The organism is Photobacterium alginatilyticum (assembly GCF_009910675.1).
GTDB classification, from domain to species: Bacteria; Pseudomonadota; Gammaproteobacteria; order Enterobacterales; family Vibrionaceae; genus Photobacterium; species Photobacterium alginatilyticum.
Genome location: NZ_RSEJ01000006.1, coordinates 1 through 57,671 on the forward strand (window position 1 = coordinate 1; position 57,671 = coordinate 57,671).

The window sequence follows — 57,671 nt, forward strand, 5'->3', positions numbered from 1 at the left end:
ATTTCTGTTCGTCACAACCAAGTTTTGCCATTTGCTTCCTTCAGATTTCACCTCACGGTGAACACCCTTGCATAGGCTAACGGTTCTCGCTCGACTGAGCCCGTAGAGGACTTTCACCTCCTAGAACAACGCCATGCTCGGCGCACACTTATCAAGGGAGGCATTCAATGCCTCCCTTTTTTCTAAATAAAAAGCAAAGGTCAACCTCGGTTGACCTTTGCTTTATCTTGCTAAGCGATACGCAAACAAAGACGAAATCAGATACGATCTGTATCTCGGATCATCTCTTTATCACGATCTTGTCTGTCAGCATACTCATCATCGACAGTCGGCTGATAAGACAGATCATCTGTGGTACTGCACCCTAGTAATGTTAAGCCGAACAGCAAAATTATTATTCTCATCTTGTCACTTCCTTTTTTACTTATAGCAACCTAATACTAGTACATTAACCTGAATAATCCATAAACGACCCTCAACAACGGTGGTTAATTAGGTTTTATATAATAAAACCTAATTTATTATTTATATTCCTGCTCATAAATGAAAAATCACAACATCCATTTATTAAGGGCTTAGCCAATGCCAAACGTTTGCTATTGAAAAATAAGAAATCATTGTCATTTCAATTTTTATATTGATGTTTTTATAAGGATTTATATGAATTAAACAACATTATCATTACTTTAATGATGTTTTGAATCAAAGCTCGCAAAACATCACATTATCTTAAAAAAGTCGATTGATGATGATTTTTGATTCTTTCATGACATTCTCATCGCCATCCATCAATACCCGAGCCTCAGTGAAACCCATATTCAAACTCTATCAGTCGCCAAAATGCTCAAGCATGACTTATACCCAAGCTACAAACCTTAAACCTGTAACTTAGGCAGGTTTAGCTGCATTGTTTTAGACAAGATGAACTTTCACTTATTTACCAGAGTAAATACTCACTGGTCGAAAGTTCTGTTCTATCATTTCTAGAGGCTGGACAGTGATCAAGCCTACGCAAACAGCAGGTTTCGGTTAAATTGAGCTAAGGAGCTAGCCATGAAAAAAGTACTTGGGAAGAGCTGCCTGATTCTGCTTTTTATCTTCAGTGTGGCCGCTATTAATTATAAAACAGAGCTTCAACAGCTTTATCATACCGTGCGACTGTTCGATCAGGATGTCATCGTTGAGAACTTCTCCAACATGAAACGGCTAGCTCCGACAAAAACAGTTGCCGCTTCAGGTGTGGTTGACGAACTAGACCACTCCCCTTCACCGCTTCCCCGGCACTTTACCTATAACGACAAGTCAGTTGATATGCAGAACTGGATTGAGCGCTCCAGTACAACCGCCCTGGTGGTGTTAAAAGGTGATAGCATCACTTTCGAGGAGTATTACCAGGACACAAATGAGTTTGATCTGCGAATTTCATGGTCAATGGCCAAATCGTTTCTCAGTGCTATATTCGGTATTGCCGTCGAAGAAGGCCACATTTCAGATTTAAATCAACCGGTCACCGACTATGTACCCAGTTTAATCGGCTCAGGTTATGACGGTGTCAGCATTAAAAATGTCCTGCAAATGTCCAGCGGCATCTATTTTAATGAAGATTATGGCGACTTTTTCAGTGACATAAACCGCATGGGCCGGCTTATGGCGTTGGGGGGAAGCTTTGATGAATTTGCCGCGTCGCTCACTCGATCGCGCGAGCAAGGTACATACCTGTCATATGTCAGTATGGACACCCATGTTATCGGTATGGTGTTGCGTGCAGCGACGGGGATACCTATCGAAGAGTATTTTAATGACAAGCTGTGGTCAAAATTAAATACAGAGCGCGAGGCTATATATATCACCGACAGCACTGGCGAGCCTATGGTATTGGGAGGGCTAAATCTTATCAGCCGAGATTACCTACGAATGGGAAAACTATACCGAGATTATGGCCAACTTGGTAATCAACAGATTATTCCAAGCCAATGGATAGAGCAGAGCATAACGCCTGACGCTCCCCATCTCATACCCGGAAAAAGAGAGAATTCGAATACACATTGGGGCTATGGTTATCAATGGTGGATCCCCGAAAATGTCAATCAAGAGTTTTTAGCGATTGGCATCTATGGCCAATATATTTATATTAACCGCTTAGCTGATGTCGTCATTGTAAAAAACAGCGCAGATCTTACGTTCATGGATAATAGCTATGAGAGTATGGATTACTCTCTCGCCGCATTTAGGGCTATCGCCCATTCATTGTCTGGCAATGTTATCACCCAAGCAGAATAGTATTGCAATAACGACTTGATATACGTATACCCAAAGGAAAATAATGTTAAGGAAAATAGCTAGCTCTCTGTCGATCTATCAAGGGCTACCAAGCGATATCTATTTTATTGCGTTCGCGCGTTTTCTGCTTGGTCTCGGGAATTTTATTATTCCTTTTTTAGTCTTGCTGCTCACTCAGAAATTAGGTTATTCCACCACTGTGGCAGGCGGACTGGCTATGGGGGTTACCGGTGTTTACTTGTTCGGTAACTTAATTGGCGGAAAGCTTTCCGATAGCTTCGGCCATAAACGCATAATGGTGACAGGCGAGCTGGCAGGAGCGGTAATATTAATTGTCTGCGGCTTTTTCTCTGAAAGTCACTTATTCGCACCTGCTTTATTATTCATAAGCTATTTTTGTTTCGGCGTATCCTTTCCGGCCAGCAGTGCCTTGGTTGCTGATCTATCAACCCCAAAAAATCGTGATGCGGTTATGTCACTCAGCTACCTTGCCTATAATTTGGGATCGGGCATTGGACCGGTGCTAGCCGGATACCTTTTCTGGAATCATACCGTTTGGATCTACTGGGGAAATGGTATTGCCGCCTTTATCGGTATTGTGGTCGTCATGCTATGGGTCAAAGAGCCCAAACACAACATACACGATGTAGATTCAGATCAACCTGAATTAGAAAGAGCGGCTGAAGGCTCGGTGTGGCAGGTTCTTCGCCAGCGTCCCCGACTGATTATTTTTACGCTTTGTTGCACGCTGCTCTGGTTTGCCTTGTATCAAATGACAATGACCACACCGCTATATTTAAGCCATGTATTTGATAAACATGGCGCGGTATTATTTGGTCAGTTGATGACATTTGCCAGTATTCTTGTCGTGTTGATCACACCATTATTAATGCGCCTCACCAGCCAGCAGTGCGAAATAAAAAGTTTGGCAATCTCAGGTCTATTATTTGCCGTTGGCTACTGGGTGATCTTACTAAACACCACTATCGCCATGCAGTTTTTCGCCTGGATTTTCCTCTCTGCCGCAGAAGTATTGTTAGTCACCAAAGAGGGGGTCTACCTTGCCAATCACTCTCCCCAAAGTCATCGTGGACGAATTAGCGGGATATTAACCACAATTCGAAATTTGGCCTTGATGCCAACTTATGTCTTTATGGGAGCGCAAATTCAGCAATTCGGCTATCAAAGTACATGGGCAGTAGTCATTACCATTTCGTTGTTAGCTGCACTGTCATTATGGACCTTGTCGCTACAGCAAGGCAAAAAGCAAGAGGTGGCCTTGGCCTAAAAGCGCGCCTCCAATAGTTAAAGGGATATAGCTATGGATAATAAACACTTAGTAGGATTGGTTGACTTACTAGGCACTGACCTGCCTCTCATTCAGGCCCCCATGGCCGGAGTGCAAGACAGCGCGCTGACCATTGCTGTCAGCGAAGCGGGCGGACTGGGGTCACTGCCTTGCGGGATGCTAGGTATTGACGACATCGTTAATGAAATCACCGAGATCAAACGCGCTACCAATAAACCTTTCAACCTCAACTTCTTCTGCCATTCTCTGCCGGAATACGACATCAACCGCCAGTCGCAATGGCAGACCCTTCTTAAGCCCTATTTTTCAGAGTTGGGCATGAATTGCCAGAGCTCTCCCCAGGGAACGACAAGGGTGCCGTTCAGCCATAACATTGCCGATGTCATCGAGCCCTTCCAACCCGAAATAATCAGTTTTCATTTCGGCCTACCCGATGATGACTTGCTCGAGCGGGTCAAGGGCTGGGGCTCGAGGATCATCTCTTCAGCTACCACAGTCCAGGAAGCTCAGTGGCTGGAGGCCAGAGGAGTCGATGGCATAATTGCCCAAGGTTTTGAGGCCGGTGGACACAGGGGGATGTTCTTGACCGATGATCTATCGACGCAGGTCGGCACCTTTGCGCTGGTATCGCAGATTGCTAATACTGTCCGTGTACCTGTCATTGCCGCAGGAGGAATAGCCGACAACAAAGGTGTTCAGGCAGCGCTAACACTAGGTGCCACAGCCGTTCAGGTAGGCACTGCCTACTTATTGTGCGATGAAGCCAAAACCAGCCATTTGCACCGGACAGCGTTGAAAAATGTCAACGCCCGGCCAACGGCCGTCACCAATCTATTCACTGGCAGGCCTGCTCGCGGTATCGTCAATCGTGTCATGAAGGAGCTGGGTGCGATGAATACATCAGTCCCCGCTTTCCCCTCTGCCTCAATTGAGATGGCCCAGCTGCGAAAATTAGCTGAAGGCCGGGGGATAGATGATTTCTCCCCGCTATGGAGCGGTCAGAATACAACAGGCTGCAAAGAAATTTCAGCATCGGAGCTGACCCGACAGTTGATGTCGGGCATCACTGTATAACTAGACGATAAATCTTTGCTCGAAAAGCTATGAACAAATATGCTCAAAAAGCTGATCAGCAAGATTACGTAAGGCTCCCTCAGTTGGCTTGGTGTGAGAGAAGGTCCTGATCCCGTAGATCCCCATTACCAAAAACTGCGCCAGCTGTTGGTGATCGCGGTTCGAGGGGAGCTCGTCATCCTGCTGTGCCTGGTAAATTTGGGCTGCAATCCCCTCTTGCCATTGCTTGAGCATTTGGGCAATGACACTCTCGACTTCATCATCCTGAGCCGCCAGTTCACTCAAGGCCTTTTGCAGCAGGCAATCTTTGATTTCTTCCCGCTCACACTCGTCGACAACGTTATCAAGATAACGCCTTAATGCATCAAGTCTTGAGGTATTGTCTTCGAACAAAGCCATGAATTCCGCCTGGCGATCTGAACGATACTGCTCAAGCGCGGCTAATAGCAGTCCCCGCTTATTCTCAAACGCGCAGTATATCGAGCCCGGATGCAAACCCGTGGCTTTCTTTAGATCCTGCATGCTGGTTTTGCTATAGCCCTTGGCAATAAATGCAGCCATTGCAGCTCTTAATACATGTTGGCGATCAAACTCAGCACTTCTCATAGACAACTCTTTCAATAACCCTATACCCAGTGATTCTAATCAATATTGAGCAATCATTCAAAAAACATCTTGAATGATCGTTCAAAAAGGTCTAACTTGAATACGCATTCAAGAATGAGGCTAGAGACATGACGGAAAATCTATTTCAACCATATGCACTGAACGATACACTAACCCTTGAAAACCGTATTCTTATGGCACCGCTAACACGGTGTATGGCTGACGATGATTTAGTACCAACCCAGGCAGTGGCTGACTATTACGCACGTAGAGCTGATACCGGGTTAATTATCTCTGAAGCGACAATCATTCGCCCCGACGGTCAGGGATACCCAAATACCCCGGGTATTTTCTCAGCGGAGCAAATCGCTGGCTGGCAAAACGTCACAAGCGCAGTCCATGCAAAAGGCGGAAAGATTTTCGCTCAGCTTTGGCATACCGGGCGTGTTGCGCATCCTCACTTCTTTGACGGCGAGTACGTACTGGCACCTTCCGCCAAGAAAGTCGAAGGCAGCGTACCTCGCATGCGTGAGCTGACTTATACCGTACCTAAACCGGCAACAGCGGAAGAAATCGACCAACTTGTTGCTGATTATGCCCAGGCAGCCGCTAACGCTATCGAGGCTGGCTTTGACGGGGTGGAAATTCACGGTGCCAATGGCTACCTGATCGATCAATTTCTTCATTACAGCAGTAACGATCGTGAAGATGAATTTGGTGGCACACCGGAAAATATGGCGCGTTTCCCGCTGGCTGTTGTCGATGCCGTCTCCCAGCAAATTGGGGCAGATCGCACAGCGTTACGAGTATCACCGGGGGCCTACTTCAATATCGAAGGTGACAAACGTGATCGTCAGGTCTTTGATTATCTTCTTGCAGAATTGGAACAGCGTGAACTGGCCTTCCTTCACATCGGCATTTTCGATGACAGTATGGAATTTGACTACCTGGGCGGTACCGCATCCAGCTACGTACGTAAACAATACTCGAAAACCCTGGTTGGTGTAGGTAGCTACAGCGCCGAAACAGGCAGTGAGGCTATCAACGATAATAAATTCGACCTACTGGCAATTGGCCGGCCGCTGATTGCCAACCCTGACTATGTCGAGAAAGTAAAAAAAGGCCAGACTCTGGTTGACTACTCCGACGAAATGCTTGCCGAACTGATATAACCCAACGCTTAGCCTGACTACCGGAGAGGCACCAACTTCTCCGGTCCTTCCTGCTTCACAAAAACTCAACCCGAAGCAACAACTAACCCTCTGCTATGCTTTGAAAGTGCCTATTACTTTAGCCACATTTCTTTTGCAGGGGAGCTTCCATGGAACAATCACCCGACAGAATAATGACCCGGCTAGCCTATTTCGGGCTATTACCGTTTATCATCAGTTTGATTTGTATCTGGGCCGACAAAACGATGTTTGGCCTGAGTGCCCAAAAGGTATTTATAGCCTACAGCGCCGTCATTCTGAGTTTTCTCGCCGGGATCCTCTGGGGAAATGCCATTGATCATATTAAACACCAGCTCAGTCGCAACGCCCTGATCCTCAGCATTCTGTTCTCGCTGATTGCCTGGGGCGTATTGCTTCACTCTCCGGAAAGCTATGTAGTGTCTATTTTGGTACTGCTGTTTGGTTTTGTCGCAGTCTGGTTTGCCGAAATGAAGATTCGTCAAATCGAAAAAGAAGGGAAGCCTGAAGGCTACCAGCCAATGCGCAACCGCCTGACAGGCATTGTTGCTGTACTTCATCTGGTAGCGATGGCAAGCTGATGACCTGTTAGCTACCCTGCTCAGGAATTAACTTGAAGCGAATCACCTCCAAGGTTTGTGGGTGAATAACATGGACCTCGTTCGGGGTGTATTGCTTCACCACAATATGACCGCTTTTCGGCAGCACTTTCTTTGCCGAACCGACCACATGGTGCGCCTTGAAAGCCTGGCCGGTAACATTCAGCATCCCCGTTAGCGCGCCTTCGGTCTCATCGTTAGCATTTGGGTTAATCGACAGAATAAACCCACCCATTTCGTTAACCTTCAAGATATAGTGGGAGTTTTTGCTGCTATATCCTTCCCAAGTACCCACCGGCATCGGTACATCCGCCAAGCTTGAATAGTGCTGGTATAAGTTTCTATGCTCTTCACTTTCAGGCTGGTACTTAGAAGCAAAAAACTTATACTTGGGCTCGTCATGATCTGGCTCCGGCGCACTTTGAAGAATAAAAAAGCCCACTCCGCCCAACAGAGCGATAGCAATCAAGAATTGAAAAAAACGAATCACCGCAGTTCCTTTTGATACCCGTTCAATACAACCAATCGTGGTGCATAATCCACAACAACACTACAGGTATTATTTCGGTTAAATAACAAATCTCTTGAGCCAGAAAATGATAAATCTTTTCATCGCTAGCTTCATAAAACTGACATAGAGTGCCACATCATCACCATCGATAGATATATGCAACTCAGAAACAACGACAAAACAGTGTGTCGTGTATCACTAATCACCATAAAAAATAAGCACTTCTACCCATGTTATCTATTCTTTAAAAGTCAAATCTATTACCCGGCAACCGAGTGGCCTCATTCGGTAAGTAATAGAGTTCTCAATTCGACAAGATAAATGTAACAACATGTGAAGAAATTGATCTTAATCATGAATAGCGCCCAAAAGATACATCTAGAATACCACATTAAAGATAACCACTTGGGTAACACTGCCCGGGAGTTCGTTGGTGAAAACAATCAATCTAATAAATACCGCGATATTACGTGTAATCTTGCTTTGTTCACTCTTCCTCGGAGGGATTGCACCGGCTAATGCACTGTTTGTCAGCCCGCCCAAAGACCCTATTCCCCTTATCAAAGAAACTTTTCCGACCGCGACTCGTATTGAAGACAAACAGGGCGAGCCCCCGGTATGGCAGGTCTACCGCGGTGATGACATTTTAGGTTATGCCTTTGAAACCAATGATATAGCAGAAATACCCGCCTACTCCGGTGAACCAGTCAACATGCTGGTAGCCATCGATCCCAACGGGGATTACCTGACAGCCAAAGTACTTGAACACCATGAACCGATTATTTTGGCAGGTATTCCGGAGCAAAAACTATGGCGATTCGCCGATCAATACACCGGCTTGTCCGTCAAAGACAGAATCAAAGTCGGCGGTAACGAGAATCAGGGCTATGTCGCGGTTGATGGTCTGTCCGGGGCAACCGTAACTGTTATGGTAATGAATGTAGCCATCACCAAGGCTGCAACAAAAGTAGCTCAGTCACTGGGCATTGTTAAGAAAGAACAAGGCATCATTCAACCACCCTCCACCATACACCAGGATCAGTTTGAAAAAGCCAACTGGCTCCAGCTAACCGGCGATGGCTCCATCCGCAAGCTCTACCTTACCAACGAGAAAATCGATGAAGCCTTTGTTGGTACCGAGGCCGAGCACGTTGATAACGCGCCGGCCGATGAGAAACAGGAGATGTTTGCCGAAATCTACTACGCACTGGCCGACGTACCGACCATCGGCCGCAACCTGTTCGGTGACGCCGACTACGAGTGGTTGACCTCTTCCCTAAAACCCGGAGAGCATTTAGTCGCCGTACTGGGCAACGGCTATTCGTTCAAAGGCTCAGGTTATGTACGTGGCGGGATCTTCGATCGTATCCAAATCCACCAGGGCGAAAATGAAGTTTCGTTTCGCGATCTCGACCACAACCGAGTTACCGATCTCTATATCGACGGTGCGCCATCATTCCAGGAAATGTCAGTATTTCGGGTCCAGGCGCACCATGAGCTTGATCCCGGTGCCAGCTGGCAGCTTGAGCTACTGGTCAGACGCCAGACGGGTCCGATCGACAGCATTTTTACCAGCTTCAAGGGCAGCTACGACATGTTGGAAAAATATGTCGACACCCCACCAGCTATTATTCCCGAACCAGAGCTGTCACTCACCCAGCAGGTATGGAAAGAGCGCCAGGTCGAGGTGGTTATCCTGCTCGCGTTGCTAGGCGTGCTGCTGCTGATCCTGTTCTTCCAGGACATACTGGTGCGCCACCCGACCTTTGTTCATAACCTGCGTCATGGCTTCCTGGCTGTCACCGTGGTATTTATTGGCTGGGCATGGAGCGGGCAGCTATCAGTGGTGAATGTGTTCACCTTCTTGCAGGCGCTTATGAGTGACTTCTCGTGGGATCTATTCCTGCTTGATCCGATTATTTTCACTCTGTGGTGTGCAGCAGCCGTTACTGTTCTACTGTGGGGGCGCGCAGTGTATTGTGGCTGGCTGTGTCCTTTCGGGGCACTTCAGGAGCTGGTCAATCAGTTCGCCCGTCACTTTAGAATTCCTCAATTTGAATTGCCTTACGCAGTACATGAACGTTTGTGGGCAATCAAGTACCTGATCCTGCTGATTCTGTTCGGGATCTCTCTCGATTCGCTGGCTCTGGCTGAGCAATTCGCTGAAATCGAGCCGTTCAAGACAACCTTCTTACTGAAATTCGACCGGGAGTGGCCGTTCATTGCCTGGGCTGCATTTCTGATCCTAATTAACCTGATTAATCGCAAACCTTTCTGCCGCTACCTATGTCCACTGGGTGCCGCCTTATCGGTAACCAGCGGTATGCGCCTGTTTAGCTGGCTGAAACGTCGCCCTGACTGCGGCACGCCCTGTAAGACCTGTGCCAAGGAATGTGAAATTCAGGCAATTCAGCCTGACGGAGAGATCAATATGCGCGAATGCCATTATTGCCTCGATTGCCAAATTACCTATTACAACGAAGAGAAATGCCCGCCGCTTAAGAAGCTGGCGCGCAAAAAACGCCGGAACAGTGAACTGGATATCCCCGTCACTGTTACCGACTAGCAACACCTAGATACCGAATAAGTTCCGAGTAAAAAGGAAACACGAGTAGAAGACAATCCATCAAGTACTGATGTCCCTACAACTATTAATAACCGTGGCGTGTATAAAAACGGTATGGAGAGCCAACCATGAGTGACAACAAGAACAATGATCTGATAGAGCAACCTCATCAAGACACATTGCCAAACGAGGAAAGGCGTAAATTTTTCGGCAAGACAGCCGCTATCGGACTAGGTGCAGCCGTTGCCCCGATGTCGGCAGCCATGTTTGCCTCAATGGCCCAGGCCAAGGCATCGGAAGCCGCAAACAGCGCGTTTATTCATCCGGGCGATTTGGATGAGTACTATGGCTTCTGGAGTGGCGGTCACTCAGGTGAGGTACGTATTCTGGGCTTGCCTTCAATGCGTGAGCTAATGCGTATTCCGGTCTTTAACACTGACAGTGCTACCGGGTGGGGTCTCACCAACGAGAGTAAGCGAATCAAAGGTGACAGCGCCGATATGCTGGCCGGGGATTCGCACCACCCGCACATGAGTATGACGGACGGCCGCTATAACGGTAAATACGTTTTCATCAATGACAAAGCCAACAGCCGCGTTGCGCGTATCCGCTGTAATGTGATGAAAACGGATAAGATGCTGACTATTCCGAATGTCCAGGCTATCCACGGCTTGCGGGTTCAAAAAGTGCCTGAAACCAAGTACGTGATCTGTAACGGTGAGTTTGAAATCCCGATGAACAATGACGGTAAGGCGACGCTGGAAGATGTCAGCACCTACCGCTCACTGTTTAACGTGATTGATGCCGAGAAGATGGAGGTCGCTTTCCAGGTGATGGTCGACGGCAACCTCGACAATACCGATGCCGACTACGACGGCAAATACTTCGCTTCGACATGCTATAACTCCGAAATGGGTATGACGCTGGGCGAAATGATCACCGCCGAACGTGACCACGTGGTCGTTTTCAATCTCGAACGCTGTGAGGCGGCACTCAAGGCCGGTGAATTCAAAACCTACAACGGTAACGATGTACCGGTACTGGATGGCCGCAAGGGCTCCGAGCTGACCCGTTACATTCCGGTACCTAAGTCCCCGCACGGACTGAATACGTCCTCTGACGGTAAATACTTCGTCGCCAACGGCAAGCTATCCCCGACCGTATCTGTGATTGCCATCAACAAACTGGATGACCTGTTTAGTGACAAGATCAAACCACGTGATGCTATCGTAGCCGAGCCTGAACTAGGCCTTGGTCCACTTCACACCGCTTTTGATAACCGTGGCAATGCCTACACCACCCTGTTCCTCGATAGCCAGATTGCCAAGTGGAACGTCGAAGATGCCATCAAGGCCTACAACGGTGAAAAGGTAAACTACATTCGCCAGAAGCTGGATGTGCACTATCAGCCGGGTCACAACCATACATCTCAGGGTGAGACACGCGACGCCGACGGCAAATGGCTCATCTCTCTTTGTAAGTTCTCGAAAGACCGCTTCCTGCCTGTCGGCCCGTTGCGTCCAGAAAATGATCAGCTGATCGATATCTCCGGCGACGAAATGAAGCTGGTCCACGACGGACCGACCTATGCCGAACCGCATGACTGTATGATTGTTCACCGCAGCAAGGTCAAGCCGCAGAAGCTGTGGACCCGTGATGATCCAATCTTCGCCGAGACCCTGGCGATGGCTGAGAAAGACGGTGTCGATGTCATGACCCAGAACAAGGTGATCCGTGACGGCAACAAGGTACGCGTCTACATGACCTCGGTTGCACCGAACTTCGGACTCACAGAGTTCAAGGTCAAGCTGGGCGACGAGGTCACCATGGTTGTCACCAACCTTGATATGGTTGAGGACGTCACCCACGGGTTCTGTATGACCAACCATGGAGTACAGATGGAAATCGGCCCACAGGCAACGGCTTCCATTACCTTCATCGCCAACAAGCCGGGAGTCCAATGGTACTACTGTAACTGGTTCTGTCATGCGCTCCACATGGAAATGCGCGGCCGGATGCTGGTTGAAGCCTGATCGGCGAATACGGTTAGCATCAAGGGCTAATCAGACCGATAAAGTGCCGGCCAGTCCGGCACTTTATTCCCATCCCCAGGAAGTTAAGCTGCCGATGATAAAACCGCTAATTACTCTGTTGGCCCTGGCCTTATTCCAGCCTGTTGTATTGGCCAAAACACTACAGGTCAGCGTTGACGATAACCTGCAGACCGTTCTCGACTCAGCTTCAAAAGGCGATGTCGTCTCACTTGATGCCGGTGAATATCAAGGTAATTTCATTCTTCGTCAGGCTATTACCCTCACAGGGAACAATGTCGCCACAATTAACGCCGGCGGCAAGGGCCATGCCCTGCTACTCAAAAGCTCCGACATCCTGATTGAAGATCTCACCATCATCAACTGGGGCAGCGACTTAACGGCACAAAATGCCGGTATCTATTCCGATAAGAAAGCCAACAACCTGATCATTCGCAACAACAAACTACGGGGAGACGGTTTTGGCATCTGGCTACAAAGCGGAAAACACATCAAGGTCGAAGGCAACGAGGTAGAAGGTAACCCCACCCTTCGTTCAGCCGACAGAGGCAACGGCATTCAACTGTCAAAGGTGGAAGATGTCGAAGTCACCGGCAACACCGTCAGCAAGACCCGCGACGGCCTGTATATTATCGCCAGTCAGTACAATGTATTAAAAAACAATACCATGCATGACCTGCGCTACGGGATCCACTATATGTACTCCCACAGCAACGAAGTGCTGGATAATCTGGCCTACAACACCCGGGCCGGCTATGCCCTGATGAGCTCGCGCAAGCTGACTGTAAGGGGCAACGAAACCCGTGACAGCGAAGACTACGGGTTCCTGATGAATTTCATTACCTATTCCGACATCAGCTACAATCGCATTACCAATGTCTGGACCAAGCCTGAAAACAAGGTTCTGGGCCGCGACGGCAAGGGGCTGTTTGTCTACAACTCCGGCTATAACACAATCAGCTACAACACAATCGATACCGCCGAGATAGGCATTCACCTCACGGCCGGGTCGGAGAACGTCAAGGTCTTCGGCAATAGCTTCATCAACAACCCGGTGCAAGTGAAATATGTCTCCAACCGCGAACAGGAATGGAGCCAGGAGGGAGTCGGTAATTTCTGGAGCAACTACCTAGGCTGGGACTTAGACAATAACGGCCGAGGAGACACTCCCTTCGAGCCCAACGACGGCATCGACAAGCTTATCTGGCAGTACCCTGAAGCCAAGGTGCTACTCGATAGCCCGGCCATTCTGATGCTGCGCTGGATCCAAAAGCAATTTCCGGTACTTAAGCCCGCTGGTGTAAGAGACAGCTTTCCGCTGATGACCGTACCGTCAGCCTCCGACGACACGCTGTTCAGCCAGCCGCAATCAACCAAAACCATGCCGCCGATTCCAGACCAAACTGCGGGGTAACAGGATTTCTATGACGACATCTAACAAAGCGACCGCTCCGATCGTGTCATTGCGCAATACGGGCAAGCACTACCAGCAGGTTGAAGCACTGAACAATATCAACCTGCAACTGGATCCCGGTGAGGTTCTCGGCCTGTTCGGCCACAACGGTGCCGGCAAGACCACCATGATGAAACTCATCCTTGGTGTAATCGAGGCCAGCCACGGTGAGGTAGAGGTATTTGGCATTGATCCAAAATCCAAGCAGGCCTGGCACAGCAGGCGACAGATCGGCTATTTGCCGGAAAATGTCAGCTTCTATGATCACCTGACCGGGCTTGAGGTTCTCACCTATTTTTCTCGACTAAAATCGGCAGACAAAAAACAGGTCATCGCCCTGCTGGATCAAGTCGGGCTCACTGCCGCCATGAAGCGTAAGGTCAAAACCTACTCCAAGGGCATGCGCCAGCGACTGGGGCTGGCACAGGCCTTCCTGGGCAAGCCCAAACTGCTGTTGCTCGATGAGCCCACAGTCGGTCTCGACCCCATTGCCACCAAAGAGTTCTACCAAACGGTCGATGCGCTGAAAAGTAACGGGGCCAGTATCATCCTGTGCTCGCATATTCTGCCGGGTGTCGAGCAGCATATCGACCGGGCGATGATTTTATCAGGCGGCCAGCAACGGGCTATGGGCACATTAGCTCAGCTACGCGAACAAGCCAACCTACCTGTTGCAATCCACACTCAGGGACTTGGCAAAACACTGCAGGATGATCCCCTCCTCAGCCCATACCGAGCCGGAGAGAACCGATTAAATGTGCCCGAGAGCGACAAGCTGACCGTGATCCGTAAACTGCTCGAATACAACCAGATTGCCGATCTGCAAATCGAACCAGCCAACCTCGACCAGCTTTACCAGTATTATCTCAACGATAACATGTGCTATGGCTCGTCAGTTTCCGACCAGAAAGAAATCCCCGATCAATCGGCCACAACAACCAACTCGGAGGCCATCAGCTCATGAATCCTGTTTTTGCCGTTGCAATTAAAGAGTTTCAGGACGGCCTGCGAAACCGCTGGCTAATATCTATCACCCTGATCTTTGCGGTCCTTTCATTAGGACTGAGTTATTACGGCTCGGTCGCATCCGGGCAGTTAGGCGTCGCCTCCCTGTCTTCGACCATCGCCAGCCTCTCCAGCCTTGCGGTATTTCTGATCCCGCTCATCGCATTGCTGCTCAGCTACGACAGCTTTGTCGGTGAACAGGAGTCCGGTACCTTACTATTGTTGCTCACCTATCCTATCAGCCATGTTCAATTGCTGATCGGAAAGTTCCTGGGTCAGGGTGCCATCATTTCACTGGCTACCGGTCTTGGCTTTGGTAGCGCCGCCTTATTGCTTGCCATCCAGTCTGACTTTGCTGCAGTTGTCCCGGCTTTCGGCCTGTTCATCCTCACGGCCACCCTGCTTGGCCTTTGCTTTATTGCCATCGCCTATGTGATTAGCCTGGCGGTATCAGAGAAATCCAAAGCGGCAGGCATTGCGCTGATGATCTGGTTTTTCTTTGTATTGGTATTCGATCTAGCCCTGCTGGCCATTTTGGTCGGGGTGGAAGAAGGGCTGTCGCAGCAACACCTGGTCCAGTTGATGATGTTCAACCCAACGGATTTATTCCGACTCATCAACCTCGCCGCTCTAAACACTGAGGATGTCAACGGTGTACTGGCTGTTGCCATCGACCAAAGCCATTCTCCCGCCAGCATGCTCTTACTCATGCTCGGCTGGGTGGTCACACCGCTGGTTGTCGCCGCCCTGGTCTTTAAAAAGAAAAAGCTATAAAGCAAATAACTCAAAATAATTAAGCACTTAATGATTGAATCAGTAAGGAAACAAACATGCGTACTTTATCCCCTCTAAAAACTGTGAGTGTTGCCCTAATACTTGTATTGGGCGTCGCCTGCAGCGAGCAAGAATCGGCGGATCAAGCCATGGTGCGGCAAGCCGTGGCAATCGAGCAGGCCGATGAGTGCCACCTCTGTGGCATGATCATCAGTAACTTCCCGGGGCCGAAAGGGGAGAACTTCAGCAAGTCTTCCGATACTGTGAACAAGTTCTGCTCGACCCGAGATCTATTCAGCTTTGTTCTGCAGCCGGAAAACAAGCGTCAGGTCAAAGAGATCTATGTTCATGATATGAGCAAGACACCTTGGCAGCGTCCGGAAGATGAGTACTTTATCGATGCCCGCGAGGCCTGGTTTGTGATCGGCTCTGAGAAGAGAGGGGCAATGGGCAAAACACTGGCCAGTTTTGCCCAGAAATCTGATGCCGAAGTGTTCATCAAAGAGTTCGGCGGCCAGCTATATCGCTTTGACGATATTACGATTGATGTCCTTTAACCCCAGCCAACCGCAATAGCCTACTGAAACAAGCCCGAAACCCACCGGGCTTGTATACCCTCTCATTACTGCGTTTGCAGATCTATTGATACCGTTCATACTTTTTATACATTCCTAAAATAACAATGAAAAGCGCAGGCAGGAAACATCAGGCAGCCACCAACTGAAGAAGAGGTAACCACCATGTGCGGACGATTCAGTGTGTCAGGCGGGATGTTCAGCGAAATGGTCAGCGAAGAAATCGGCTGCGAGTTCAAAGCCGAGGAAAACCTCGACCTTCGTCCTAGCCAGACCGTATCAACAATTATCTATGTGCAGGGTTCGGTAGAACAGCAGGATGTACACTGGGGGATCCACCCAAACTGGGCCAAAAAACAAATCATTAACGCGCAGGCCGAAACGGTCAATGAGAAAAAAACCTTCCACCACGCGATGCAAAATCACCGCTGCCTCATTCCCTGCAGCGGTTGGTTTGAATGGCATGACGAGGGAGCACCACGCAAGCAGAAGTATCTGTTTAGTCACCGGGACGAACGGCCGTTTTATATGGCCGGGATCTGGTTTCCGGGCGATACCCCGCAACTGGTCACGCTGACAACAGCCGCCAATGAGATCTGCCGTCCCTACCATGACCGCATGCCGGTACTGATCCCGACCAAAGCCTCCTGGAAATGGCTGGAAGGCAATATTACGGCCATTACGCCGCTGCTCAAAGTCGGCAACAAGCTCCCTATCACTGTGACTGCAGTTCACTAATCAGGGCTTTAAGCCGGGAGCGGTTGAGGTAGCTAAACCTCAAACTGAATAAAGTGCATCATCAAGTCGACATCATTCTGTAGTGACAGCGTATAGCCATTACCGACACCCTGTCCCTTGAATTTCCGTAACACAAAAAACTGCCCCATATCGTAAATAGCGGGATTGGAGGGGTATCTTCTTACCAACGCAAAACCGGCCAGTTCACTGTCAACATAAATGAAATAGGGGTAATGAGAAACTTCCATATTTCTTCGGTTCCAAACAGTGACTAAGATATTTGAATGCACCTCGCAGTTTTGATCTAAAGGCCATCAATGCCTTAATACAAATACATTTGTGCCCAGACAGTTTACTACACTTCACATTGTCCCCGTCAATGTGAGGGTATTCCCTATGAAACCTGTTCTCTTTTTAGTTCACGGTATGGGGAACCATACCAAGACTTCGTTTAAAACCGAGGTCGTTACATCGCTCAATGCGGCCTTGTCCTATTACCCCAACCCAGATACCACCAATATCGAATCGGCCTTTGACGTTATTGTTTTTTCCTACAATGATATTTTCGAAGACTATCTTGAAAAGCTAAAAAGCGAGTTTGGCGATATTGTTACCGCTGCCAGCTCAATGCCAGAACTCACAAATATTAATGAACTGATTGATTTCAAAGATGACCTAAAATCAGTTAGCGAAAAAGTCCTCTTCACTACCCATTGGCTTGATGTAGTACTGTATCGCTTTACCATGCTTGGCGAAGCTATCCGGGCCCGTTTCACCAGCCAGCTGTGCCAACTTATTCGTAGCCGGGGATCCAGCAATGTTCATATCATAGCCCACTCGCTCGGCACCGCAGTTACGCTCGATGCCCTGAGCATTCTTTATGACAAAAACCTGCTTATCGATCCTACCGATGGCAAACTTAACCCCATCACCAACCGACTGGGCAGCGTGACATATCTGGCCAATGTCGCCAAAGTACTTGAAGGGGTTGTTCCGGTAGACCAGACTGTCGTCAATCCTTCGGATACTGGTTGCTCAAGCCTTGTCTTTAACATCAACCACAAGCTTGATCCCTTCACTATGGTGCGCCCTTACAAGCCAATCGGCCCGCTTTGGACGCAATTAACCAATATCGATGACGAACTGGAACATTTAGCCACCAAGTTCCCGCATGATGTCGGCAACTACCTCAAAAACCCCATCGTCAATCAACCCTTATTCGAAGTGTATTTCAATAGCCCAAGCTACAGTGACGGCATCGACATTGCCCTGCGCCAGTTCAAAGCCAATAACAAGCTCGTTGCCGCCAGTGAAGAAGTGATTCAGCTTATTGAGGCACTCAAACAGCCCGGGGGCAACGACTGGCAACGCTTCTATTCCGCCTTTAAAACAGTCTACCCATTAATCAAGGAGTAACCACATGTCCAGATGGTTATTGTATGTTGCTCTTCTCTACGGTGTCGGAATTACTGGCGCCTCAGCACAGACAGAGCAAGAATATTGCGACGGCCTAACAACACATCATCAAAACACGCAAAAAGCCGTTCCTCACCAGTTAATGCCTTTTGCCAATGAGATGATGGCCATACAACAAAATTACTGCATTGAATTTTACACTCAGCAGGCACTGAATAATGAGGACTATACCGGTATCAATAACATGTTGATCCGCGCAATCGAAAAGCAAGAACCTGTCCTCATCAGCAATTCAGACTTGGATAAGAATAGTTTTAATCGCTACATCAAGCTGTTAAAAAGTCAGCCTTACCTTCCCCCTCAACAAAAACCACTCTACGTTGGCAACCGAGAGCTTCCTGATGGTTACTACGATGCAAGCAGAACCATCTTATTGTGTAATAGGAACAATTCGGACTGTAAGACGTTCATGACGAACTTTTTCCAGTTGCTAAATCACTCCCACAAGCTGCTAACACTACAAGACGTGGATGCCGCCACACGTATTCATACCAATGCCAGCAAGCAGTGGGATCAATTTCTGGAAGACAGCCTGGTTCAGATGCCCTGGGAGCTATGGTTCAATAGCAGCCGACTGTACTCACAACGGCAGTCATCAGATAACCCGCAGCTATTACTGCCGCCAAGCTATCAGTATATTTTCCTGAGACCCGGTCTGGTCTATGACTTTGTCAGCAATGCCGAAGACGGCAGCCAGAACAAAGCCACCTTGATGCTGGAAGGTATTGGTATTGATGCCTGGGATCGCAAGCAGTGGTATATCCCGTCAGGAGTCTCCGTTGTCGGGCTGTATACTGACCGGGACGGTGTAGATGATCTTGGGTGGGGAGTAGCGCTCAGGTTCAAGACCCAATTCATGCTCGGTGCTTCCTTCTACGGCAGCGATAGCGGTGTTTTTCTGTCAGTCGACTTACTCGAACTGTTTAGAGATAAAAAGGAAACCTTCAAGCAATACAAATCAGCCTTCTATGAGGCACAAAGTGAACTCAACCTCTAGTCTCAGCCGGGAGTGTTAGCACTCCCGCTACAAGTCAATAGCCGTCAGCCATCCAAACTGACGCTATTGATAATCAGCTCCCGCAGCCAACGGTGGCTGAGGTCAAGATCAAAATGCTTGTGCCACAGCAAGACATAGGCTCCCGGCTCCACTACAACGGGTACATCGAGCATCAGCAAATCAAAATGCCGGACCATCTTTGATGCATACCGGGCGGGCGCGCACAAAATAAGATCACTCTGCTCACACAAGCTCATCGCGCTATAGAAATCGGTCATATTGACAGCGATATCACGCTTCTGGTGCTGAAGGCCGAGTACCTCATCCAGCAACCACTGTTCAATACCGCCGAACGTAACCTGAAGGTGACGATACTTCAGGAAAGTCTCCAAATCCCACTTTTCTTGTAGCAGCGGGTGATCCTTTCTGATTAAGCACACCGGGTAATCCCGCACCAGCTCGGCATAATTCAATTCGGCAGGCAGCGTATTGATATGCACCTGAGAACGTTCATCCCACTCCCGGCTACAAATTGCCATATCAATATCGCAACGGAGCAACTTAGCGATACTCTCTTGATTCCAAGTCTGGCTGTTGAGCGTGATATTCGGCGCCTTGACCAAAAGCTCCGGCATAAAAAACGGATAAGTCAGCGAATAGGCCGTTTCAACCAAATCAATCCGAAACTCCCGCTGGCTGAGCGACGGATCAAACGTGCTCGGACGGGTAAACTGATCGAGCTGTTGCAACACCTGGCGTAACTGCGGGGCCAGTTGCATTGCACGCGGCGTTGCTCTCAACCCGTGGGCTGTTCGCTCGAATAGGGGATCATCAAAAGTTTCTCGCAACTTTGCCAGCTGCTTGCTGACCGCCGACTGGCTAAGATGCAACCGCGATGCTGCCGCTGTGACACTTTGCTCTTCAAGCAACACTTCAAGCACCCGCAGCAGGTTATAATCAAAATGATTCAAGCGCTAACCACCATCTAGCCAATAAGCATTAATCTTATTCTACTTCAATATGTTATGAGGATAAATTATCTCAATCCAAATTCAATAAGGCGGAGTATAAAAACCTCAAGTTAAATTGAGGTCAATAAGAAATGTCTTATCGTTCGCAAAAAGCACCGATAACATTATGCAAGCTTGAGGGACCGACACTCTAGCACTACAATGCGACTCATCGATTAATCAATTAAGACAAGGAGGACTTATTATGATTCTGTGTGAAATTCACCTCGCACAATTTTATGGTATTCAGAATCACTCAAGTTTTTGCGATATCGTGCTGCGATAACCTCTGCTTGAGCGAAGCCATTAAGACTACATACTAGAGTTCTCTTCACTCTGGCTTACAAGGTTGTCGTCAGCAAATGTTTGACGATGGCACACGATTTTGCCTGGAGCCAACCTTCGGACAATGACTGGCAAACTGTGCAGCCGCAAATCTTAAGTAAGCAATGAGCACTTTACTATCTGCACAATCTATTTCTTATGATGTTACTTCGGGCCCTCTGCTTGAAGGGATTTCTTTCACCCTTATCAAAGGAGATCGTATTGGCCTGGTTGGCCACAACGGCTGTGGCAAAAGCACCCTGCTTAAACTGCTCAGCAACACCCTTACCGGTTACTCCGGACAAATCACCCACGCCAGTCAATGCCTGATTGAACGGGTAGAACAGCACCTTCCCGCGGAATTACAGTCAGTTTCGATGCTAAATGCCGTCATTGCCCGGCTACCTGAAAGCATCAGACAGACAGAAAGCTGGCAAGCTGAACTGCTGCTATCTGATATGGGATTTAGCGAGCAGGACTGGACTCTGACCGCCGGTACGCTCAGTGGCGGGCAACATACCCGACTGCTACTGGCAAGAGCGCTGATCAGGCAACCTGATGTTCTGTTGCTCGATGAACCAAGCAACCACATGGATTTGCCTACTCTGCTCTGGCTGGAACACTTCCTGCTCAACTGGAAGGGCTGCTTTGTTCTGGTTTCTCATGATCAGCGCCTGTTGGATACAGTCACCAACAGTACCTGGATCATGCGTGACAGAACCCTGCACTTTTTCCGTCTTCCGTGCTCGCAAGCCCGGCAGGCACTGGAAGAAAAAGATCAGGCAGACGAGTTGCGCCATCAGGCCGAGCAAAAAGAAATCAACCGGATAGAAAAAAGCGCCAAGCGTTTGGCTGTGTGGGGCAAGGTCTATGACAATGAAGATCTCGGCCGTAAAGCCAAACATATGGAAAAACGGGCTGACCGGCTCAAGGAAAGCCAGACCCAGCTTAGCGCCGGTTCACCCTGGCAGCTAAGACTCAAAGGGGAGCCTTTGCCGGCTAACCGCCTGCTTGAACTCTCTGCGCTCGATGTTCGCCCTGAGCCCGGTGCGCCCGCTCTGTTCCATGTGCTTGCCAAACAGCTAAAAAGCGGTGACAGAATTGCGATTATGGGCCGTAACGGTACTGGCAAGTCTTCCTTGTTACGCATGTTATGGCTGGCGTATCAGCAACATGTCGAACACCAGGTGACGAGCGATGCGATTGTATTTCACCCGCAAGGGCGGCTTGGCTATTATGATCAGACTCTGCAGCAGCTAAATGATAGCGATACCCTGCTTGAGGCGTTACGCCATTTTGCCCCGCTTCCTGACGAGCAGCGAAAAATGGCTTTGATCAGCGCCGGATTCCCTTATCTGCGCCATTGCCAGACTGTTGCAGGCCTAAGTGGCGGAGAGCGATCTCGGCTGCTGTTTATCGGCCTGACGCTGGCTAACTATCACCTGCTGTTTCTGGATGAGCCGACAAACCATCTGGATCTGGAAGGAAAAGAAGAGCTGGCCGCTACACTCGGTCAATTTAAGGGCGGCTGTATTTTGGTCAGCCATGATCGGGAGCTGATTGAAAAATGCTGCAACCGCTTCTGGCTGGTAGATAATCAGCAACTCGAAGAATGGCATAACCTTGATCAGGTGTATGAAAAATTATCGGGTTACGGCGGCGAACAGCAAGGTCAGGATACCATCACGCGACAACCAACTGATATTTCATCAAGCTTAACGTCCCCGAGTGCAGGCTCGAATACTGCGTCGGATCAGGAGCAGTTGCTGGCCCGGTTGATCGAGCTGGAAGTGTTGCTGGAAGAAGATTTGGCAAGAAAGCCGAAACATCAGAAACCCAAACTTCAGCAAGCCTGGATAAAGGAGATAGCCCAACTGAATGAAACCCTTGAGCTGAGCGAATAGTCGGCCAAGACACGAGACCATCACGTTAAAGGGGGGGATCGCCGATCCCCCCTTTTTTGGGTTACCCGGCAGGTTACTGTCCCAGGCTGGCCTGAGAAGCTGGCTGCTGCGGACTGTCAGCCGTGATTGCATTCATGAAGGCTTTCAGCGCTTCCGCCTCCTGATAAGTCAGGTTCAACGGGCGAATGTTTTCCGACAGTTTCGGATAGTTAGGATCATATTTGCTCCAACCAAACGGCGCATTGCTCGCCATCCCCTCCGAATACATCGAAATGACACCATCCATTGTGTGAACCAAGCCATTGTGGAACCACGGACCCGTATTCATGACATCACGCAAAGACGGTGTTTTGAATTTACCGACACTTTCACTCTTACCGTCAACGTTATACTGACCTAAGTCTTCATAAAACGCCTTATAGTAAGTCAATCCCACATTTTCAAATGCGTGGTTAGTAAGTTCCGGTCCCATGTGACAATTCGCACAGCGACCGTTACGACGATAAATATCCAGCCCCCACAGCTCCTGATCACTCAGCGCATCGGTATTGCCCAGCGGAGCCTGTTTAACAAACCGGTCAAGCTTACTCTCGTTACTCACAATCGTACGCTGGAACGTGGCTAATGCCATACCCAATTGCTCTGCAGTAATTGCCCCCTGATTAAACACTGCATCAAATTGTGCAGGATACGTCGGGTGGGCATTTAGTCGCTCAACCAGGCGGGGCAATGTCTCTGCCATCTCCAGAGGATCCTGGATCGGTATCAGCGCCTGTTGTTCCAGATCTTTTGCCCGGCCATCCCAAAACAGAACCGGTAAAAAGGCACTGTTCACCACTGTTGGCGCATTACGCTTACCGCGCTGTCGGTCATGGCCAATCGAGACTTCCAGGTTATCCGTCCACCCCTTTTGCGGGTCATGGCAGCTAGCACAGGAGACATCCTGTGCCCGGGAAAGGAACGGGTCAAAAAACAGTTTTTTCCCTAGCTCAACCTTGCTGGCCTGATACGGATTGGAATTTGGAAACTCGGGCAAAGGCATTACACCAAGCTCCTGATACCCGGACATATCATCCACAAACGGTGCCGGCCAATTCTCCGGAGAGGTCGCATAGTCTTGCCGCAGCTTGGCCATATTCGGCCTGCCATGGTTATTGACAGAGCGGGGATCCTCCGTCGCCCTTGGCTCAAACTCCGAGGCGATCAGCAATACTTTCGCCCGCTGGTTTGGAGCCGCCGCAACAGGCGTCAGCGAAGGTACATGTGGCAATGATAACGTCGCATACCCTGATTTTGTCGACACCCAGTAGTTGCCCGCCTCGGGCTGGTTTAGCGATGCCTGGTACAGCAGTTCAAACTCACCGCCATCAACTATCTGATGCAGTAATAATGCAAGCTCTTCCTGAGATGGAACGCGCCAGTCGCCACGTCCACACTGCTGCAAAGCATTCACCTGCTTCACCATCTCATCCAGGGTACAGGTGGACTGCTCGCAATGGCTGACACTGGTTTCGAGCGCAAACGTATGTGCCGTATTGGTGATATCACTATTGCCCGGTGTCAGCCAATAAACATAAGAAAAGCGGCCGTCACGCAAAAACAAGTTATCACGCACCAAGCTACGCATATCGTCCAGGCAGCGCCATGGGCTCTCTTGATAGCTGTTTTGCTGCAGCGCTCGATCGATAGGCAGCCCTTGATCATTCAACCGTATAAAGCTGGTTGCTTCCGACTGCGGCTCCACCTGCTGATTAGGCAGAGAAGGGTCGCGGTATTCGCCGCTGACCAGCATGACCGAGGCTGGCTGGCGTTTATTCTGGTTTGAAACGCTGTTGCGCTTAGCCCCGAAACTGTAGCGATGGGCAAGGTTATCGACTTGCTCATCACTGGCATCCGTCGCTAGCCAATAATATTCAAACCCGACATCGGCAAAAAAATAAGGGTCTATAGCGGCCTGATTCCGGTCGAGTGCAAAGTCCTGTTCGCTGGTGAGATTTTTCATCTCATAAGCGAAAGGCAAACGCCAGTCGCTCTTGCCGCACCATTGGTTCTGGTTTGCATGGGCAATAAGCGCATCGGTATTGCATTCACTATCACCAAGAAAGCATTGTGCCCCAAGGTGCGGCAAGGTCGCATCCCAATCTTTCCAGGCAAACGTCTGCTGATTGGGCTGGGTTGTTGTCGCCCAGGTCACCCCCAGATGCGTACTGGTATCTGTCACACATTGCCATGTCTTTCCAGAAGACGGATCGTTGACCATGCTTTGGATGAACCGTGGCGTACTCTGATTCACCCGTAGCAACCAGTTGATCACAACCACATCATCATTACCGACCAACTCAAGCCGAAAGGCATCGGCCCCCGTTTCCGCCTGAGGTGCCTGATATTCAAGCGCTCCGCCATTAATCACTACCCGACCAAGCTTCGGCGGTTCAATAACACGCAGTGTCTGATCACTTTTCAACTGATACTGGTAGGTAAACACCCCCCCCTGCGTCACCTGTGCTTTCGGTGAACGATCCAGTTGTTGTAACTCAGGCGTCGATGTTGACGTGGACGGTTGTGTCGACACGGGTGCAGAATCACTACCGGAACCATTGCAGGCAGAAAGCAGCAGAGACATTGCAATAGATGCAGCGCCCAATGTTAAAGAGGAAGACTTCATGGTTGTACAGCCGAGGTCGAAATCAGACGAACGCGATACAGAGAGGCGTTGTTTTCGCCACTGCTGTCGGACCATTCACTTTGGAAAGCAACGGCCATATGCTTGCTATCCGGGTAATAGTTATCCGCTGTTTGTGTCCAGTAGTAGCTGTTCTCTTCAACCACGGTGTCAGCAAAAATAGTGTTCACATAGCCGGCACGGTAAGACATGCTTTCCATGTTAAACGCAAAAGAATCAATCAGGATCGACTTAAGCTCAGATTCCGTCGGCAGACGCCAGTCATTACGGCCACACAGTGTATTGGCATTAATGGTATCTACATAGGCAACGGCTTGATCATAGCTCATTAATGGACCTGCTTTATCAATTCTCTGCCAAAGAATCTGAGTATTGGGTACCTCGGTGGCGAAGAATTTGTCCTGGCTACACGCCCACTCAGCAGCATCCTGATCCTGCAGAGGCTGCCCGGAAACACCCAGCTTGGTAAAGCGACTCTTCCACTTGCTGTCTTCATCACCTTTGGCATTTACTTCAGCTTTCAGTGGCGCCGTGATTCCCCCGATAGTATTTTCAGCGTCATCAGCAATCACGCTACCACTTACCAGCATCGAAAGACGCGGTTCGTTGGTTGAGCGCGGTGGCATCCTTTCATCAGCAAAGTCGCTGCCCATCCACATCACATAGGCATCGCCGACGGTTGCGTTAGAGCCTTGCCAATCGCCCTCAACAGCATTGCTATCATGCCCATTCGGGTATTGCGTATAGCTGCTGCTCCAGTACGCTTCGTCATAGTTGGCATCAACATACGGGAAGAAAAAGCTGTCGACAGGCGAAAGACGCTTATTATCATCCAGCATGTCGTTGGTCAAAATCGTTTTCCACTCGTTACGGGTCGGCAGGCGCCAGTCTGACTTTCCACACAACTGTTGGCTATTGGCGGCTGCAATCAGGTTATCGGTATTACAAACCGTATTCAGCCCACAAGCTGATTCAGAAAAATCGCGATTGTTAACGACACGATCACCCCAATAATAGGTTGAATCAAAAGCAAACTCACCGTTAGCCTGCAACGCCTGCCACATCAGGCTCGAGCTGACATCCTGCACGCACGACCAATCGCTGGCTTCCATTGTCATCACTTGCTTGTCTTCCGCCAGCGCAACCCCTTCAGCATCCAGCTTGACGAAGCGGGTCACCACGGTGTTATCGCTGTTCTGGTAAAGAGGCAACACATAACCCGTCACCTGATAATTCGTGTTCTCAATCTGGTATTTTATTTCAAAGTGATAATTGTTGGTTGATGCCAGGCGGTGTGTTGATGTCGTGTCAGCGGCTTTAGCAACCGTATTTTTGGCTACTGCCGCTTTGGTCTGAGCATCTGAAGCCGAAGCGGTAGGTTGGAACACAAAGCGCCCTGATGTCTGATCAACATAGGCCTTACCAAAATTGGTAGTGATATTGGTAACTTTTTGAGCGGTTTGAACAGAAACACCCGGCGCATCAAAAGTAACCTTGGACGCATCTACAAACTGAATACTCTTACTCGACAACTCCACCTTTTGATCTTGGGCTGCCTGGTTTTGTCCTTGACTGACTGGGTTAGCAGCACTACTTGTCGAGCTTGAATTGCAGCCTGTGAGCAAGGCAGCAGTCAACAATGCTGATAATTTATTGTATTTCATCGTTATATTTCTATTTTTTATAAATGGACGGCGATACTACAAGCGACACAAACCAAATGCAAATATAAATGCGAATTGTTTGCATTTGGTTTGTGAGCTGGGTTTATAGAGAAATTACAACAAGATGACTGCCAGAAATGGCTGAAAATAATTCTCAACAAATTACTTGCAATCTAAATGAGAATGGTTATTATTAAGGTGCTCTCAGACGAGAGGAAAATGATTCATCTTCTTGCTCTGAAGGCACGACATTGCTCACATTGCTTCCAGTGTACTTCAGCTCCGGTTGAATGTTTTTAGTGTAGGGCTAGAAACGAATTACCACTTCTGCTGAGCGGCTCTCTTGCCAAAGTAAGAGCCGCTTTTTTCTATTCAACGCCAGTTACTTTTCAAGGTCATAGACAACGTAACCTTTGTTATCCAGACAGCGGCGAAGCACTTTAGCCTGAACTTCCGTCGCATCATTCACCCCTGATAATGCGCCCGCACCACCTCCGATAGCCCCGCCGGCTAGGGCACCTGCCGCTACACCGGCCAACCCGTCCTCCAGGCCACCAACTACCGCACCTACCACGGCACCCGACGCCGCACCGTTTTGGGCCTCTACCTTGGCCGACTCGGCTTTGTCGACGCTCTCGGCATAGGATTGGCAATATGAAAAGTCCTGTTCGTATTGTGCCTGATCGACATTCGTCATATCGACCACCGGCTTTTGCTGGTACGCACAGGCAGACAATAGGGTAGCAATCATAGAAGCAATAAGGATCTTTTTCATGGGTATCTCTCTGTTGAATTCGGTACGGAACATCTTGTTCAGGTAAACTCGGTCAATAGAGACAAATGTACATTGTTTTATATTTAGCTCATAACATATCTTTGTCTGCCTTTGTCACACTCAATACAAAGCCATACATTGTTACGGTGACATACCGACGCACCCCATGAAATCAATGCATGAAACCGCTGCATGAACCACCACATAATGCTGATGTCTTGTGCACATGAAGAAACACTCTTATTACCTTCTGCGCATACTTCAATCGGTGAATATTCGTTAATATAAAATTTCGGCCACCTAACAGAAAATACGTTAATTACACTGTTACCAGTGGGGCTACACACATAAAAATAAATTTAAATCAGAATATTAGGCATTCTACGTAGTGTGCCGAATACAAAATAACAGGATTTCAAGGATAGGAAATGTCCGATATTAAAACGCTTGGTGAGTTCATCATCGAGAAACAGAGTGACTTCCCCCATGCCAGTGGTGATCTGTCTTCGCTACTGGGTTCGATTAAGTTAGCTGCCAAAATTGTAAACCGTGAAATCAACAAAGCAGGATTGATTGATATTACCGGCGCGGTTGGCAAAGAGAATATTCAGGGCGAGCAGCAACAAAAACTCGATCTATACGCCAATGACAAGTTTAAGGCCGCACTCGAGTCCCATGCCCAGGTATGCGGCATTGCCAGCGAAGAAGAAGATGAAGTTGTTATCTTCAGCAAAGAGCAAAACCGCAACGCCAAATATGTAGTTCTGATCGATCCGCTGGATGGCTCTTCTAACATTGATGTCAATGCTTCTGTCGGCACGATATTTTCTATCTATCGACGCCTATCACCGGTTGGCAGTCCCGCAACAGAAGAAGACTTTCTCCAGCCAGGCAATTGCCAGATTGCAGCAGGCTATGTCATCTATGGCTCTTCTACCATGTTGGTTTATACCACCGGGAAAGGGGTTCACGGCTTTACCTATGATCCATCTCTGGGCGTTTTCTGTCTTTCCCATGAAAACATCCAGATCAGTGAACACGGCAGTTGCTACTCTACCAACGAAGGCAACTATATCCGCTTCCCAACTGGCGTGAAAAAATACATCAAGTACTGCCAGGAAAATGTGCCTGAGGACAACCGCCCGTATACATCGCGCTATATTGGCTCGCTCATTTCAGATCTTCATCGAAACCTGCTTAAAGGGGGAATTTACCTCTACCCTAGCACTGCGGCCTACCCTGAAGGTAAGCTCCGTCTGCTTTATGAATGCAACCCGATGGCTTTCATTATGGAGCAGGCAGGCGGTAAGGCGTGCAACGGCGCAGAGCGGATCCTGGATATAACGCCAACCTCATTACATCAAAGAATGCCTTTCTTTGCTGGCTCTAATGCGATGATTAACACGCTCGAACAATTTCTGGCCGAACCAGAACATAACGCATAACCATAGCAACAGTATCCAAAGGCTCACTAACGGAAAGTGAGCCTACTGAACGTTAGTCTGTAGCAAGCGCCTGCGGCACAATCAGCGTAAACCTTGCCCCGCCAGAGTCACTCGCCCCAATTTCGACCTTACCCTGATGGCGAGCCATAATTTGTGCAACTATTGCCAGGCCAAGGCCATGGCCGCCAGACTCGCGATCCCTGGCGGTACCAACACGGTAAAATGGCTCCAGAATTCGCGCTCGTTCGTCTTGCGGGATCCCGATACCGTCATCATCGATTTGAATATGCAACGCTTGCTCATAGCGAAAAACGCGGAGATCAATACGCTGCTCAGCATAGCGGGAAGCATTGCGGACGATATTCGATACCGCGCGCGTTAACTGATAGACATCCACGGCAGCACTATCGTCAGTTTGATAATCGACATTAATCGTAATATCCGTGTCCTTCTGGCATTTTGACACTAGTTTATCCAGCCAGTCACTCACGTAAGGCGAGGTAAGATTCAGGGGAATGGCCGCTCGCTCCATCTTGGCAAAGTAGAGAAGCTCTTCAATCATCTGTTCCAGCTCGGCCATATCATCATGAATCCCGGCGACATAATGCAACTGCTCTGGCGATATCCCAGAATCTTCCAGCATTTCAAGCTGACACTGGACCCGGAAAACCGGGGTACGAAGTTCATGGGCAACCGCATTGGTCAGCTGTTTGTGGCTGGTGATCAGGGCAGAAATTTTATCTGCCATCTGATTAAAACTACTGTTCAGGCTTCCTAGCCGATCACCCGGTTTTTCCGAGGCCCGGACGGCAAAATCCCCTTCGGCAAATGCCAGTGTCGTCTGCTCCAGTACACGAAAGCGCCGGGACAATATGACCAGCATTAACGCGCTATAGATGGCAAAGCCGGTATAGAAGAATATCCACAGCAAGGTCTCGTCAAAATCAAGTTGCTGCCAGATGGGCTTTGTTAAATCCGGTTCTATCTTGAATACCTGACGACTGTCTCCATACACAACAAAATAGCTATACGAATCGTTAAGATAAATTTGGTGAGTTTGCAGATCATCAATAATCTCGTCAGAGAGTTCAGGGTTGTCCCACTGATAAACCGAAAGACTTAACTGGTTTTCTTCGGCATACCGAGCAAGAAGCTCATCGGCATGACTTTGGCTAACGGAGTCCGCAACGTCGTCCAAGATATACACCACGCTGTGCGCCTGATTAAATTCAATCACTTCCTCGGAATCAGGTGTCAGTTCCTGGGTAACATAGACGTAGCTAAGAATACTCAGAAAAAAGAGCGCAGCGATCCCAATAAAAAACTCACAATACAAGCGTTTCATTCACTATCGCCTACCAACGATCAGGGACAAACAGGTACCCTTTACCGCGCACCGTGATTATTTTTCGAGGCAGAGCCGGGTTGTCGTCGAGCTTTTTACGCAATGACACAATTTTATTGTCGATGGTGCGATCAAGGCCGTCGTATTCTATCCCCCGGGTACTCTTGACCAGAAAGTCACGCGACAAAACCTCATCAGGGCGGCAAGCCAGAAGCCACAACAAGTCAAATTCACTGTCGGTGAGGCATATTTCCTCGTTATCGAGAGAGCACAGCTTACGTCTGCCGTTTAGGTGCAAGCTACCATAACGGCATTCTGTTAACGTGCCACCTGAACTCATTTCATTCTCTGTTGTTACATCAGTTGTTGACGTTTGAGATTCATCTCCGCGACGTAAAAGCATGCGAATGCGGGCCAGTAAGACTCTGGGTTTAATCGGTTTGTTGACGAAGTCATCAGCACCAATTTCCAATCCGGCGACATGGTCGATATCATCATCGCTCGCTGTCAGCATCAGAATTTTACTGTTGACCAGCGGCCGGACGTTACGGCAAATAGTCAGGCCATCCACGCCAGGCAGCATTAAATCGAGCACGACAAGGTCGGGCTGATGCTCAATAATCGTATCCGTAGCCAGGCTGCCGTCAGAAACGGTCACAACCTCAAATTGCTGCTGCCTAAAATAGTGCGCCAGCAACTCACACAGCTTGAGGTCATCCTCGACTAATACGATCTTTGTCATCTCATCCCACCCATAAATTAAACAGCGTTCAAAACCAAGTTCGGTGAATTAAATACTGAAATAACAACTTTATCAAGCAATAGAAAGCATACCCCGCACAAATGTATAGCCCTCTCACATTACAAAGGTGAATTCGCCATTCCACTTCAAAACAATCAGCTTCTGTCGCTACATTGACCATATGGCCATTTCTATCTGTAATTGGAATAGCACTTTCTCAACACACCCCGCGCAGAAGACAACAATGAACAAGGTAACTGGCAAGGTACGTGCTTTCGTACAGCTCCTACTAACAGGCGTTTTGCTGCTGGCGCCATTTCCAGCGATACCTGTTGCTGATCCGATACTTGCGGCGCTCCAGGGCTGCTGGCAGGGAAAAGCCATCAAAACACCCCGCGGGACTTTATCCTACCCAATCTGTTTTGAATTACAGCAAGACAATTCACTCTATGGCGTGGCTAATCTGGATGTCTCACGCCATCATTGGCATTTCTCCAACCAAGAAGACAACACTCAACTAAGGTTTCTCTCAACCTTTGCCGGTAATGACACGCCGATTTATCTATCGGCCAGCCATACAGCGACCGACCACATTATTTTCGAAGCAGACAACAGCCGCTATTTGAAGGTTCGGATACTGCAACAAGAAGAAGGGACGTACCGTTTTACCATCGAGGTAAAAGGCAAAGAGCATGTCATTATTGTGCTGACTCAGGAAGAGAGATGATACCTGGCAACGCTCACTGAGTAACAGTGAGCGTTGTGCTATCGGGTAAAGACTAATCAGGCAAACCAACCGGTAACCAGATCACGACTTGGGGCACTGCCTTTGTGAACAACCTGCTCGTCAATCACCACGGCGGGTGTCGACATCACCTGGTAGGCCATGATCTGCGCCATATCCTGAACTTTCTCAATCTGAATATCGATATTGAGTTCATCGGCAACCGCTTGGATCAGATCGGCAGTATTACGACAGTTAGCACAACCAGAACCAAGTACTTTGATTTTTTTCATTGTAGTTTCCTTATAGCATTAGAATGAAACGATATTGAATGTCCACCCGACAAAGGTGAAAGCTACCAGCAAGACAGCAAACAGTGTCGCCAGCAGTTTCCACTGCATAACTTGCTTGAGCAGGATAAATTCAGGGAAGCTGGCAGCGACGGTACTCATACAAAAAGCGAGCGTTGTTCCTATCGGCAGGCCATTAACAATTAAGCTTTCCATTACCGGGATCACCCCGGTGGCATTGGAATAGAGCGGAATGCCCAGCATAACGGCAGCCGGTACTGACCACCATTGGCCATCACCGAGGTGAGATTCAATCCAGCCATCGGGTACAAAGCCATGCAGTGCCGCGCCAAGGCCGACACCGATGATCACCCATTTCCATACCCGGCCAAAGATATCCGCGGTTTCCTGCCGGGCAAACTGGTGACGGTCACTCAGGGTCAGGGCTTTCCTTTGCAGCTCATTCGATTCGAACGGTTTATCTCGACCCTGTTTCAGTGCATCAGCGGCAAAAGACTGTAACCATCGTTCTGCTTTGATGGCATCAAGAAATACGCCGCCTAGCATCCCGACGACCATACCGACCAGAATGTACATCAGAGTAAACTTCCAGCCGAGCAACCCCATCAATAGCAATACCGCCACCTCATTGATTAATGGCGAGGTGATCAGAAAGGCCATGGTGATGCCCAGCGGGATCCCTGCCGAGCTAAAACCAAGAAAAACAGGAATACTGGAGCAGGAACAAAAAGGCGTGATGGCACCAAACAACGAGCCCAGCATATACCCGAACCAGCGACTTTTCCCGGCCAGATAATCTCTTACCCGTTCGACATCCAGTGACGCACGGATCACAGCGATCAGATAAATCATCACCACCAGCAAAGCGAAGATTTTAGTGACGTCTTCAACAAAGAAATGCATCGCATCGCCTGCTTTGGTGGCAGCAGACAGCCCAAGTAAATCAAACACCAGCCAACTGGCAAAATCGGAAAAAATCTGAAACATGCCTACAGCTCCCGTGACCATGTGCGGCAGGGAGAGCAGGTAATGAAAGAAAGTGTCATTACATCGTCCTTACAAAATTACCTCGTTATTTGCAAAGACGATGAAAGAAGCAAAAGGATGCAGAATTTTTAAGCTTAGTATCAGTTTTTTGGATCTCGAGGGGTAAAGCAGCAAACCCTGTGATACTCATCAAGCTTTACCTTGCACGACTGACTGAGCTGTCGCCGTAACTTCTGCCGGGCACGTTGCAACCGGGACTTGGTCGCCACCAGCGTCATACCATGACGATCGGCGTATTCCTTCTGGGTCATTCCCCGAATATCACACGCTTTGATGATCTCGCTGTCTTTTGCCTCCAGCTCACTCAGTACCCGAGGCAGGCATTGAGTCAGGCTATCAATGACCTCAGTATCATGCAGCTCCTGCTCAACATCCAAGTCATCAAGCGGAACAAACCGACGCTGGCGAACCTGATCAATCACCAGATTATTTGCCACCCTGAACAGCCAGGCCTTGGCATTCTCTATCTCACAGAAATCCTTTTTTTTGCTCATGGCACGCAAGAAAACTTCATGAAGCAAGTCTTCGGCCAGGGCGTCCTCGTCGGTATGCTTATATAGCCAGGCTAATAATGAATCCTGATGTGCCCGCCATGCCTTCATCAAACACGGCGCAACTGAATGAAAAGAAAGATCTGCAGATTCCGTGACACTCATTCCGACGCTCTCCTCACCGCTATCACCACTATCACCTCTAGGCCCAAGCTCGCATACACACCCACCCGACTGGCGTCACATACCAACCGGCAAAGCCGAGATTCTTAATCATCACTGCCTTTTTCTTGCGACGGCAGGGCTGTGATCCACGACGTTATTTCATCAATCCCGATCTGCTTACCGCTTAGCATCCTCATTAGCAGGCCCCCCAGCATCAAGGCCATTGCCTGGTTGGCCTGTGGCTTACCAACCATATACTGCATCTCTGACAGGTATTGGGCATTAGCCTTGTTCATCAAAGGATCCGCGGCAACCTCCCCGGCATTTTTACCCCGGACATAATCGAGTAGCAGCGCCATCTCACCCTGAAAGCGATTGTCTAGTACACCAATCATTGCAGCAATAGCCTCACCCTTTAAAGCAGGGACGGCCTCGCCTTCAGCCACTCCATATAAATTACTCGGCTGGGTGATAATTTCAGTACAGGCAGAAAAAAGTTCCTGTTTACTCGGAAAATAATGATAAAGCGCACTTTTTGATACGCCGATTGCGTCGGCAATGCCCCGCATACCCAAGCCGTTATAGCCATGCTCGATAAACACATCTACGGCTTTTGTCGCCAGCTCCAGACGATAAGCCTCATGGTCAATGATTTTGGGCATATTTCCCTCCTGTTTCAGACCACTTGGACAATAAACGATTGACCACAACGAGTCCAGCTGCAGATCTTTATTAGACCGTCTGGACTAAAAAGATTGACGATTAAAAAATCAGCCACTATTATTTAGACCAAGTGGACTATTTAGGCTTGTTTTTGTACACCGACATCTTACAAATGGTGCCGGATCTTCAACAAAGAGTGCTTGTAGTCGAAAGCGAAGATACTCAGGAGTTAATCATGAAAGAGAACATCCACACCATCAAAGATGCCCATATCGACTGGAACTGTCAGGGGAAATTCAATTTTACGACAGGCCACGGTGCCACACGCGCTGAAAGTATACTGGCTAACTACGCTGCCTTCTTGGCACCGGTTGCCCTGTATTTTCTTTCTTGGCAGAACTTAGAATGGAGCCTGCTGCAGATTGCCGTAGCCAGTTTTCTAGCTATCGATATGATTGGTGGTGTACTCACCAATTCATTGGGCTCCATGAAACGCTTCCTCTACTCGGAGCAAGTTTTACCGCAATCAATGATGGCGAAGCTGGTTAAAAGTAAATTTGTTTTTCCTATCATCCATTTCCAGATCTTCCTGGCACCACTGTGTTTTGATGTCACATGGGGTTATGCCTTGTTCTGGTATGGCATGATGATCGCGTCCATCGTGCTGATCCACGTATTGCCGCTCTACCTGCATCGTCCTGTCGCCCTGGCTATTGTGATGCTGGCGGTCATGATTAACCAAAGTGCCTTTATGCCGCTGAGCGGACTAGAGTGGCTGGCGCCGATCTACATCATCAAGTTAGTTCTGTCTCATGCCGTGCGAGAAGAACCATACCGGCCAGCAGACAACGCGGCAAACGCATAAGATCTATACAATGGCAGCCAGCAAGAAGTCAGTCGCTTTTCTGGCATGCTCATCAATCTGGTGCTGGCTCGGTTTTTCCCTTCCCATCAAAACGCCCGATCTCAGTGAAAGCAACATTCCAAGCCAAAGCTTTATCGTTGTTTCCGTATCTTTGACATCGAGCCTTTCAGAGAAAAATGCCGCAAGCTTTTCATGCGTATCATCAGGCCCTACCGCATGAAAAATACTGACAATTTCAGGGGCTTTCGCACTTTCAGCCACCAATAGCCGGAATGTCGCAATGTGGTTATCCGATAAGTGAAAGCCGATAAAATCCCTGGCAAACCCCGTTAAGGCATCGCGCGTGTTTGGGTTTTTTAGATGGGTAAGAAAGCTATCATCAAGACTTTCACCCATATGACGCAACGTTGCCTGAAACAAATCAATTTTTGTCGGGAAGTATCGGTAAACTGTTTGTTTTGTCATTCGAGCCTGCGCCGCTATTTTGTCCATACTGGACAGCACATATCCCTCGGATAAAAAAATCTCTTGTGCCGCAGCTAAAATCGCCCGCCTTTTTATCTCTTTATTTTGCTCGATTTTTCCCATTTTCAGCTCACCTCAAAAATTATTAATCATACTATACGGTATGATTTTTATTGACACAACTCCGCAAATATAAAATCATACCAATCAGTATGATTTTGTAGGGGAGTGAAAAATGACAAATATGATGATAAACAAGAGCAGCTTCAAGAGTGCTCGCACTATGGGTGTAAGTGTCACCCTGATGGGGGCTTTGCTAATGAGCCTGGATCCAATTTTCATCCGCTTTTCAGGTGTTAGCGGATTTGATACCGCTTTTCTGTTTGGTTTATTTACCGCTATATCCATGCCAATTTTCATCCAACTGCGAGATGAGCGTGGTTTGATAAGAGCGATAAACGAAAGCGGCTGGCCTGTGTTGCTCTCTGGCTTGTTAATGTTAGGAAGTGCAACAGGTTTGGTGCTGAGTATCAAACATACATCTATCGCCAACACCTTCGTTATTCTCAGTGCGGCACCGGCGCTAGCAGCAGTATTTAGCTGGCTGTTACTGGGAGAAGTGACCAAGCGTTCAACCTGGATAGCGATCGTTTCTGTCATGATTGGGATCGTTATTGTGGTATCAGGCTCATTTAATTCCGGCAATCTCATCGGTGACGGGCTGGCTGTATTCGCCGTCACCTGTTTATCCCTCAATCAGACGCTACTACGCAAATATAAGAATGTCAGCCGCATGGCAAGTGTCGGTTTTGGCGGATTATTCTTGGCTTTTGCGATGTTCTTCGTCGCCACGCCTTCAACCTACAGCCTAAACACCTGGCTAATTATGGGGGTTATGGGCTTATTTACCGCGCCTTTCGGGCGTGTATTGTCGCAAACCGCCACTCGCTACATCACGGCTCCCGAGGTAGGAATGATCCTAATGATTAATACGGTCCTGGCACCAATTTGGGCATTTAGCTTTTTCAATGAGATCCCACCAATGACAAGTGTACTCGGCGGCTCGATCATCCTGCTGACCATCTTAATTTACGCCATTTCTACCACTAAAAACGAACAATAGAATAAGGACAACATGATGAGCTCTGAAATCACCTATATCGGTTCTATAAAGACGCCTTATACCAAAATTGAAGACTGCCCGAACAACATTCAGCCGAATGGACCGCTGTGTCACATAAACCTGGATGAACACTATCATGATGGGCTGCTGGGCCTCACTGTCGGCCAGCACATTCTGATTTTATATTGGCTTGAAAATGCGAATCGAACAGTCGTTGTCCAGCGCACCTGCAAGGGTAACCAAACCAAAGGGACCTTTGCATTGCGCTCACCGCACCGCCCTAATCCTATTGGCGCAGCGGTATTACCCATCGAGAGTATCGAAGGGGGGCAGATCATCGTAAGAGGGTTGGACTGTTTAAACAACACCCGGCTAATCGATATTAAACCCGCTATCTACCAGGAAACGGGATCATGATAGCCGCACAAGCCCAAAGAGAGTTAGCCAAGCCCAAAGGCTTGGCTAACGAGTCAGAGAAATCACAGTTGGTTTGTTACTTGAGAAAACGCACACACAAGTCAGTGAATACTGACTTGGCATTATCCTCAATGATATTGCCGTGGGTAACGATAATCCGCTTGAAGTCCCAGCCTTGAACGTTGCGAATAAATTCCGTGAACTTCGGTTTATCCTTGATAATGAAGCCCATCTTGAGCGGCGGCGCAATACAAGTGCCCTTGAAGCCAATTGGCTGGAAGACATATTTGGTCATGATACCGGCAAAGCCTGTCGGTACATGGTCAGGGTAATTCTGGATCAAATCCGTGACGATCAATGACTGGGTCTTTTTGTGGAAGAACACCGTCTCGTTAAACAGCGGCACACCGGGCATAAACTCCCACTCCAGATCTTCCTGCCACACATTTTCAAGGCCGTCTCGCAATATATGATAATTGGATAATGGTACTTTTCTCGGGATCCCCGCACTGACATAGGCCTCAGCGTCCGGATAAGCCTCACACCAGTCCTGCAGCCAGGTATTGTGGGCATTGCTGGCTGCAACGATATATTTCACCTCACCAAGCTCATCAATTTCTTGCTTCAATTCAGGGGACAATGCGGTAGCTGAATGCACCCACAACGAACCATCACTAAGCTTCACTACTGTCATTCGTAATCTTAGCTTGGTGCCGGCAAGCTTCATTGAATCATCATGTACCCAAAGATCGTCTCCGATTTTTTGCATTCTTGGCCTCGTTAACTCTCTGAACTTAATAAGTAATTAGAATATATTGCCAGACCGCTAACTTTTCGCATCCTGCAGGGATCACAGAACACCACTCAAATCAGACGCAAACCATGATCGTTATCGCAGGGTCGAGATTACGCTTAACACCTTACGTCTCTACCTGAATAAATTTATCCACCCCGATACGAATGCTCTCGGCAAACGCCTGGGCCAGACGGGAAAGCGGCTTGTGCGCAGGGGTAATGATGGCGTGATCAAAGACGATAGTCGGCGCAAACGGGCGAAACACGACTTTGCCCTGTCCGGATTTATACAGCTTATAGCTGGCGGCACTGATCGGATCGCAGATACAGCAGCAAAGCTGCTGCTCGACAAACTCAAAGCCGGAAATGTAATTCTGAAGCTCAAACCGCGCACGATAACGGGCACCTTTCTCCTCGAACATATAGCGCACCAGTTCATTGATCGGGTGCTGGGCAAACAAGGTGGCCAGCGGCACATCGTCCAAGTCCTGCGGGGTGATCACCTCCAGCGTTGCCAAGCGGTGGTCCTGGTTCACAGCACAGACTCCCTCCAGCCGAATTGGTTCGACATTAATCGAGTCCCGCTCTTTCGGCATCTCGGAATAGCCAATGTCATACTGCTGCGAGGCCACCCAGTCATGCACAATAGACGAGCTACGCATCATCATAGACACATTGACCTGTGGCCGCTCTTTGACAAAATCCGCAATCACATGGGGCATAAAGAACAGCGCAGCAGCCGGCATACAGGCCACCCTCAAATTGCCCCGCGCCAGATTCTTAACCTCCGCCATCAGCTGTGCCGAGCGTGTCAGGCGCTCCAGTACCGCTTCAGTTTCCTCCAGCAGAAAGTAGGCTTCGGGCTTGGGGACCAGCCGCCCCTTGTTGCGCTCGAACAACTTAAAGCCCAGTTCGTTTTCGAGGCTGACAATCATCGAGCTGACCGCCGGCTGGGTCCGGCACAACGTCCGGGCGGCGACTGAGACCGATCCCGAGCGCATTACGGCGCGAAATGTTTCCAGTTGCTTTATCGAGAGATTGGTATCCATACCCACCCTATAAGAAAAATTTATCGAATTAGAGAAATAATAAATTTGTTTCTATTGGCTGTCACCTTTAAATTAACAATGTATTCACAAACGCAACAATAAGGAAATGTGCAGTGGAGCAAACATTCAGATACCTACTGACCGGATTGATTGCAGTGGTTGCGCTGACGCAATTTGTCCAGGTTATTACACGATATGTCTTTGAGATCCCCATCATGGGCCTGGAAGAATCTATCGTCATTCCTACCCTGTGGCTGTACATGCTGGGAGCTGTTAATGCCTCACGGGAAGATACTCAAATTCGTGCCAATGTATTGGAAATCTTCATAAAAACCGAACGCGGACACAAAATCCTGGCACTGATTGGCGAGGTGATCAGCTTCGTGATTTCGCTCTGGCTGACCTACTGGGCCTGGGACTATTTCAAATATGCCCTGCGGGTGTGGAAAGAAAGCCCGACTCTGTATATCCCGACCTTCTTTCACGAGTGCTCGCTATTTATCGGATTGGTGCTGGTCACCGGCTTTATTGCACTGCATATCGTCAGGCTGGTCCGCCAGTTGAAGTCTCCGTCCTACTCAGTACATAAGGCATAACACTATGGTTGAAGTTGCACTATTCGCAGTCGGTGCCTTGGTACTGCTGCTCACTATCGGCGTTCCCCTGCCATTCTGCTTTGGCGGTGCGCTGATGATAATGACCTACGTGGGCGATGTGTCCATGAAAGGTAACATGATGTGGGGTGCCGGCCAGCTGACAAACCCTATTCTGCTCGCTATCCCTTTGTTTGTTCTTGCCGGTACCATTATGAGCCAGAGCGGTATTGCCGCCAGCCTGCTCCGGTTTGTTAATGTGTTTGTCGGCCATATCCGTGGCGGACTCGGTATTGTCGCCTCGGTGAGCTGTGCCATTATCGGCGCAATCTCCGGCAGCGGCCTGACCGGTGTCGCGGCTATCGGACCGCTGTTGATCCCCGAGATGGAAAAGCGCGGCTACCCTCGCGCCTATGCGACGGCCCTGATCGCCAACTCATCGATCCTTGGCCTGCTGATCCCGCCGAGTGTCACGATGATCGTATACGGCTGGGTCACGGACACCTCGATTCTGGCCTGTTTTCTGGCAACGCTGGGTCCCGGCCTGCTGGTGACATTTAACTTCGCGATCATCAATCTGATCATGGCACGTAAGTTCCCGCTGGTACTGGACGACAAGCCTTCCATGTCAGGGCTGATAAAAGAAGCCTCGTCACGAACCGTTCATGCCATTCCGGCGCTATTTATGCCGATCATTATTCTGGGCGGGATCTACGGCGGCATCATGACCCCGACAGAAGCCGCTGCGGTTGCCGTGATCTACGCCATCCCGGTCGGGTTTATGATCTACAAAGGACTAAGCTGGAAATCACTGCTGGCCTCGGGCAAGGAATCGGCCACGGCCGTCGGCTCAATCATGTTCATGATCCTGTTCAGCCTGATCCTCAGCCAGATGTTCGTGGTCGAAAACGTGCCGCAGGAGCTGGTGAACGCCATCTTCGGCATCACCGAAAACAAAGTGTTGCTACTGATCTTCATTAACGTTCTGCTATTTTTGGTTGGCATGGTGGTCAACGACATCACCGCCATTATCCTGATTGCCCCACTGTTACTGCCGCTAATGACAGCCATTGGCATCAGCCCTATCCAATTTGCCGCCATTATGGGCGTCAATACAGCCATGGGCGGGGTCACACCGCCTTACGCTTCAATTCTGTACCTCGGTGCCCGCATCGGAAACGTCAAGTTTTCCGAAGTCGTTGGCCCGGCAATGATGCTGATTGTATTTGGCTACCTGCCAGTCGTTGTCCTGACTTCGTTCTGGTCTGAACTATCGCTCTTCCTCCCTACCGTGTTTGGTTACCAATAAGGATATTTACAATGAAACTGACAAGCATGTTTACTCCATCAACAAAGCTTAAAAAATGCGCTCAGGTTGTCACACTGGCAATGGCAGCCCTTAGCGTTCTGCCAGCCTCGGCGGCCACTTTGAAAATCAGCCACGTTCGCCCGCAAGGCACGGTGGTCGATACCGATATCAAGCAACTGGGAGAAGAAATCAAAACAGCTACCGACGGCGACGTAAAACTTCGCGTCTATGCGGCCAACGCCCTGGGCGACTACACCCTGGTCCAGGAGCGCATCTCGGTCGGCGCAATCGATATGGCAGTACAGCCTGCCTCGACAGCCACCGATCGAAAAATGCAGCTAGGCCTGCTGCCATACCTGGCCAACGACTGGCAACAGGCACAGCAGATCTACGGTGACGGCGCGCCAGTACGCGAAGCGATGGAGAAGCTGTTTGCCAAGCAGGACATCACTTTGCTAGCGGCCTACCCGGTCTACTTTGGCGGCATTTCCCTCAACCGCGATGCCAAAGCACCGGGCCAGCCGGATATCAACAAGGGGATCAAGCTGCGTGTACCGCCAATCAAGAGCTTCCAGCTACTGGCAGACAATGTCGGCTACATCGGCTCGCCACTGCCTTTCTCCGAGGCGTTCACTGCCGTTCAGACCGGTGTAGTTGACGGGGTGATTGGCTCAGGTGCCGAGGGGTACTATGCCTCGTTCCGTGACGTGACCAAAACCTATATCCCGCTCAATACCCACTTTGAGATCTGGTACCTGATGATCAACAGCGAGCGTCTCGATGATTTGTCCGACAGCGAGCAACAGGCACTGAAAGCCGCAGCGGCCAACTTCGAAAACCGCCGCTGGGAAAACGCTCAGAAAGATCAGGCTGCCAATGAGCAAAGACTGGCAGATAACGGCGCTGAAATCATCAAAGTCAGCCCGCAACAGCTAGCACAGACGGCAGAGAAAGTACGCAGCACGGTGTGGCCTGAAATCCTTGAGGATATCGGTGCCGAGTGGGGTCAGGAGATTCTGGATAAAGCCCTGAATTAATCACCCCCACCCCCCATTGCCGGGGGATATCGACTATTCCCCGGCCCTTTCGACATGACAACTGCAGAGAAATCACATGAAACCGGAATATGTCATTATCGGTGGCGGCGTGGTGGGCTGCGCCGTGGCTTACGGGCTGCTAAAAAACGGGCATCAGGTTACCGTCCTTGATGGCGGAGACAGCGCCCATCGCGCTTCTCGGGGTAACTTTGGCCTGGTCTGGCTATCTTGCAAAGGTCTGGACGCCCCGCATTATGCTGCCTGGACCCGCCGCTCTGTCGGTATGTGGCGCGAACTGGCCGACGAGCTTGAACAGCTAACCGGAGAGACCATCAACCTGGAGCAGAACGGCGGCTATGACTTCCACTTTTCCGAAGACGAGATGCTAGCCCGTGTTGCCCAGTACCAATACCTTCGTCAGGCGCTTGGTTCCGATCACCCGTTCGAGGTGTGGGATCAGGCCAGGCTGCGACAGGAAGAGCCGCAAATCGGCCCGGATGTGGTCGGTGCCATTTATGGCGCAGAAGACGGGCACGTCAATCCGCTCAAGCTGCTACACGCTTACACCAAGGCTATCAAAACCCTGGGCGGCAAGGTTATCACCCAAGCCAATGTCGAACATATTGAGCAACAAGCCGATGGTCGGTTCTGCGCAACATTGCAGGACGGAAGCACAGTTAACAGCGACAAAATCGTTCTGGCGGCAGGACTGGGGGCGGCCAAACTAGGCCCGCAACTTGGCCTGAAAGCGCCCGTTAAACCACAAAAAGGCCAGGTGCTAATCACCGAAAAACTGTCGCCGATGATCAACCGCCCCTCCGGCATTATCCGCCAGGTCAACGAGGGCGGCATCCAGATTGGCGATTCCAAGGAAGATGCCGGACTCGACGATCAGGATACGATGACGGTCACTGCTGCCATTGCCGAGCGGGCGATTGCCGTCTATCCCTTCCTCGCCAACACCCGCTTGCTCAGAAGCTGGGGGGCCCTGAGGATTATTTCGCCGGACGGCCTGCCTATCTACCAACAGTCACCCAGCCAGCCGGGCGCATACATAGTGAGCTGTCATAGCGGGATCACGCTTGCAGCCGCCCACAGCTACCTACTGCCACACTGGCTGGAGAACACAGCCGATTCACCTGACTTGGAGCTATTCAGTGAAGACCGATTCGAACTTTCTGAGGCTAGATAACGCCTCGCAGGCGGCTTCCCGAGAGGTGCGCTTCTTCTGGGAAGGCCAGGAAATATCAGCCCGGCAAGGCGATACCATCGCCGCCGCGCTGCTCGCTGCCGGGATCAGCCATACCCGGGAGACGCCCGTATCCCAATCTGCCCGTGCTCCCTTCTGCATGATGGGAAGCTGTTTCGAGTGTCGGGTAGAAGTCGATGGCGAACACAATGTGCAGGCCTGTATGCGCCCGGTCGAATCCGGCCTCAATGTCAGGCGACAGCGCAGCTAACACGAAAAAGGAATTATTATGTTCAATGTTGATGTCTGCATCATAGGTGCGGGCCCGGCAGGCATGGCTGCGGCCATTGATTGCGCCAAGGCCGGTGCCAGTGTTGCCCTGCTTGACGAACAAGCACGCCCGGGTGGTCAGATCTACCGTGCCATCAAGGCCGACGGACATCCGCTGGGTGATATTTTCGGTCCTGACTACCTTCGTGGTGCCAGCCTGGTCAAGACGCTGGACAGCGCAAAAATACAGCACATTACCGAAGCCACTATCTGGCGGGTTGACCCGGATAAAACCGTATACTGGAGCCGCCGCGGCAAAGCCGAGCAACTCAAGGCCCAGCGCATTATTCTGGCAACCGGTGCCCTTGAGCGCTCTTTCCCGTTTCCGGGCTGGACCCTGCCCGGTGTAATGACTGCCGGGGCCAGCCAGATCTTGCTAAAAACCGCCGGGATAGCCCCCAAACAGGCGGTGATGGTCGGCACAGGCCCACTGTTGTATTTATTGGCCGTTCAGTTAATCAATGCCGGGGCCAAGCCTGCTGCGATTGTCGATACCCAGTCGCCCAAGCAGTACCTGCAAGCCAGCCGCTTCGCCATTAACGCCCTTAAGGGTCACAAGTACCTCACCAAGGGTCTCAAGCTGCTCGGACAAATTCGCAAAGCCGGTGTTACCCACTATACCCAGGCGACAGACATTTGCGCACATGGCACCGGCGATGGCCAGAACCATTCTGCCGACAAGGTCGAACAACTGAGCTTTCGCAGCGGCGGCAAAACGGTAACGCTTCCCGCGGCTACCGTTCTAAGCCATATTGGCGTGATCCCCAATGTCCAGCTAAGCCGGGCAATGGGACTGGAACACGACTGGGACCGCGTACAGCGTTGCTGGCGACCGCGGTTGGATGCACACAATAACACGTCTTTAGACGGGGTTGCGATTGCCGGTGACAGCGGCGGGATTGGCGGTGCCCTGGTGGCCGAATACCAGGGGCAGCTGGTCGCAGCCGAGGTACTTTACGCCCTGGGCTACCTGGACGAGGCACACTGGCAGCAGCATACCCAGGCTCTGACACAGAGCATCAAGCAAGAAATCGCCATCCGGCCATTTCTCGATACCTTGTATGCCCCTCCTCAGCAAGCACTTACACCATCGGATAACACGATTGTCTGTCGCTGCGAGGAAGTCACTGCAGGCGAAATTCGCCAACATGCTCGCGAGAAGTGCAATGGCATCAACCAAATCAAAACCTATACCCGTTGCGGCATGGGGGCTTGCCAGGGCCGCTACTGCGGCCCGACAGTGGCAGAAATCATCGCCGACGAAACCCGCACTGACATAGCCAAGGTCGGCTATTACCGGATCCGTCATCCGATCAAGCCGCTCAAGCTCGGCGAGCTGGCTAGCCTGACCCCGGTCAGTGAATCTTTTATTCAGCGATACCGAGCAAAGCAGGGCGGCAGTAGTCCAGCTACAACTACCCAGACAGCTAGTCAGGCTACTAATCAGACTACGACTCAGAGCTCCATTCACACCACTAATCAAAACAAGGAAAGCAAGCATGACAGCCATCAACAGGCAGTACACCAACCAGCGAATGAGTAAAGTCGTTATTCACAACGATACCGTCTATCTGTGCGGTCAGGTGGGTATCGCCGGGACCAGTGTTGCAGAGCAAACTCTCGAAGCTCTTCAGCGGGTGGAAACCTTACTGATTGAAGCTGGCAGCGACAGACAACATGTTCTGCAAACAACGGTGTGGCTGGCTGATATGAGCGACTTTGACGAGATGAACCATGTTTGGGATCAATGGTTCGGAGAAGGTTTTGCGCCGGCCCGCGCCTGCGGCGAAGCCAAGCTGGCACGCCCGGAACTCAAGGTTGAGCTCATCGTAACGGCAGCTGTGAAGAAAGACTAATTACTGTTTTGTGACACATAGCTGCGCCATATCGCAAAATGAAGGCTCGTTGCCCTGAGCCTTCATCTTATGTTGCAGTTACCGCAACAGCAATTAGCGCCCCGCCATCGGATGGCTCGGATCCAGCTGGAGCAAATCCCACAGGTTACCGTACAGATCTTCAAACACGGCCACCGTGCCATAGTCCTGCTCTTTAGGCTCCCGCACAAACTTTATCCCTTCGGCTTGCATCCTGTTGTAATCACGCCAGAAGTCATCGGTGCTGAGGAATAGAAACACCCTGCCGCCGCTCTGGTTGCCAATAAAGGCTTCCTGCTCCGGTTTTGAGGCTTTGGCCAGCAGAATGGTCGCGCCATTTGAGCCCGGAGGAGAAACAACAACCCAGCGCTTGTCCTGCTCGGGTTGATAGGTATCTTCCACCAACTCAAACTTCAACTTTTGGGTATAAAACTCAATAGCTTCGTCGTAATCTTTCACGACCAGGGCGATGTGAATTAAAGACTGTTTCACGCTCTACACTCCTCTTGGTGCAACATAGCTTACCGATGATTGAGGGTATCCCAAATTGACTTGGTTTACAGCGACTAAAATCGCCAGCCAGCTCGACAGCCGACAATTGCAACTGACCAGCAATACCCTGCGGGCATTATCCCGATTTATCACTGTTCGCTATCGTTCTATCGCTATAAGCACATAAAAAATAAGCCAATATCTCAAAATGTGACCCTAAGCCGGGAAACATGATCCTTCCTACGAGTTACGCCATATTTATATGCAACTCATGACGCAAATCAACATTCAGTTGCATACTCTAATATATATCTCCACCTTGTTATCAAACACTGCTTATGAGGAAACAATGAGCATATTTATCTCCATATTGGTTGTATCCATAGTCGGATTCGCCATTCTGAAAAAGTATAACGCGATCGCCACCTTATTCTTGGGGGCGGCGGTATTAATGGCAGTCTGCGCCGCGATGGGATTACCCGTTATTCCCGAAGCAAAATCCAGTGGTAATGCCTGGCTGGATATTTTTGAATCAATGAACTTAATGTTCAACAATCGTTTCGGCGGCATGGGGCTGATCCTCTTTGCCTTGTTGGCTTACGCCCGCTATATGACCTACATCGGTGCCAACGACATTGTTATCAACAATGCGCTCAGGCTACTGGGCGGTATCAACAAACCCTACCTGCTACTGGCCGTAACGTTTCTTATCGGTAGCTTTATCTCGCTGGCAGGATTCGGGGCAACCAGCCTCGCGGTATTGCTGATGTCGACACTGTTCCCGGTGCTAAATGCACTAGGACTGCCAGCAATTTCGATTGCTGCAGCGATTGCGACCACAGCCACCATCAGCTTCTCGCCACTGGCTGTCGACTCGGTGATTGCGGCAGAAAATGTTGGTATGTCGGTTGAAATCTACACCCTGAAATATCAAATCCCTTTGGCTATCCCAAGTATGCTGGCCATGGCTGCTGCCCACTACTTCTGGCAACAGTACATGGACAAAAAAGAAGGCTTGCTACAGCAAGGCAGCAGCATGAAAGTTAACCTCAATAATGTCGATGTGAAGACATCAGAGATTGAAGGCAAGGCACCAGGCTTTTACGGCTGGCTACCTATGCTGCCGATTATTGTCCTGGTCGTGACCAGTGGCGAGCTGGGCCTGGTTGAAGGTGTCACCATGAACATCGGCACCATTGCCATCCTTTGTCTGTTTACGGCAATGGCGCTTGAAGCCATTCGCCACCGCAGCGGCCGTACCGCGATGGAAGGTATGAGTGCGATTGTCAAAGGGATGGAAGATGCCCTGCCGGTAGTCTTGATTTTGGTAGGTGCCGGTGTCTTTGCCCAGGGCCTAAAGGCTATCGGTGCCATCAATTTGCTGATTGAAACCGCCTCGCAAGTCGGCTTCGGTGCGACGGCAATGATGCTGGCACTCGTCGGCCTGACAGGTGCCGTGGCATTCCTGACCGGTTCGGGCAACGCGGCATTCTATGCGTTCGTTGAGCTGATCCCGAAAATTGCTGACGGCATGGGTATCAACGGTGTCTACCTGGTGATGCCAATGCAGCAGGCATCCAATGCCTGTCGCGCCATGTCACCGGTTGCCGGGGTAATCGTTGCTTCATCCGGTATGGCAAAAGTCTCGCCGTTCGATCTGATCAAACGCACGATTCCGCCAATCACATTCGGTCTGGCAGTTAACATCATCCTGAGTATTATCTTCCTGCCACTGGCAGTCTAGCCATAATAAAAAGCCTGATCCCCATGTTATGGGGATCAGGCTTTTGAGTCTCCGGCTTTATTGCGAAGCGTCGGCATTGCTACCGAAGCTTCCTTTGCTAAGTCATCAACACGCCATTCTGGGCAGACCACAATTCCTGATATAGCCCCTCCTGCTTAAGCAACTCATCATGACACCCTCGCTGAACCAGCTGCCCATTATCGAGCACCAAAATCTGGTCGGCATCCCGAATAGTACTCAGGCGATGGGCTATCATAATCACGGTTTTATCTTTCACCAGTTCGGATAACGCTTGCTGGATATAGTGCTGAGTAATGGCATCGACAGAGGCTGTGGCTTCATCAAGCAAGATGATTGGCGCATCTTTCAACAGTGCCCGCGCAATAGAAAGTCGCTGCCTTTCACCACCAGACAAGCTGGCTCCACTCTCACCAATATGTGTCTGATAGCCTGCCGGTAACCGGTTAATAAACTCTTCGCAATGTGCCATTTCACAAGCTGCAAACACATCTTCATCGCTGGCCGACGGCCGACCAATGCGCACATTGTCCATAATGGTGCCGTCAAATAACTGCACCTGCTGGAACACCATGCTGATGTGCTGGTAAAGCCCTTCAGAACCCAGCGCCTTGACGTCTTTACCCCCAACTCTGATAGTGCCCAGGTCCGGATCATAAAAACGTGCCAGCAGGTTCATCACGGTGCTCTTGCCGCTACCGGATGGCCCGACAATCGCCGTCACGGCCTGATGCCGAGCCATAAAGCTCATGTTATGCAGAACTGGCGTCGACTCATAACCAAAACTCACATCCTCAAAACAGACTGAATACTCGTTGATCTCTGCGGCTTGCTCAGGTTCACTCAACAATACCTCATCATATAGCCCTTGCAGCTTTCCTTCACACTGCACTGCATAACGGAGTATGGTCAGATGCTGGCCCATTTCGAGCAGGGGAGAGATCACGCGATGGGCTAGCAGCATAAACAGCAGCAACGTCAACGGGCTCGCGCTACCGGCGTCTATCTTATTCGCAGCAATCAGGAAAAACACCACCAACCCGAGCTCAAGCAACAGCCGGTAGAGCACAACCGGGACGGCCCCCCACTGCTCAACCTTAATCGACATACGGATCATCTCATCGAAATGACGATAAAGCTTGCCCAGCCATAGCTCAGCGCGATGATAGAGCCTCAACGTCTTGATGCCGCTAACAAACTCAACAATCAGACCCGATGTATCGCGATACACCGCTTGTTTATCCTGGCTCATCCGGACAAACAGCTTGCGTGTCGCCTGCAGCACCCAGAACGCAAACGGCATGCCGATAATCAGGCTAAGTGCCAGCTGCCAGTCAACCCACATCAAACCCGCCACCAACACCACGGGGATCAGTAAGGTCGTCAGTACCTCAATCACCAAATGGGTGAAAATGTTTTCGATCCGCAACACATCGTCAGTCACCATATCGGTCAGCTGACCGGTACGATAACGATACAGTGCGCCCAGCGGCAACTGATGCACCCGATCAAGCAGCTTCTCCCGGTATCCCCCCATGATCGAATAGCTACCGAGAAAGCTATTTTTCTGTCCGTGTATCGCACAAAATAACTGAAGAGCAAAAATACCCACCAGCAATGCCGTTACCATGACGATCGAAGGCGTCACCTCACCACTGCCACCAACGTCAGCCATCAATACCGCCTGCAGCCACCAGAAACAGACCAACATCGGCAGCACATCCAACAAACACTCGGCAATACGCCACATCATTCCGCTGAACAGCTGTGAAGATGACCGCTCACTGCGTTGAATCACCCGCAGAATAACGCTCCAAATACTATCAACCTTCATAAGCCATCTCCTTTTCAGCGGTTTGGCGTTTAACAGCACCGATAGACCAATCGTCACTGTCATTTTGCAGTTGCCAGATCTGCCGGTAGTAGTCGCTGGTATCCAGAAGGTGAGCATGGCTACCCTGTGACTGAATGAGTCCGTCTTCAATGATGCCGATAAGATCAGCACTTTCAAGACCGTACGTACGATGGGCAATCACCAGCACCGTCTTCTCCGGATAGTGCTTTTTCAATGCGTGATAGAAGGCTTTTTGGGTCAGGCTGTCGGCAAAGGCTGTTGCCTCATCAAGTACCAAGATAGGCGTATCGGCGAGCAACGCCCGAGCCAATGCGATGCGCTGTTTTTCTCCGCCAGACAGGCGAACACCCTGCTCCTGCAGTTGCGTATCGTAACCTTCCGGCAAGCGTTGAATCAGTTCCTGCGCTTGTGCCACGGTGACGGCTTGGTGCATGTCTTGCTCGGAAATACCGTCACGAGCCAGTTGCAGGTTGTCTCGAATTGTCCCTTTGAACAAAAACACATCCTGCGAAGCTACAGCAATCAGTGACGCGCGCTGTTGGTTATCCAATGACGAGACTGGCACCCCGTTGATCTGCACTTCGCCGCTATCAGGTACCAGCAAACCTGCCAGCAACTGGGCCAGAGTCGATTTTCCGCCACCGGATCGCCCCATCAGTACTGTGGTCGTCCCCGGTGCCAGGATCAGGTTAATCCCCTTCAGCACCGGCAGATCACCGTAGCCAAACGAAACATCTCTAAATGTCACTTGCAAAGGTGTCTCCAGTACCGTCGATAGTGATGCACTCTCGGTCGCAGGCGCTGCCATGATCGGGGCAAGTCGTTTAACCCCGGCCAGCACCTCTTTAATTTCAGTGAAAAAATGGCTGACCTTAAGCAAGGGGCGTAGCATTCCGGCCCCAAGCAGTACCGCCATCAGTACATCGAGCAAACGCACTTCACCTGCCTGATAGAGCATCATCGCAACGGGCAAAATCACCAGCAGGTTTGCCCCCAGCAAGCAGGTAAACAACGCCCACCTGGGCACAGTTACCTTGGTAATCTTCGCCACCATGCCATAATACCGGTCGAGACTGTCCATCATCGCTTTAAAGCGACGGCTGTCTTGCTGAAACAGTTTCATCACCGGCATGTTACGCAGGTACTCTACCGTAGTGCTATTGAGGTTCACCGATGCCTGATGATATTCGTCATAGAGTTGATCCATTCCTCGCATCACCAGCATTGAACTGAGTACCGCCAGCGGCGCAACCAACAAACTAGCCAGTGCCAGACGCCAGTCCACCCAAAGCAAATAGCCGGTCACCACCACCGGACCAATGGCCGACACCGACACTTCTACCGTATGGTGGGCAACGAAGTTCTCCACCCGCTCGACATCCTGGAGCACAGCCAGCTTCAACTGGCCGGAATGGTACTTTTGCAGCCAATGAACCGGTGCCCAGGCTAAGCGAGTTACAAGAAGGCGGCGGGTATGAGTCAGAATACCAAATGCAGCCTTATGGCTTAGCCCGTACGCCAGCGCATACACCATTGTCTTTGCCACCAGAGCCACCAAGATCCATAACGCCGAGTGATAGAGCGCAGTTGTCAGTTCAAGGGCAGAAAGATCATGCTGATAGTATCCGAGCACGGCTTCCATTGCCTGAAAAATAAGCCAGAAAGGCAGTAACTCGAGCAGCGCGGCAAAGCAGGTAAATATCATCGAGGCAGAAAGGCACCCTTGCTGAACCTTTACCATTCGCCATAAGGTCAGCCAGCCAGTGTCATCTTCCAAATTAGACATAGTCGTCATTCCTTCACAACAACAGGAAACAATCCGACAGATAATAAATTTCCACCTGACCTCAAGCTACCCAGATCAGTAGCCGTCTACCCTAATCGGATCAATGGGTTAAAGAATAAGGAGAACTCAACCCGATACGGGCATTTCTATCCCGATAGGAGTGGCTGAGCCTCGTGACTTTTTCTACCCTCACCAGCCTGCAAATAGAAATCATTATCAACAACAAAGAAGGGCTGGCATGGCTACAGAAAAGAATGAGTCTGACTTCTTCGCGGCACTGGCTGACGCTAAGCAGTCATATATTGACGACGGGTTAATGAAACCCCGGACGCTATGGCAATGTCTCGAAAACTGGGCAAGAGACTATCATCAGCACACCGCTCTGGTTGATGGCGATGAACGCCTAAGCTACCAAGCACTCAAAAAGAGTGCAGAGCAAGTTGCCGCCGGACTGCAGCAGCAAGGCATTGGCGCCGGGGACACGGTGCTTGTACAGCTTCCAAACAGCAACCATTTTGTTGTTCTGTGCTTTGCATTATTTCGCATTGGCGCCTGGCCGATTATGGCCATGCCCGCCCATCGGGAAAAAGACATTAACGCCCTGTGTCAGCAGGCCCAACCAGTCGCCTATGTGGTGCCGGATAGCTTCTTAGGTTTTAACTACCAGGTGCTGGCCGATCATATCTCACAGCAACACCCTTGCATCCGAACTGTCATCGTTGACGGCAAAAGTAAAAACCACTTCACCTTCGATCAACTTCACAGCTCTCGCCCCCTTGCAACTGAAACCCCGCAGCCCGGCCCAACCGATGTCGCTTTGCTGCTACTCTCTGGAGGAACCACCGGTACTCCGAAACTGATCCCGCGTACCCATGCCGATTACGCCTTCAATGCCATAGAATCTGCCAAGGTATGTGGAATGAGCTCGCAAAGTGTCTACCTTGCTGCCCTGCCGGTCAGCCATAACTTTCCGCTGGCCTGTCCGGGCATTCTCGGCACCCTTAGTGTCGGCGGTAAAGTTGTGATGGCCAAAACAGCTGGTGACGATGAGGCCTTTGCCTTAATTGAACAAGAGAAAGTCACCATCACAGCTCTGGTTCCACCACTTGCCAAGCTCTGGCTGGAAGCCAAAGAGTGGGACGAAACCGATATTTCAAGCCTGCAGGTATTACAGATCGGCGGCTCGCGACTTGAAGAGAAAGTAGCCCGCCAAATCACCCCAACTCTTGGATGCCAGTTGCAACAAGTCTTTGGCATGGCCGAAGGATTGCTATGCTACACCCGCCTTGGCGACGATATCGAAACCGTAGCAACAACACAGGGCAAGCCCCTATCTACTGCCGATCAAATCCGGATCCTGGCCCCTGACGGCAGCCCGGCCGCCCCGGGAGAAGCCGGTGAGCTGCTCACCAAAGGCCCCTACACCATCAAGGGCTATTATCTGGCCGAAGAACACAACAAGAAAGCCTTCACCCAGGAAGGGTTCTACCAATCCGGTGATTTAGTCCGCCAGACAGCCAATGGTTACCTGATAGTAGAAGGACGGCTAAAAGAGCAAATAAACCGCGCCGGAGAGAAAATTGCGATTGCCGAGATTGAAGAGCTTCTGGCCGAGCATCCGGATGTGATTGACTGCGTTCTCATCCCGGTACCGGATGAACGACTGGGTGAACGCAGCTGTGCCTTTGTGATCAGCGATAACCCGGCATGCGATCTACAGCAAGTCCAACAGTTTCTGACCCAACACGGGTTACCCCGCTACAAACAGCCCGACCAGCTTGAACACATAGCCATGTGGCCACTGACTACGGTCGGCAAAGTCAACAAACAGGCACTAAACCAACTTGCCATTGAAAACGACTAACCAGGATGGACAGCCACGCATTGTGCCAACATTTTCATTATCGACAGGGTTCCCACATGATCAGTTACATTGAGCGCAAACTCTACATTCAAACACCAGCGATAGACTTATTGATGGCAATCGCCCGCAGCGGCTTATACGCCAACTACACCCTCTATGAGCAACCCCATGAGTGGGCCATGGCCCTGGGCAATCTGGCATCGATTCGGGCAACAGCCGATACTGTGACACTATTCTCTGAAGAGCAGTACCAACGTTTTAGCCGCCCACGCCTGAGTGATGCCATTGCTGAGGCCACTGCTGCCTTACCGGTGAAAGACTGGCGTCTCTACGGCAGTGCCCAATTCGAACTGTCCCACATTTTCCATGGTGTCGAGTCCACCCGTATTGCGACCGACCAACCCCTGCTGGAGCTGTTCGTCCCTCAGTGCGAAATCCGTATCGAACAACAGCACCTATTGCTACGAGCAGCGACTCCGCAGAAGCTGGAAGCCCTGCAACACCTTATCGAACAGATTGATGCCAATCCGCCCCGACCATCAGTCAATCAAGCAACATTGGCCTACCAAAACATTGCCGCTTACCGTCAAGACCAATACCAGCAGGCAGTACAACAAGCGGTACTGGATATAAAAGAACATCGATATCAGAAAGTCATCATGTCACGCCAGATCCCGCTCAAGCAGCCGGTCGATATTCTGGAAAGCTACCAGACCGGCCGGCGTAACAATACTCCGGCTCGATCTTTCATCTATAGCCAGGGCGGCTTTATGGCCGCAGGCTTCAGCCCGGAAACGGTGGTGGAAGTAGGCGCCGATCGCTGGGTCAGCACCCAGCCACTGGCCGGTACGCGCGCCATCGGTGCTAATGAGACAGAAGAGGCCCGTCTGAAAGCAGAGCTACTGGCGGATACCAAAGAAATTGCCGAGCATGCGGTATCAGTCAAGCTGGCGATTGAAGAACTGGAATCGGTCTGTGATACCAATAGCCTGTCAGTAAGCGAGTTTATGGCAATCCGCCGACGAGGCTCGGTTCAGCACCTGGCGTCCCGGGTCAAGGGCCAACTGGCCGAGGGGAAACACTGCTGGGATGCTTTTGAGGCTCTGTTCCCGGCCGTTACCGCCTCCGGTATCCCTAAACAGCCGGCCATCGAAGCTATCCAGCGCCTTGAGCCCCAAAACCGTGGACTGTACAGCGGATGCGTCATGATTGCCGACAGTCAAGGCGCCATGGACGCCGCCCTGGTTCTGCGTTCCATCTATCACCAGCACAACCAGCAATGGCTCCAGGCCGGTGCCGGTATTGTCGACCAATCAAAGCCTGAGCGCGAGCTAGAAGAAACCATTGAAAAACTAACTTGCATCATGACCCACCTTGTCGGCCAGGCAGAAGCCGCAACCAACAGTGGCTCAGAGAACGCAGCTGACCTGGACAAGGAACTGGAGACCCACTAATGAACAAGCCTACCCGCAGCCGGAAACCCCTCGACCGCGAGAGCGTGATCACCCCAATCCAGGCCCTGATTGGATCCGATTTGGCCCAACACCCTGACACCAACCTGATTGAACTCGGCCTTGACTCATTACATATCATGCGGCTATCCAATCAATGGCGTCGCCAGGGCTCCCGGGTTACCTTTGCCAAACTGATAGAACAGCCGGTGTTGTCTCGCTGGCTCGAGCTATTGTTGCCCGAGCAACAGCAAGAGACCCCGCAAGAAGAAAGCATCAGTGCCCTGGCTGAACGCATCCGCCAGGACACCCATTATTCCGAAGACCCCTTTGCACTAACAGACGTTCAGTATGCTTACTGGGTCGGGCGTCAGGACGATCAGGAGTTAGGAGGAGTAGGCTGTCATGCTTATCTGGAGATCGACGGCCAGGCTGTCGAACCAAAGCGGCTTGAGCAAGCCTGGCACGCTCTAATCAACCAGCACAGCATGTTGCGAGCCCGGTTCAACGACAATGGCCAGCAGTACATTCCCGACACTGCCCCGCTTACGGTACTCAGCGTCCATGATTTGCGTCAACTAACGCCGCGACAGGCCGAGCTGCGTGCCCGGGCGATACGCGACACCTTGTCACACCGCAAACTCGATATTGAAAACGGCCAGGTCATGGGGCTGGCCCTGACTCTGTTTGCCAACGACCGTACCCGTATTCATTTTGACGTTGACCTGTTGGTGGCCGATGTCCAGAGCCTACACATCCTGCTTCGCGATCTGGCGTCGGCTTATCATGCAATTGGCAACGATCTTGAACAAGACCCGGACCGTCCCCTCAAAGAAACACTGAAAGCCGATCCCCAATGGCGCTTTTCTCATTACCTCGCGACCGAGCAGGCTCGCCACCAAGGCAGCCTGGCTGCCGACAAAGCCTATTGGCAAAAGCGCCTGGCTGATCTGCCACCTGGTCCCCAGCTACCACTGGCCTGCGAGCCCAAGTCTCTCACCCGTCCGGTTTTCAGCCGTCGTAGCCACCAGCTCAGTCTGGAAAAATGGCAGAACATCAAAGCCATTGCCGCCAAGTTTTCACTTACCCCGGCAATGGTACTGGCCAGTGCCTATGGCCAGGTACTGGCTCGCTGGAGCGCCGAACCGGAGTTTGTTCTTAACGTACCGTTGTTTGACCGCCAAACTGATCATACAGGCATCGAAGATGTAGTGGCCGACTTTACCAACCTGATGTTGCTTGAATGTAACTACCGTATTCCACAATCCTTTCTGGCCCAGACCGAGCAACTCCAGCGTCAGCTACATCGTGATCTTGCTCATGCGCGCTATTCGGCAGTCAGCATCCAGCGCGAACTTGCGCGCCAGGGGCGTGAACAAGGTGTCTCTGCACCGGTGGTTTTTGCCTGTAACCTTGGTACCCCACTGCTGACCGAGCAATGTCAGCACACGCTGGGAACACTCCATTACATGATTTCACAAACCCCACAGGTCTGGCTGGATCACCAGCTTTATGAAGGCGAAGACGGACTATTGCTGGCTTGGGATGCAGTTGATGCCCTGTTCCCGCCTCAACTTATCGACAATATGTTCCGAGCCTATACCGACCTGCTTGAAGCACTGGCCGAGAATGAGCAGAACTGGCACCACACCAACCCGGTTGCGTTACCGGCTGATCAGTTGACCCAGCGTCGTCTGGCCAATCAGACGAAGCAGGACATCGTACCCCGTTTGCTGCACCAGGAAATGTTTTCGATTGCACACCAGACCCCGCACCGGATCGCCCTGATCGACAGCCAGCAACAGATGAACTACGGTGAGCTGGCCCTCCGGGCGCTGCAAATTGCTCGCCTGCTTCAACAGCACGGTCTATCAGCAGGTGAGCCTGTCGCTGTCACCCTGCCGAAAGGATGTAGCCAGATAGCCGCAGTCATGGGAATTTTGGCCGCCGGCGGCTGCTACGTCCCGATTGGTATCCACCAGCCCGATGCGCGGCAGACGAAAATTCACCGTACGGCAGGGATCCGTCTGGTACTAAGCGATACTGAACATCAGGCCAATGTTGCCACCCAAACAGTCACCTGCCTGGATATCGGCAAAGCCGATGCCCTGGCCCCCTTGCCTGAACCGGTAGCTGTCTCACCGATACAAAGTGCATATATCATTTTCACTTCAGGCTCGACCGGTGAGCCAAAAGGGGTAGAAATGGCGCACCAGGCCACATCCAACACCATTGATGACATCAATGTCCGCTACGGTGTGCATGCCGACAGCCGGGTACTGGCCGTATCCGCACTGGACTTCGACCTGTCTGTTTACGATATCTTCGGTGTGCTCAGTATCGGTGGTGCGATGGTATTGATCGACGAAGAGCAACGTCGTGATGCCGCAGCCTGGCTCTCCCTTATCGAACAACACAAGATCACCGTCTGGAATACCGTTCCTGTCCTGCTGGATATGCTGATGGTCATCGCACAGGACCACCCGCGCCGCGAAGAACGTCCCATCCTGCCATTTGAGCAGGTCATGTTATCGGGTGACTGGATCGGACTCGATCTGCCACCCCGCCTGCATGCCCTCACTTCCCCCACCGTCAGGCTGGCAGCCATGGGCGGTGCAACAGAAGCGGCGATATGGTCCAACACCTTTGACCAGTTTATCCCTGGCAAGACCCTTCCGGCATCCTGGTCATCCATTCCGTACGGGGCACCGCTGGCAAACCAATGCTACCGGGTAGTCGATGCGCAAGGACAAGACTGTCCGGACTGGGTACCGGGTGAGTTGTGGATCGGTGGTCGCGGGTTGGCCGAAGGCTACCGAGGGGATGAAACCCTGACCGAGCAACGGTTTGTCCTCGCTAAAACCGACACTCTAGATAACGTTCAGGACGAGTTGCGCTGGTACCGCACAGGCGATATG

General features: G+C 50.4%; 52 protein-coding genes (1 of these 52 running past the window's edge). 32 read left to right on the forward strand and 20 right to left on the reverse strand.

What is annotated here, in order from left to right; translation table 11 throughout:
- Nucleotides 1-257 precede the first annotated feature (257 nt).
- On the reverse strand, nucleotides 258-404 hold the full coding sequence (locus EIZ48_RS07440; protein WP_160649737.1) for a hypothetical protein: 147 nt from the start codon (nucleotides 402-404) through the stop codon (nucleotides 258-260).
- A gap of 649 nt (nucleotides 405-1,053) precedes the next feature.
- Between EIZ48_RS07440 and EIZ48_RS07445 the strand changes: the two genes are divergently transcribed.
- Genes EIZ48_RS07445 through EIZ48_RS07455 form a run of 3 tightly spaced genes read left to right on the forward strand, consistent with a single transcriptional unit; the run spans nucleotide 1,054 to nucleotide 4,663 of the window.
- A complete protein-coding gene (locus tag EIZ48_RS07445; RefSeq protein WP_160649739.1) occupies nucleotides 1,054-2,280 on the forward strand; it encodes a serine hydrolase domain-containing protein in 1,227 nt (408 codons plus the stop codon).
- 43 nt (nucleotides 2,281-2,323) lie between these two features.
- Nucleotides 2,324-3,568, forward strand: a complete 1,245-nt coding sequence (locus tag EIZ48_RS07450) for an MFS transporter (RefSeq protein ID WP_160649741.1) — start codon at nucleotides 2,324-2,326, stop codon at nucleotides 3,566-3,568.
- 33 nt (nucleotides 3,569-3,601) lie between these two features.
- A complete protein-coding gene (locus tag EIZ48_RS07455) occupies nucleotides 3,602-4,663 on the forward strand; it encodes an NAD(P)H-dependent flavin oxidoreductase (protein ID WP_160649743.1) in 1,062 nt (353 codons plus the stop codon).
- A 27-nt stretch (nucleotides 4,664-4,690) separates the two neighbouring features.
- Here EIZ48_RS07455 and EIZ48_RS07460 read toward each other — a convergent pair whose 3' ends face one another.
- Nucleotides 4,691-5,269: a TetR/AcrR family transcriptional regulator gene (locus tag EIZ48_RS07460; RefSeq protein ID WP_160649744.1), complete on the reverse strand. Its 579-nt coding sequence runs from the start codon at nucleotides 5,267-5,269 to the stop codon at nucleotides 4,691-4,693.
- 128 nt (nucleotides 5,270-5,397) lie between these two features.
- Here EIZ48_RS07460 and EIZ48_RS07465 point away from each other — a divergent pair, with 128 nt between their 5' ends.
- Both EIZ48_RS07465 and EIZ48_RS07470 read left to right on the forward strand, forming a co-directional pair.
- The gene (locus EIZ48_RS07465) at nucleotides 5,398-6,441 is read left to right on the forward strand and encodes an alkene reductase (protein WP_160649746.1); all 1,044 of its coding nucleotides are present in this window, start codon (nucleotides 5,398-5,400) and stop codon (nucleotides 6,439-6,441) included.
- Between the two features lie 149 nt (nucleotides 6,442-6,590).
- Nucleotides 6,591-7,040, forward strand: coding sequence for a DUF3429 domain-containing protein (locus EIZ48_RS07470; RefSeq protein ID WP_160649748.1), 450 nt, complete (start codon nucleotides 6,591-6,593; stop codon nucleotides 7,038-7,040).
- Nucleotides 7,041-7,047: 7 nt separating this feature from the next.
- Here EIZ48_RS07470 and EIZ48_RS07475 read toward each other — a convergent pair whose 3' ends face one another.
- Nucleotides 7,048-7,548 (reverse strand): hypothetical protein, encoded by a 501-nt coding sequence (locus EIZ48_RS07475; RefSeq protein WP_160649750.1) that lies wholly within the window; start codon nucleotides 7,546-7,548, stop codon nucleotides 7,048-7,050.
- A 454-nt stretch (nucleotides 7,549-8,002) separates the two neighbouring features.
- On the opposite strand from EIZ48_RS07475, the gene nosR reads away from it, so the two are divergent.
- From nosR to EIZ48_RS07510, 7 genes are all read left to right on the forward strand, one after another.
- Nucleotides 8,003-10,135, forward strand: coding sequence for a transcriptional regulator NosR (gene nosR, locus EIZ48_RS07480; protein ID WP_338046907.1), 2,133 nt, complete (start codon nucleotides 8,003-8,005; stop codon nucleotides 10,133-10,135).
- 128 nt (nucleotides 10,136-10,263) lie between these two features.
- Nucleotides 10,264-12,168, forward strand: a complete 1,905-nt coding sequence (gene nosZ, locus EIZ48_RS07485) for a TAT-dependent nitrous-oxide reductase (RefSeq protein ID WP_160649754.1) — start codon at nucleotides 10,264-10,266, stop codon at nucleotides 12,166-12,168.
- Between the two features lie 94 nt (nucleotides 12,169-12,262).
- Nucleotides 12,263-13,600 carry a nitrous oxide reductase family maturation protein NosD gene (locus EIZ48_RS07490; RefSeq protein WP_160649756.1) on the forward strand — a complete coding sequence of 446 codons (1,338 nt, stop codon included), beginning with the start codon at nucleotides 12,263-12,265 and terminating at the stop codon, nucleotides 13,598-13,600.
- Between the two features lie 10 nt (nucleotides 13,601-13,610).
- Complete coding sequence (locus EIZ48_RS07495; RefSeq protein ID WP_160649758.1) at nucleotides 13,611-14,603, forward strand: ABC transporter ATP-binding protein; 993 nt, start codon at nucleotides 13,611-13,613, stop codon at nucleotides 14,601-14,603.
- Complete coding sequence (locus EIZ48_RS07500) at nucleotides 14,600-15,418, forward strand: ABC transporter permease (RefSeq protein ID WP_160649759.1); 819 nt, start codon at nucleotides 14,600-14,602, stop codon at nucleotides 15,416-15,418. Before EIZ48_RS07495 ends, EIZ48_RS07500 begins: the two co-directional genes overlap by 4 nt.
- Before the next feature lie 56 nt (nucleotides 15,419-15,474).
- Nucleotides 15,475-15,975, forward strand: a complete 501-nt coding sequence (locus tag EIZ48_RS07505; RefSeq protein ID WP_160649761.1) for a nitrous oxide reductase accessory protein NosL — start codon at nucleotides 15,475-15,477, stop codon at nucleotides 15,973-15,975.
- A 183-nt stretch (nucleotides 15,976-16,158) separates the two neighbouring features.
- Nucleotides 16,159-16,731 (forward strand): SOS response-associated peptidase, encoded by a 573-nt coding sequence (locus EIZ48_RS07510; protein WP_160649763.1) that lies wholly within the window; start codon nucleotides 16,159-16,161, stop codon nucleotides 16,729-16,731.
- Nucleotides 16,732-16,763: 32 nt separating this feature from the next.
- Here EIZ48_RS07510 and EIZ48_RS07515 read toward each other — a convergent pair whose 3' ends face one another.
- A complete protein-coding gene (locus EIZ48_RS07515) occupies nucleotides 16,764-16,979 on the reverse strand; it encodes a hypothetical protein (protein ID WP_338046908.1) in 216 nt (71 codons plus the stop codon).
- 148 nt (nucleotides 16,980-17,127) lie between these two features.
- On the opposite strand from EIZ48_RS07515, the gene EIZ48_RS07520 reads away from it, so the two are divergent.
- Together EIZ48_RS07520 and EIZ48_RS07525 are read left to right on the forward strand one after the other, a co-directional pair.
- A complete protein-coding gene (locus tag EIZ48_RS07520; RefSeq protein WP_160649765.1) occupies nucleotides 17,128-18,147 on the forward strand; it encodes a hypothetical protein in 1,020 nt (339 codons plus the stop codon).
- 4 nt (nucleotides 18,148-18,151) lie between these two features.
- Nucleotides 18,152-19,204, forward strand: coding sequence for a hypothetical protein (locus EIZ48_RS07525; RefSeq protein ID WP_160649767.1), 1,053 nt, complete (start codon nucleotides 18,152-18,154; stop codon nucleotides 19,202-19,204).
- Between the two features lie 44 nt (nucleotides 19,205-19,248).
- Here EIZ48_RS07525 and EIZ48_RS07530 read toward each other — a convergent pair whose 3' ends face one another.
- Entirely contained in the window at nucleotides 19,249-20,175 is a 927-nt protein-coding gene (locus tag EIZ48_RS07530; protein WP_160649769.1) for a LysR family transcriptional regulator, read from the reverse strand.
- A 488-nt stretch (nucleotides 20,176-20,663) separates the two neighbouring features.
- On the opposite strand from EIZ48_RS07530, the gene EIZ48_RS07535 reads away from it, so the two are divergent.
- Nucleotides 20,664-22,442: an ABC-F family ATP-binding cassette domain-containing protein gene (locus tag EIZ48_RS07535; protein ID WP_160649771.1), complete on the forward strand. Its 1,779-nt coding sequence runs from the start codon at nucleotides 20,664-20,666 to the stop codon at nucleotides 22,440-22,442.
- Between the two features lie 73 nt (nucleotides 22,443-22,515).
- Here EIZ48_RS07535 and EIZ48_RS07540 read toward each other — a convergent pair whose 3' ends face one another.
- The 3 genes from EIZ48_RS07540 to EIZ48_RS07550 form a co-directional block, all read right to left on the reverse strand.
- On the reverse strand, nucleotides 22,516-25,107 hold the full coding sequence (locus tag EIZ48_RS07540) for a cytochrome c peroxidase (protein ID WP_160649773.1): 2,592 nt from the start codon (nucleotides 25,105-25,107) through the stop codon (nucleotides 22,516-22,518).
- A complete protein-coding gene (locus EIZ48_RS07545; protein ID WP_160649775.1) occupies nucleotides 25,104-26,789 on the reverse strand; it encodes an Lcl domain-containing protein in 1,686 nt (561 codons plus the stop codon). The genes EIZ48_RS07540 and EIZ48_RS07545 overlap by 4 nt, the downstream gene beginning before the upstream one ends.
- Before the next feature lie 382 nt (nucleotides 26,790-27,171).
- A complete protein-coding gene (locus EIZ48_RS07550) occupies nucleotides 27,172-27,564 on the reverse strand; it encodes a YMGG-like glycine zipper-containing protein (protein WP_160649777.1) in 393 nt (130 codons plus the stop codon).
- A gap of 428 nt (nucleotides 27,565-27,992) precedes the next feature.
- Between EIZ48_RS07550 and fbp the strand changes: the two genes are divergently transcribed.
- Nucleotides 27,993-29,009 (forward strand): class 1 fructose-bisphosphatase, encoded by a 1,017-nt coding sequence (gene fbp / locus EIZ48_RS07555; protein WP_160649779.1) that lies wholly within the window; start codon nucleotides 27,993-27,995, stop codon nucleotides 29,007-29,009.
- A gap of 52 nt (nucleotides 29,010-29,061) precedes the next feature.
- Here fbp and EIZ48_RS07560 read toward each other — a convergent pair whose 3' ends face one another.
- Together EIZ48_RS07560 and EIZ48_RS07565 are read right to left on the reverse strand one after the other, a co-directional pair.
- Nucleotides 29,062-30,354 carry an ATP-binding protein gene (locus tag EIZ48_RS07560; protein ID WP_160649781.1) on the reverse strand — a complete coding sequence of 431 codons (1,293 nt, stop codon included), beginning with the start codon at nucleotides 30,352-30,354 and terminating at the stop codon, nucleotides 29,062-29,064.
- 10 nt (nucleotides 30,355-30,364) lie between these two features.
- On the reverse strand, nucleotides 30,365-31,096 hold the full coding sequence (locus tag EIZ48_RS07565) for a response regulator (protein WP_160649783.1): 732 nt from the start codon (nucleotides 31,094-31,096) through the stop codon (nucleotides 30,365-30,367).
- A gap of 244 nt (nucleotides 31,097-31,340) precedes the next feature.
- Here EIZ48_RS07565 and EIZ48_RS07570 point away from each other — a divergent pair, with 244 nt between their 5' ends.
- Nucleotides 31,341-31,823, forward strand: coding sequence for a hypothetical protein (locus EIZ48_RS07570; protein ID WP_160649785.1), 483 nt, complete (start codon nucleotides 31,341-31,343; stop codon nucleotides 31,821-31,823).
- Nucleotides 31,824-31,879: 56 nt separating this feature from the next.
- On the opposite strand, the gene EIZ48_RS07575 is transcribed toward EIZ48_RS07570, so the two are convergent.
- The 4 genes from EIZ48_RS07575 to EIZ48_RS07590 all read right to left on the reverse strand — a co-directional run bounded on the left by EIZ48_RS07575 (nucleotide 31,880) and on the right by EIZ48_RS07590 (nucleotide 34,496).
- Nucleotides 31,880-32,113: a thioredoxin family protein gene (locus tag EIZ48_RS07575; protein WP_160649787.1), complete on the reverse strand. Its 234-nt coding sequence runs from the start codon at nucleotides 32,111-32,113 to the stop codon at nucleotides 31,880-31,882.
- 18 nt (nucleotides 32,114-32,131) lie between these two features.
- Nucleotides 32,132-33,118 carry a permease gene (locus tag EIZ48_RS07580; protein WP_160649789.1) on the reverse strand — a complete coding sequence of 329 codons (987 nt, stop codon included), beginning with the start codon at nucleotides 33,116-33,118 and terminating at the stop codon, nucleotides 32,132-32,134.
- A gap of 140 nt (nucleotides 33,119-33,258) precedes the next feature.
- Entirely contained in the window at nucleotides 33,259-33,834 is a 576-nt protein-coding gene (locus EIZ48_RS07585; protein WP_160649791.1) for a sigma-70 family RNA polymerase sigma factor, read from the reverse strand.
- Between the two features lie 104 nt (nucleotides 33,835-33,938).
- Complete coding sequence (locus tag EIZ48_RS07590; protein WP_160649793.1) at nucleotides 33,939-34,496, reverse strand: TetR/AcrR family transcriptional regulator; 558 nt, start codon at nucleotides 34,494-34,496, stop codon at nucleotides 33,939-33,941.
- 236 nt (nucleotides 34,497-34,732) lie between these two features.
- Here EIZ48_RS07590 and EIZ48_RS07595 point away from each other — a divergent pair, with 236 nt between their 5' ends.
- Nucleotides 34,733-35,362: a hypothetical protein gene (locus tag EIZ48_RS07595; protein ID WP_160649795.1), complete on the forward strand. Its 630-nt coding sequence runs from the start codon at nucleotides 34,733-34,735 to the stop codon at nucleotides 35,360-35,362.
- A 3-nt stretch (nucleotides 35,363-35,365) separates the two neighbouring features.
- Here EIZ48_RS07595 and EIZ48_RS07600 read toward each other — a convergent pair whose 3' ends face one another.
- Complete coding sequence (locus EIZ48_RS07600; RefSeq protein ID WP_160649796.1) at nucleotides 35,366-35,950, reverse strand: TetR/AcrR family transcriptional regulator; 585 nt, start codon at nucleotides 35,948-35,950, stop codon at nucleotides 35,366-35,368.
- Between the two features lie 112 nt (nucleotides 35,951-36,062).
- Between EIZ48_RS07600 and EIZ48_RS07605 the strand changes: the two genes are divergently transcribed.
- Entirely contained in the window at nucleotides 36,063-36,950 is an 888-nt protein-coding gene (locus EIZ48_RS07605) for a DMT family transporter (RefSeq protein WP_160649798.1), read from the forward strand.
- 15 nt (nucleotides 36,951-36,965) lie between these two features.
- Nucleotides 36,966-37,367 (forward strand): tRNA (N6-threonylcarbamoyladenosine(37)-N6)-methyltransferase TrmO, encoded by a 402-nt coding sequence (gene tsaA, locus EIZ48_RS07610; RefSeq protein WP_160650020.1) that lies wholly within the window; start codon nucleotides 36,966-36,968, stop codon nucleotides 37,365-37,367.
- Nucleotides 37,368-37,443: 76 nt separating this feature from the next.
- Here tsaA and EIZ48_RS07615 read toward each other — a convergent pair whose 3' ends face one another.
- On the reverse strand, nucleotides 37,444-38,136 hold the full coding sequence (locus EIZ48_RS07615; RefSeq protein WP_160649800.1) for a DUF4336 domain-containing protein: 693 nt from the start codon (nucleotides 38,134-38,136) through the stop codon (nucleotides 37,444-37,446).
- 151 nt (nucleotides 38,137-38,287) lie between these two features.
- On the reverse strand, nucleotides 38,288-39,211 hold the full coding sequence (locus EIZ48_RS07620; RefSeq protein ID WP_160649802.1) for a LysR family transcriptional regulator: 924 nt from the start codon (nucleotides 39,209-39,211) through the stop codon (nucleotides 38,288-38,290).
- A 113-nt stretch (nucleotides 39,212-39,324) separates the two neighbouring features.
- Here EIZ48_RS07620 and EIZ48_RS07625 point away from each other — a divergent pair, with 113 nt between their 5' ends.
- From EIZ48_RS07625 to EIZ48_RS07655, 7 genes are all read left to right on the forward strand, one after another.
- Nucleotides 39,325-39,807: a TRAP transporter small permease subunit gene (locus EIZ48_RS07625; RefSeq protein WP_160649804.1), complete on the forward strand. Its 483-nt coding sequence runs from the start codon at nucleotides 39,325-39,327 to the stop codon at nucleotides 39,805-39,807.
- Between the two features lie 4 nt (nucleotides 39,808-39,811).
- Entirely contained in the window at nucleotides 39,812-41,113 is a 1,302-nt protein-coding gene (locus tag EIZ48_RS07630) for a TRAP transporter large permease (protein ID WP_160649806.1), read from the forward strand.
- An 11-nt stretch (nucleotides 41,114-41,124) separates the two neighbouring features.
- Nucleotides 41,125-42,150, forward strand: a complete 1,026-nt coding sequence (dctP, locus tag EIZ48_RS07635) for a TRAP transporter substrate-binding protein DctP (RefSeq protein WP_160649808.1) — start codon at nucleotides 41,125-41,127, stop codon at nucleotides 42,148-42,150.
- Between the two features lie 76 nt (nucleotides 42,151-42,226).
- Complete coding sequence (locus EIZ48_RS07640) at nucleotides 42,227-43,342, forward strand: NAD(P)/FAD-dependent oxidoreductase (protein WP_160649810.1); 1,116 nt, start codon at nucleotides 42,227-42,229, stop codon at nucleotides 43,340-43,342.
- Complete coding sequence (locus tag EIZ48_RS07645) at nucleotides 43,233-43,610, forward strand: (2Fe-2S)-binding protein (protein ID WP_240152901.1); 378 nt, start codon at nucleotides 43,233-43,235, stop codon at nucleotides 43,608-43,610. Before EIZ48_RS07640 ends, EIZ48_RS07645 begins: the two co-directional genes overlap by 110 nt.
- Nucleotides 43,611-43,628: 18 nt before the next feature.
- Nucleotides 43,629-45,212, forward strand: a complete 1,584-nt coding sequence (locus EIZ48_RS07650; RefSeq protein WP_160649811.1) for an FAD/NAD(P)-dependent oxidoreductase — start codon at nucleotides 43,629-43,631, stop codon at nucleotides 45,210-45,212.
- On the forward strand, nucleotides 45,169-45,525 hold the full coding sequence (locus EIZ48_RS07655) for a RidA family protein (protein ID WP_160649813.1): 357 nt from the start codon (nucleotides 45,169-45,171) through the stop codon (nucleotides 45,523-45,525). Before EIZ48_RS07650 ends, EIZ48_RS07655 begins: the two co-directional genes overlap by 44 nt.
- A gap of 93 nt (nucleotides 45,526-45,618) precedes the next feature.
- Here EIZ48_RS07655 and EIZ48_RS07660 read toward each other — a convergent pair whose 3' ends face one another.
- Nucleotides 45,619-46,035, reverse strand: coding sequence for a VOC family protein (locus EIZ48_RS07660; RefSeq protein WP_160649815.1), 417 nt, complete (start codon nucleotides 46,033-46,035; stop codon nucleotides 45,619-45,621).
- Between the two features lie 55 nt (nucleotides 46,036-46,090).
- Here EIZ48_RS07660 and EIZ48_RS29685 point away from each other — a divergent pair, with 55 nt between their 5' ends.
- Both EIZ48_RS29685 and dcuC read left to right on the forward strand, forming a co-directional pair.
- Complete coding sequence (locus EIZ48_RS29685; protein ID WP_275690361.1) at nucleotides 46,091-46,222, forward strand: hypothetical protein; 132 nt, start codon at nucleotides 46,091-46,093, stop codon at nucleotides 46,220-46,222.
- Nucleotides 46,223-46,384: 162 nt separating this feature from the next.
- Nucleotides 46,385-47,779, forward strand: a complete 1,395-nt coding sequence (gene dcuC / locus EIZ48_RS07665) for a C4-dicarboxylate transporter DcuC (protein ID WP_160649817.1) — start codon at nucleotides 46,385-46,387, stop codon at nucleotides 47,777-47,779.
- A 97-nt stretch (nucleotides 47,780-47,876) separates the two neighbouring features.
- Here dcuC and EIZ48_RS07670 read toward each other — a convergent pair whose 3' ends face one another.
- Together EIZ48_RS07670 and EIZ48_RS07675 are read right to left on the reverse strand one after the other, a co-directional pair.
- Complete coding sequence (locus tag EIZ48_RS07670) at nucleotides 47,877-49,631, reverse strand: ABC transporter ATP-binding protein (RefSeq protein WP_160649819.1); 1,755 nt, start codon at nucleotides 49,629-49,631, stop codon at nucleotides 47,877-47,879.
- Nucleotides 49,621-51,438: an ABC transporter ATP-binding protein gene (locus tag EIZ48_RS07675; protein WP_160649820.1), complete on the reverse strand. Its 1,818-nt coding sequence runs from the start codon at nucleotides 51,436-51,438 to the stop codon at nucleotides 49,621-49,623. The genes EIZ48_RS07670 and EIZ48_RS07675 overlap by 11 nt, the downstream gene beginning before the upstream one ends.
- A 238-nt stretch (nucleotides 51,439-51,676) precedes the next feature.
- Here EIZ48_RS07675 and EIZ48_RS07680 point away from each other — a divergent pair, with 238 nt between their 5' ends.
- The 3 genes in view from EIZ48_RS07680 to EIZ48_RS07690 are tightly spaced (at most 56 nt apart) and all read left to right on the forward strand, a layout consistent with a single transcriptional unit that may run on beyond the window.
- Nucleotides 51,677-53,302 carry a (2,3-dihydroxybenzoyl)adenylate synthase gene (locus tag EIZ48_RS07680; RefSeq protein ID WP_160649822.1) on the forward strand — a complete coding sequence of 542 codons (1,626 nt, stop codon included), beginning with the start codon at nucleotides 51,677-51,679 and terminating at the stop codon, nucleotides 53,300-53,302.
- A gap of 56 nt (nucleotides 53,303-53,358) precedes the next feature.
- Nucleotides 53,359-54,756 (forward strand): salicylate synthase, encoded by a 1,398-nt coding sequence (locus EIZ48_RS07685; RefSeq protein WP_160649823.1) that lies wholly within the window; start codon nucleotides 53,359-53,361, stop codon nucleotides 54,754-54,756.
- Nucleotides 54,756-57,671: the 5' end (the start) of a non-ribosomal peptide synthetase gene (locus tag EIZ48_RS07690; protein ID WP_160649825.1), read on the forward strand. The gene runs 7,128 nt beyond the window's last position; only the first 2,916 of its 10,044 coding nucleotides appear in the window; its start codon is at nucleotides 54,756-54,758; its stop codon lies beyond the right edge, outside the window. Before EIZ48_RS07685 ends, EIZ48_RS07690 begins: the two co-directional genes overlap by 1 nt.

Coding starts and splice junctions, on each gene's coding strand:
- fbp (WP_160649779.1), top strand. CDS start 27,993: ATGTCCGATATTAAAACGCTTGGTGAGTTCATCATCGAGAAACAGAGT.
- EIZ48_RS07620 (WP_160649802.1), bottom strand. CDS start 39,211: ATGGATACCAATCTCTCGATAAAGCAACTGGAAACATTTCGCGCCGTA.
- dctP (WP_160649808.1), top strand. CDS start 41,125: ATGAAACTGACAAGCATGTTTACTCCATCAACAAAGCTTAAAAAATGC.
- EIZ48_RS07440 (WP_160649737.1), bottom strand. CDS start 404: ATGAGAATAATAATTTTGCTGTTCGGCTTAACATTACTAGGGTGCAGT.
- EIZ48_RS07575 (WP_160649787.1), bottom strand. CDS start 32,113: ATGAAAAAAATCAAAGTACTTGGTTCTGGTTGTGCTAACTGTCGTAAT.
- EIZ48_RS07515 (WP_338046908.1), bottom strand. CDS start 16,979: ATGGAAGTTTCTCATTACCCCTATTTCATTTATGTTGACAGTGAACTG.
- EIZ48_RS07465 (WP_160649746.1), top strand. CDS start 5,398: ATGACGGAAAATCTATTTCAACCATATGCACTGAACGATACACTAACC.
- EIZ48_RS07550 (WP_160649777.1), bottom strand. CDS start 27,564: ATGAAAAAGATCCTTATTGCTTCTATGATTGCTACCCTATTGTCTGCC.
- tsaA (WP_160650020.1), top strand. CDS start 36,966: ATGAGCTCTGAAATCACCTATATCGGTTCTATAAAGACGCCTTATACC.
- EIZ48_RS07535 (WP_160649771.1), top strand. CDS start 20,664: ATGAGCACTTTACTATCTGCACAATCTATTTCTTATGATGTTACTTCG.
- EIZ48_RS07675 (WP_160649820.1), bottom strand. CDS start 51,438: ATGTCTAATTTGGAAGATGACACTGGCTGGCTGACCTTATGGCGAATG.
- EIZ48_RS07460 (WP_160649744.1), bottom strand. CDS start 5,269: ATGAGAAGTGCTGAGTTTGATCGCCAACATGTATTAAGAGCTGCAATG.
- EIZ48_RS07650 (WP_160649811.1), top strand. CDS start 43,629: ATGTTCAATGTTGATGTCTGCATCATAGGTGCGGGCCCGGCAGGCATG.
- EIZ48_RS07525 (WP_160649767.1), top strand. CDS start 18,152: ATGTCCAGATGGTTATTGTATGTTGCTCTTCTCTACGGTGTCGGAATT.
- EIZ48_RS07445 (WP_160649739.1), top strand. CDS start 1,054: ATGAAAAAAGTACTTGGGAAGAGCTGCCTGATTCTGCTTTTTATCTTC.
- EIZ48_RS07455 (WP_160649743.1), top strand. CDS start 3,602: ATGGATAATAAACACTTAGTAGGATTGGTTGACTTACTAGGCACTGAC.
- EIZ48_RS07505 (WP_160649761.1), top strand. CDS start 15,475: ATGCGTACTTTATCCCCTCTAAAAACTGTGAGTGTTGCCCTAATACTT.
- EIZ48_RS07470 (WP_160649748.1), top strand. CDS start 6,591: ATGGAACAATCACCCGACAGAATAATGACCCGGCTAGCCTATTTCGGG.
- EIZ48_RS07570 (WP_160649785.1), top strand. CDS start 31,341: ATGAACAAGGTAACTGGCAAGGTACGTGCTTTCGTACAGCTCCTACTA.
- EIZ48_RS07545 (WP_160649775.1), bottom strand. CDS start 26,789: ATGAAATACAATAAATTATCAGCATTGTTGACTGCTGCCTTGCTCACA.
- EIZ48_RS07670 (WP_160649819.1), bottom strand. CDS start 49,631: ATGAAGGTTGATAGTATTTGGAGCGTTATTCTGCGGGTGATTCAACGC.
- EIZ48_RS07580 (WP_160649789.1), bottom strand. CDS start 33,118: ATGTTTCAGATTTTTTCCGATTTTGCCAGTTGGCTGGTGTTTGATTTA.
- EIZ48_RS07655 (WP_160649813.1), top strand. CDS start 45,169: ATGACAGCCATCAACAGGCAGTACACCAACCAGCGAATGAGTAAAGTC.
- EIZ48_RS07540 (WP_160649773.1), bottom strand. CDS start 25,107: ATGAAGTCTTCCTCTTTAACATTGGGCGCTGCATCTATTGCAATGTCT.
- EIZ48_RS07490 (WP_160649756.1), top strand. CDS start 12,263: ATGATAAAACCGCTAATTACTCTGTTGGCCCTGGCCTTATTCCAGCCT.
- EIZ48_RS07450 (WP_160649741.1), top strand. CDS start 2,324: ATGTTAAGGAAAATAGCTAGCTCTCTGTCGATCTATCAAGGGCTACCA.
- EIZ48_RS07585 (WP_160649791.1), bottom strand. CDS start 33,834: ATGAGTGTCACGGAATCTGCAGATCTTTCTTTTCATTCAGTTGCGCCG.
- EIZ48_RS07640 (WP_160649810.1), top strand. CDS start 42,227: ATGAAACCGGAATATGTCATTATCGGTGGCGGCGTGGTGGGCTGCGCC.
- EIZ48_RS07510 (WP_160649763.1), top strand. CDS start 16,159: ATGTGCGGACGATTCAGTGTGTCAGGCGGGATGTTCAGCGAAATGGTC.
- nosZ (WP_160649754.1), top strand. CDS start 10,264: ATGAGTGACAACAAGAACAATGATCTGATAGAGCAACCTCATCAAGAC.
- EIZ48_RS07595 (WP_160649795.1), top strand. CDS start 34,733: ATGAAAGAGAACATCCACACCATCAAAGATGCCCATATCGACTGGAAC.
- EIZ48_RS07495 (WP_160649758.1), top strand. CDS start 13,611: ATGACGACATCTAACAAAGCGACCGCTCCGATCGTGTCATTGCGCAAT.
- dcuC (WP_160649817.1), top strand. CDS start 46,385: ATGAGCATATTTATCTCCATATTGGTTGTATCCATAGTCGGATTCGCC.
- EIZ48_RS07685 (WP_160649823.1), top strand. CDS start 53,359: ATGATCAGTTACATTGAGCGCAAACTCTACATTCAAACACCAGCGATA.
- EIZ48_RS07630 (WP_160649806.1), top strand. CDS start 39,812: ATGGTTGAAGTTGCACTATTCGCAGTCGGTGCCTTGGTACTGCTGCTC.
- EIZ48_RS07680 (WP_160649822.1), top strand. CDS start 51,677: ATGGCTACAGAAAAGAATGAGTCTGACTTCTTCGCGGCACTGGCTGAC.
- EIZ48_RS07500 (WP_160649759.1), top strand. CDS start 14,600: ATGAATCCTGTTTTTGCCGTTGCAATTAAAGAGTTTCAGGACGGCCTG.
- EIZ48_RS07590 (WP_160649793.1), bottom strand. CDS start 34,496: ATGCCCAAAATCATTGACCATGAGGCTTATCGTCTGGAGCTGGCGACA.
- EIZ48_RS07565 (WP_160649783.1), bottom strand. CDS start 31,096: ATGACAAAGATCGTATTAGTCGAGGATGACCTCAAGCTGTGTGAGTTG.
- EIZ48_RS07520 (WP_160649765.1), top strand. CDS start 17,128: ATGAAACCTGTTCTCTTTTTAGTTCACGGTATGGGGAACCATACCAAG.
- EIZ48_RS07605 (WP_160649798.1), top strand. CDS start 36,063: ATGACAAATATGATGATAAACAAGAGCAGCTTCAAGAGTGCTCGCACT.
- EIZ48_RS07560 (WP_160649781.1), bottom strand. CDS start 30,354: ATGAAACGCTTGTATTGTGAGTTTTTTATTGGGATCGCTGCGCTCTTT.
- EIZ48_RS07600 (WP_160649796.1), bottom strand. CDS start 35,950: ATGGGAAAAATCGAGCAAAATAAAGAGATAAAAAGGCGGGCGATTTTA.
- EIZ48_RS07615 (WP_160649800.1), bottom strand. CDS start 38,136: ATGCAAAAAATCGGAGACGATCTTTGGGTACATGATGATTCAATGAAG.